51 protein-coding genes and 1 pseudogene (1 of these 52 only partly in view) are annotated in these 57,432 nt (G+C 75.4%); 31 read left to right on the top strand and 21 right to left on the bottom strand.

All coding sequences use genetic code 11. From position 1 onward, the window contains the following. On the top strand, nucleotides 1-507 hold the end of the coding sequence (locus ACYQBY_RS18775) for a glycosyl hydrolase family 18 protein (protein WP_459645417.1). Its footprint begins 618 nt before the window's first position; the window shows 507 of its 1,125 coding nt (coding positions 619-1,125); the start codon falls outside the window, past its left edge; its stop codon occupies nucleotides 505-507. Nucleotides 508-577: 70 nt separating this feature from the next. Here ACYQBY_RS18775 and ACYQBY_RS18770 read toward each other — a convergent pair whose 3' ends face one another. The 4 genes from ACYQBY_RS18770 to ACYQBY_RS18755 all read right to left on the bottom strand — a co-directional run bounded on the left by ACYQBY_RS18770 (nucleotide 578) and on the right by ACYQBY_RS18755 (nucleotide 4,939). Beyond that, nucleotides 578-1,030, bottom strand: coding sequence for a DUF4383 domain-containing protein (locus ACYQBY_RS18770; protein WP_459645416.1), 453 nt, complete (start codon nucleotides 1,028-1,030; stop codon nucleotides 578-580). Between the two features lie 78 nt (nucleotides 1,031-1,108). After that, nucleotides 1,109-2,782, bottom strand: coding sequence for an alpha-amylase family protein (locus ACYQBY_RS18765; RefSeq protein WP_459645415.1), 1,674 nt, complete (start codon nucleotides 2,780-2,782; stop codon nucleotides 1,109-1,111). Nucleotides 2,783-2,785: 3 nt separating this feature from the next. Next, nucleotides 2,786-3,760 (bottom strand): TIGR03885 family FMN-dependent LLM class oxidoreductase, encoded by a 975-nt coding sequence (locus ACYQBY_RS18760; protein WP_459645414.1) that lies wholly within the window; start codon nucleotides 3,758-3,760, stop codon nucleotides 2,786-2,788. A gap of 81 nt (nucleotides 3,761-3,841) precedes the next feature. Next, nucleotides 3,842-4,939, bottom strand: a complete 1,098-nt coding sequence (locus ACYQBY_RS18755) for an FUSC family protein (protein ID WP_459645413.1) — start codon at nucleotides 4,937-4,939, stop codon at nucleotides 3,842-3,844. A 55-nt stretch (nucleotides 4,940-4,994) separates the two neighbouring features. Here ACYQBY_RS18755 and purD point away from each other — a divergent pair, with 55 nt between their 5' ends. Next, nucleotides 4,995-6,254, top strand: coding sequence for a phosphoribosylamine--glycine ligase (gene purD / locus ACYQBY_RS18750; RefSeq protein ID WP_459645412.1), 1,260 nt, complete (start codon nucleotides 4,995-4,997; stop codon nucleotides 6,252-6,254). Between the two features lie 2 nt (nucleotides 6,255-6,256). Here purD and ACYQBY_RS18745 read toward each other — a convergent pair whose 3' ends face one another. After that, nucleotides 6,257-7,042 carry a class I SAM-dependent methyltransferase gene (locus ACYQBY_RS18745; RefSeq protein ID WP_459645411.1) on the bottom strand — a complete coding sequence of 262 codons (786 nt, stop codon included), beginning with the start codon at nucleotides 7,040-7,042 and terminating at the stop codon, nucleotides 6,257-6,259. Between the two features lie 44 nt (nucleotides 7,043-7,086). Next, entirely contained in the window at nucleotides 7,087-7,359 is a 273-nt protein-coding gene (locus ACYQBY_RS18740; protein WP_459645410.1) for a hypothetical protein, read from the bottom strand. Nucleotides 7,360-7,558: 199 nt separating this feature from the next. On the opposite strand from ACYQBY_RS18740, the gene ACYQBY_RS18735 reads away from it, so the two are divergent. The 4 genes from ACYQBY_RS18735 (at nucleotide 7,559) to ACYQBY_RS18720 (ending at nucleotide 11,338) form a co-directional block, all read left to right on the top strand. Then, nucleotides 7,559-8,476 (top strand): phosphoribosylaminoimidazolesuccinocarboxamide synthase, encoded by a 918-nt coding sequence (locus ACYQBY_RS18735; RefSeq protein WP_459645409.1) that lies wholly within the window; start codon nucleotides 7,559-7,561, stop codon nucleotides 8,474-8,476. 48 nt (nucleotides 8,477-8,524) lie between these two features. Further along, complete coding sequence (locus tag ACYQBY_RS18730) at nucleotides 8,525-9,388, top strand: aldo/keto reductase (protein WP_459645408.1); 864 nt, start codon at nucleotides 8,525-8,527, stop codon at nucleotides 9,386-9,388. A gap of 29 nt (nucleotides 9,389-9,417) precedes the next feature. Beyond that, nucleotides 9,418-11,001 (top strand): Na+/H+ antiporter, encoded by a 1,584-nt coding sequence (locus tag ACYQBY_RS18725; RefSeq protein WP_459645407.1) that lies wholly within the window; start codon nucleotides 9,418-9,420, stop codon nucleotides 10,999-11,001. A gap of 79 nt (nucleotides 11,002-11,080) precedes the next feature. After that, on the top strand, nucleotides 11,081-11,338 hold the full coding sequence (locus ACYQBY_RS18720; protein WP_459645406.1) for a ubiquitin carboxyl-terminal hydrolase 14: 258 nt from the start codon (nucleotides 11,081-11,083) through the stop codon (nucleotides 11,336-11,338). A 7-nt stretch (nucleotides 11,339-11,345) separates the two neighbouring features. Here the strand turns inward: ACYQBY_RS18720 and ACYQBY_RS18715 are convergent, their stop codons facing one another. Both ACYQBY_RS18715 and ACYQBY_RS18710 read right to left on the bottom strand, forming a co-directional pair. Beyond that, the gene (locus tag ACYQBY_RS18715; protein ID WP_459645405.1) at nucleotides 11,346-12,023 is read right to left on the bottom strand and encodes a PIG-L family deacetylase; all 678 of its coding nucleotides are present in this window, start codon (nucleotides 12,021-12,023) and stop codon (nucleotides 11,346-11,348) included. A 47-nt stretch (nucleotides 12,024-12,070) separates the two neighbouring features. Then, entirely contained in the window at nucleotides 12,071-12,583 is a 513-nt protein-coding gene (locus ACYQBY_RS18710; RefSeq protein WP_459645404.1) for an Lrp/AsnC family transcriptional regulator, read from the bottom strand. Nucleotides 12,584-12,705: 122 nt separating this feature from the next. Between ACYQBY_RS18710 and ald the strand changes: the two genes are divergently transcribed. Further along, nucleotides 12,706-13,821, top strand: a complete 1,116-nt coding sequence (gene ald / locus ACYQBY_RS18705; protein WP_459645403.1) for an alanine dehydrogenase — start codon at nucleotides 12,706-12,708, stop codon at nucleotides 13,819-13,821. A gap of 96 nt (nucleotides 13,822-13,917) precedes the next feature. On the opposite strand, the gene ACYQBY_RS18700 is transcribed toward ald, so the two are convergent. The 3 genes from ACYQBY_RS18700 to ACYQBY_RS18690 form a co-directional block, all read right to left on the bottom strand. Beyond that, nucleotides 13,918-15,792, bottom strand: coding sequence for a family 43 glycosylhydrolase (locus ACYQBY_RS18700; RefSeq protein ID WP_459645402.1), 1,875 nt, complete (start codon nucleotides 15,790-15,792; stop codon nucleotides 13,918-13,920). A gap of 142 nt (nucleotides 15,793-15,934) precedes the next feature. Next, nucleotides 15,935-17,026, bottom strand: a complete 1,092-nt coding sequence (locus ACYQBY_RS18695; protein ID WP_459645401.1) for a PP2C family protein-serine/threonine phosphatase — start codon at nucleotides 17,024-17,026, stop codon at nucleotides 15,935-15,937. Between the two features lies 1 nt (nucleotide 17,027). Further along, nucleotides 17,028-18,173: a glutamate--cysteine ligase gene (locus ACYQBY_RS18690; protein ID WP_459645612.1), complete on the bottom strand. Its 1,146-nt coding sequence runs from the start codon at nucleotides 18,171-18,173 to the stop codon at nucleotides 17,028-17,030. A 114-nt stretch (nucleotides 18,174-18,287) separates the two neighbouring features. On the opposite strand from ACYQBY_RS18690, the gene ACYQBY_RS18685 reads away from it, so the two are divergent. The 4 genes from ACYQBY_RS18685 (at nucleotide 18,288) to ACYQBY_RS18670 (ending at nucleotide 21,883) form a co-directional block, all read left to right on the top strand. Beyond that, a complete protein-coding gene (locus ACYQBY_RS18685) occupies nucleotides 18,288-19,724 on the top strand; it encodes a dihydrolipoyl dehydrogenase family protein (RefSeq protein WP_459645400.1) in 1,437 nt (478 codons plus the stop codon). Further along, a complete protein-coding gene (locus ACYQBY_RS18680; RefSeq protein WP_459645399.1) occupies nucleotides 19,721-20,110 on the top strand; it encodes a MerR family transcriptional regulator in 390 nt (129 codons plus the stop codon). The genes ACYQBY_RS18685 and ACYQBY_RS18680 overlap by 4 nt, the downstream gene beginning before the upstream one ends. 33 nt (nucleotides 20,111-20,143) lie before the next feature. Beyond that, nucleotides 20,144-21,157 (top strand): aldo/keto reductase, encoded by a 1,014-nt coding sequence (locus ACYQBY_RS18675; RefSeq protein WP_459645398.1) that lies wholly within the window; start codon nucleotides 20,144-20,146, stop codon nucleotides 21,155-21,157. A gap of 132 nt (nucleotides 21,158-21,289) precedes the next feature. Then, on the top strand, nucleotides 21,290-21,883 hold the full coding sequence (locus tag ACYQBY_RS18670; protein ID WP_459645397.1) for a VanZ family protein: 594 nt from the start codon (nucleotides 21,290-21,292) through the stop codon (nucleotides 21,881-21,883). Between the two features lie 18 nt (nucleotides 21,884-21,901). Here ACYQBY_RS18670 and ACYQBY_RS18665 read toward each other — a convergent pair whose 3' ends face one another. After that, a complete protein-coding gene (locus ACYQBY_RS18665; RefSeq protein ID WP_459645396.1) occupies nucleotides 21,902-22,546 on the bottom strand; it encodes an MBL fold metallo-hydrolase in 645 nt (214 codons plus the stop codon). 68 nt (nucleotides 22,547-22,614) lie between these two features. Further along, nucleotides 22,615-23,892 (bottom strand): MFS transporter, encoded by a 1,278-nt coding sequence (locus ACYQBY_RS18660; RefSeq protein ID WP_459645395.1) that lies wholly within the window; start codon nucleotides 23,890-23,892, stop codon nucleotides 22,615-22,617. Between the two features lie 240 nt (nucleotides 23,893-24,132). On the opposite strand from ACYQBY_RS18660, the gene purS reads away from it, so the two are divergent. The 3 genes from purS to purL are packed head-to-tail and all read left to right on the top strand — an operon-like array spanning nucleotide 24,133 to nucleotide 27,463. Next, complete coding sequence (purS, locus tag ACYQBY_RS18655; RefSeq protein WP_459645394.1) at nucleotides 24,133-24,432, top strand: phosphoribosylformylglycinamidine synthase subunit PurS; 300 nt, start codon at nucleotides 24,133-24,135, stop codon at nucleotides 24,430-24,432. Next, nucleotides 24,429-25,112 carry a phosphoribosylformylglycinamidine synthase subunit PurQ gene (purQ, locus tag ACYQBY_RS18650; protein WP_459645393.1) on the top strand — a complete coding sequence of 228 codons (684 nt, stop codon included), beginning with the start codon at nucleotides 24,429-24,431 and terminating at the stop codon, nucleotides 25,110-25,112. The genes purS and purQ overlap by 4 nt, the downstream gene beginning before the upstream one ends. Beyond that, nucleotides 25,109-27,463, top strand: coding sequence for a phosphoribosylformylglycinamidine synthase subunit PurL (gene purL / locus ACYQBY_RS18645; RefSeq protein WP_459645392.1), 2,355 nt, complete (start codon nucleotides 25,109-25,111; stop codon nucleotides 27,461-27,463). The genes purQ and purL overlap by 4 nt, the downstream gene beginning before the upstream one ends. Before the next feature lie 141 nt (nucleotides 27,464-27,604). Here the strand turns inward: purL and ACYQBY_RS18640 are convergent, their stop codons facing one another. Together ACYQBY_RS18640 and ACYQBY_RS18635 are read right to left on the bottom strand one after the other, a co-directional pair. Then, entirely contained in the window at nucleotides 27,605-28,639 is a 1,035-nt protein-coding gene (locus ACYQBY_RS18640) for an aldo/keto reductase (protein WP_459645391.1), read from the bottom strand. Nucleotides 28,640-28,777: 138 nt separating this feature from the next. Further along, entirely contained in the window at nucleotides 28,778-29,515 is a 738-nt protein-coding gene (locus ACYQBY_RS18635) for a GntR family transcriptional regulator (protein ID WP_459645390.1), read from the bottom strand. Nucleotides 29,516-29,645: 130 nt separating this feature from the next. On the opposite strand from ACYQBY_RS18635, the gene ACYQBY_RS18630 reads away from it, so the two are divergent. From ACYQBY_RS18630 to purM, 10 genes are all read left to right on the top strand, one after another. Next, complete coding sequence (locus tag ACYQBY_RS18630) at nucleotides 29,646-30,548, top strand: TIM barrel protein (protein ID WP_459645389.1); 903 nt, start codon at nucleotides 29,646-29,648, stop codon at nucleotides 30,546-30,548. Then, entirely contained in the window at nucleotides 30,545-31,534 is a 990-nt protein-coding gene (iolC, locus tag ACYQBY_RS18625; protein WP_459645388.1) for a 5-dehydro-2-deoxygluconokinase, read from the top strand. The genes ACYQBY_RS18630 and iolC overlap by 4 nt, the downstream gene beginning before the upstream one ends. A gap of 28 nt (nucleotides 31,535-31,562) precedes the next feature. Then, nucleotides 31,563-32,441: a Cgl0159 family (beta/alpha)8-fold protein gene (locus ACYQBY_RS18620; protein WP_459645611.1), complete on the top strand. Its 879-nt coding sequence runs from the start codon at nucleotides 31,563-31,565 to the stop codon at nucleotides 32,439-32,441. 10 nt (nucleotides 32,442-32,451) lie between these two features. After that, the gene (gene iolB / locus ACYQBY_RS18615; protein WP_459645387.1) at nucleotides 32,452-33,366 is read left to right on the top strand and encodes a 5-deoxy-glucuronate isomerase; all 915 of its coding nucleotides are present in this window, start codon (nucleotides 32,452-32,454) and stop codon (nucleotides 33,364-33,366) included. Then, complete coding sequence (gene iolD / locus ACYQBY_RS18610; protein WP_459645386.1) at nucleotides 33,363-35,270, top strand: 3D-(3,5/4)-trihydroxycyclohexane-1,2-dione acylhydrolase (decyclizing); 1,908 nt, start codon at nucleotides 33,363-33,365, stop codon at nucleotides 35,268-35,270. Before iolB ends, iolD begins: the two co-directional genes overlap by 4 nt. A gap of 62 nt (nucleotides 35,271-35,332) precedes the next feature. Beyond that, nucleotides 35,333-36,394, top strand: coding sequence for a Gfo/Idh/MocA family protein (locus ACYQBY_RS18605; RefSeq protein WP_459645385.1), 1,062 nt, complete (start codon nucleotides 35,333-35,335; stop codon nucleotides 36,392-36,394). 92 nt (nucleotides 36,395-36,486) lie between these two features. Beyond that, a complete protein-coding gene (locus ACYQBY_RS18600; protein ID WP_459645384.1) occupies nucleotides 36,487-36,873 on the top strand; it encodes a sterol carrier family protein in 387 nt (128 codons plus the stop codon). Beyond that, entirely contained in the window at nucleotides 36,870-37,262 is a 393-nt protein-coding gene (locus tag ACYQBY_RS18595) for a hypothetical protein (protein ID WP_459645383.1), read from the top strand. The genes ACYQBY_RS18600 and ACYQBY_RS18595 overlap by 4 nt, the downstream gene beginning before the upstream one ends. A 76-nt stretch (nucleotides 37,263-37,338) precedes the next feature. After that, nucleotides 37,339-38,835: an amidophosphoribosyltransferase gene (purF, locus tag ACYQBY_RS18590; RefSeq protein WP_459645382.1), complete on the top strand. Its 1,497-nt coding sequence runs from the start codon at nucleotides 37,339-37,341 to the stop codon at nucleotides 38,833-38,835. After that, nucleotides 38,832-39,944: a phosphoribosylformylglycinamidine cyclo-ligase gene (purM, locus tag ACYQBY_RS18585; protein ID WP_459645381.1), complete on the top strand. Its 1,113-nt coding sequence runs from the start codon at nucleotides 38,832-38,834 to the stop codon at nucleotides 39,942-39,944. Before purF ends, purM begins: the two co-directional genes overlap by 4 nt. A gap of 68 nt (nucleotides 39,945-40,012) precedes the next feature. Here the strand turns inward: purM and ACYQBY_RS18580 are convergent, their stop codons facing one another. The 3 genes from ACYQBY_RS18580 to ACYQBY_RS18570 form a co-directional block, all read right to left on the bottom strand. Then, the gene (locus tag ACYQBY_RS18580) at nucleotides 40,013-40,255 is read right to left on the bottom strand and encodes a DUF3073 domain-containing protein (RefSeq protein WP_459645380.1); all 243 of its coding nucleotides are present in this window, start codon (nucleotides 40,253-40,255) and stop codon (nucleotides 40,013-40,015) included. Between the two features lie 611 nt (nucleotides 40,256-40,866). Beyond that, nucleotides 40,867-41,913: an ROK family protein gene (locus ACYQBY_RS18575; protein ID WP_459645379.1), complete on the bottom strand. Its 1,047-nt coding sequence runs from the start codon at nucleotides 41,911-41,913 to the stop codon at nucleotides 40,867-40,869. Continuing rightward, a complete protein-coding gene (locus ACYQBY_RS18570) occupies nucleotides 41,910-42,950 on the bottom strand; it encodes a LacI family DNA-binding transcriptional regulator (protein WP_459645378.1) in 1,041 nt (346 codons plus the stop codon). Before ACYQBY_RS18570 ends, ACYQBY_RS18575 begins: the two co-directional genes overlap by 4 nt. Nucleotides 42,951-43,600: 650 nt before the next feature. Between ACYQBY_RS18570 and ACYQBY_RS18565 the strand changes: the two genes are divergently transcribed. The 6 genes from ACYQBY_RS18565 (at nucleotide 43,601) to ACYQBY_RS18540 (ending at nucleotide 51,983) form a co-directional block, all read left to right on the top strand. Further along, the gene (locus ACYQBY_RS18565) at nucleotides 43,601-45,298 is read left to right on the top strand and encodes an ABC transporter substrate-binding protein (RefSeq protein ID WP_459645377.1); all 1,698 of its coding nucleotides are present in this window, start codon (nucleotides 43,601-43,603) and stop codon (nucleotides 45,296-45,298) included. Nucleotides 45,299-45,391: 93 nt separating this feature from the next. Next, entirely contained in the window at nucleotides 45,392-46,381 is a 990-nt protein-coding gene (locus ACYQBY_RS18560; protein WP_459645376.1) for an ABC transporter permease, read from the top strand. 13 nt (nucleotides 46,382-46,394) lie between these two features. Next, nucleotides 46,395-47,390, top strand: a complete 996-nt coding sequence (locus ACYQBY_RS18555) for an ABC transporter permease (RefSeq protein WP_459645375.1) — start codon at nucleotides 46,395-46,397, stop codon at nucleotides 47,388-47,390. Further along, nucleotides 47,387-48,286 (top strand): ABC transporter ATP-binding protein, encoded by a 900-nt coding sequence (locus ACYQBY_RS18550; protein ID WP_459645374.1) that lies wholly within the window; start codon nucleotides 47,387-47,389, stop codon nucleotides 48,284-48,286. The genes ACYQBY_RS18555 and ACYQBY_RS18550 overlap by 4 nt, the downstream gene beginning before the upstream one ends. Continuing rightward, nucleotides 48,283-49,215: an ABC transporter ATP-binding protein gene (locus ACYQBY_RS18545; RefSeq protein WP_459645373.1), complete on the top strand. Its 933-nt coding sequence runs from the start codon at nucleotides 48,283-48,285 to the stop codon at nucleotides 49,213-49,215. Before ACYQBY_RS18550 ends, ACYQBY_RS18545 begins: the two co-directional genes overlap by 4 nt. Nucleotides 49,216-49,439: 224 nt before the next feature. Then, entirely contained in the window at nucleotides 49,440-51,983 is a 2,544-nt protein-coding gene (locus ACYQBY_RS18540) for a glycoside hydrolase family 2 protein (protein ID WP_459645372.1), read from the top strand. A 49-nt stretch (nucleotides 51,984-52,032) separates the two neighbouring features. On the opposite strand, the gene ACYQBY_RS18535 is transcribed toward ACYQBY_RS18540, so the two are convergent. Beyond that, complete coding sequence (locus ACYQBY_RS18535; protein ID WP_459645371.1) at nucleotides 52,033-53,652, bottom strand: histidine kinase N-terminal 7TM domain-containing diguanylate cyclase; 1,620 nt, start codon at nucleotides 53,650-53,652, stop codon at nucleotides 52,033-52,035. A 143-nt stretch (nucleotides 53,653-53,795) separates the two neighbouring features. Beyond that, nucleotides 53,796-55,943, bottom strand: a complete 2,148-nt coding sequence (locus tag ACYQBY_RS18530; RefSeq protein ID WP_459645370.1) for an alpha-galactosidase — start codon at nucleotides 55,941-55,943, stop codon at nucleotides 53,796-53,798. A gap of 217 nt (nucleotides 55,944-56,160) precedes the next feature. Between ACYQBY_RS18530 and ACYQBY_RS18525 the strand changes: the two genes are divergently transcribed. Then, nucleotides 56,161-57,219 (top strand): LacI family DNA-binding transcriptional regulator, encoded by a 1,059-nt coding sequence (locus ACYQBY_RS18525; RefSeq protein ID WP_459645369.1) that lies wholly within the window; start codon nucleotides 56,161-56,163, stop codon nucleotides 57,217-57,219. Between the two features lie 11 nt (nucleotides 57,220-57,230). Here the strand turns inward: ACYQBY_RS18525 and ACYQBY_RS18520 are convergent. Beyond that, nucleotides 57,231-57,432 (bottom strand): annotated as a pseudogene (locus ACYQBY_RS18520) (GTP cyclohydrolase); the annotation flags it as partial.

Below are 57,432 nucleotides of genomic sequence, written 5' to 3'. Positions count from 1 at the left end.
GTCTACGACTACCGGGCGCTCGGCGCCGCCGTGGACCGCCTGCGGATCATGGGCTACCACCAGCACGGCCCCACCGACGCGCCCGGGCCGGTGTCCTCCCCGTCCTGGTACGACGCGGTGCTGGCGTACGCGGGCGGTCGCGTCCCCCGCGGCCGGGTGGAGCTGGTGCTCGCCGCCTACGGCCACGACTGGCCCGCCACCGGGCGCGCCACCTCGCGGACGTCCGCCGCCGCCCTGGAGCTGGCCCGGGACCGGGGCGCCGTCGTGCGCTGGGACCCGGTGTCGTCCTCGTCGTGGTTCTCCTACACCGACGGTGCGGGTGCCACCCGCACGGTGTGGTTCGACTCCGCCCGCGGCCTGCCGGCCCGTCTGGCCGTGGCCGACCGGCACGGCGTCCCCGCGGTGGGGCTGTGGGCGCTGGGCTACGAGGACACCGGCACGTGGGAGGCGCTGGCCACCCCCCGCGGGCCCCGCGGTGTCGTGCGCACCGTGCGGACGGTGCGCTGAGCACCCGGGTGCGGAGAGGGGCGGCCCCACCGCCCCCGCACGCACGAGCNCCCGCCGCGGGGGGAGGGGGTCAGGCGCGGGCGACCGCGCGGTCGCGCTTGCCGATGAGGCTGAGGCCGATCATGCCGAGGCCCAGCACCAGGTGCAGCCAGTTGTCGGCGCTGTTCAGCGGCACGAAGTTGGCCGGGGAGTCGTGGGAGATCAGCAGGCCGTAGAGGAACAGGACGAGGTAGACGGCCCCGCCGATCATCAGGTAGCTGCGGGCGGCGGCGACGGTGCGCGACATGACCAGGCCGGCCACGCCGAACAGCAGGTGGACGACGTTGTGCAGGACGGACACGGCGAACAGGCCCAGCAGCATCGCGCCGGAGGTGTGGCCGGCGAACTGCATCTGGTCGTAGTTCGTCGTGATGCCGGGGATGAACCCCAGGACACCGACGAGCAGGAAGACCGCCCCGACCGCCTTCGCGATCGTGGGCAGCGGGCTGCGGGTCCGCGACGAGGTGTCGGAGAAGGCGCTCATGGCCTGCACGTACCCGGGGCCGCACAGGGCATTCACAGCGATGCCCGATCGTTACCGGCGCCACCCGGACGGGCGGCCTCACACCAGGCGGCGGTCCCCGGGGTGCACCACCCGCAGCCAGCGGTACCCGTAGCCGTCGAGCGCGACCTCCACCCGCCCGTCGGCGCCCACCTCGCACCCGCCCGCCGCGAGCAGGTCCACGAGGCGGGTGCCCTCCGCGCAGCCCTCCAGCTCCAGGGGCACCGTGCAGGCGTCCGCGCCGAGGTTGTGCAGCGCGAGGGTGCGGGCGTCGTCCCAGGTGGCGCTGTGCGCCAGGACCGAGCGGTGCGGCTGCTCCAGCACCTCGAACTCGCCCCAGCCCAGCTCGGGGCACTCCCGGTAGCGGGAGACGAGCAGCTTCACGAAGGCCAGCAGGGACGCGGGGTCGCGGCGCTGGTCCGCCACGTTGACGTGCTGCGGCCCGAACGGCCCCCCGACGACCCGGCCGGGCAGGTGCTCGGCGGCGGCGGTGGAGAAACCCCCGTTCACCCCCGCGTCCCACTGCATGGGCGTGCGCACCGCGAGGCGGCCCTCGGCGCCCAGGTCCTCGCCCATCCCGATCTCCTCGCCGTAGAAGAGGACCGGGGTGCCGGGCAGGGAGAACAGCAGGCTGTAGACCATGCGGATGCGGCGCGGGTCGCCGTCCAGCATGGGCGGCAGCCGGCGCACCAGGCCCCGGCCGTAGACCTGCATCCGCTCCTCGGGCCCGAACGCCGCGAACACCTCGGCCCGCTCGTCCTCCGAGAGCTTGTCCAGGGTCAGCTCGTCGTGGTTGCGCACGAACGTCGCCCACTGGCTGTCCGGGGACGTCCGCGGCCGGGACAGCAGCGCCTCGGCCAGCGGCCCGGCGTCGGCGCGCGCCAGCGACAGGTACGTCTTCTGCATGGCGGTGAAGTCGAACTGCATCGTCAGCTCGTCCCCGTCGGGGCCGCCGAAGAACGTCTGCTGCTCCTCGTGCGGGAGGTTCACCTCGCCCAGCAGGACCCCGTCCCCGGTGCGGCGCCCCAGGAAGGAGCGCAGCGAGCGGAGGTAGGCGTGCGGGTCGGGCAGCTCCTCGTCCCCGTCCTCCACGCCCATCGTCTCCAGGAAGAACGGCACCGCGTCGACCCGGAACCCCGACAGGCCCAGCTCGAGCCAGAAACCCATGATCCTGGCGACCTCGTCGCGGACCGCGGGGTTGGTGACGTCGAGGTCCGGCTGCTCCTTGTAGAAGCGGTGCAGGTAGTACTGCCCGGCCTCCTCGTCGAACGTCCAGACGCTGTCCTCCTGGTCGGGGAAGACGGGCTCCGGTTCCTGCGCCGGCTTCTCGTCGCGCCAGACGTAGAAGCCGCGGAACCGGGAGTCGCGGTCGGCGCGCGCCTGCCGGAACCACGGGTGCTCGCGGGAGGTGTGGTTCACGACGAGGTCGGCGATGACCCGCATCCCCCGGTCGCGGGCGGTGCGGATGACCTCCACGAGGTCCCCGAGGGTGCCCAGCCTCGGGTCGACGCCGTAGAAGTCGGTGATGTCGTAGCCGTCGTCGCGGTCCGGGGAGGGGTAGAACGGCATCAGCCACAGGCAGGTCACGCCCAGGTCCGCGAGGTGGTCGATGCGCCGGGCCAGGCCCTGCAGGTCGCCCGTCCCGTCCCCGTCGCCGTCGAAGAAGGTCTCCACGTCGAGGCAGTACACGACCGCGGTCTTCCACCACAGGTCGGCGGTGGCGGTGATGCGCACGGGTCACACCGCCCTGGGCGTGACGCCGAGCTGCGGCAGCACCTTCGTGCCGAACACGTCGACGAACTCGTCCTGCTCCTTGCCGACGTGGTGCAGGTACACCTCGTCGAAACCGACCTCGATCAGCTCGTGCAGCCACGCGGTGAGCCGGCCGGGGTCGGAGGAGACGAGCACGGACTCGCGCAGCGCCTCCGGCGGCACGTGCTTGGCGGCCTCGTCGAAGGCGTGCGGGGTGTCGAGGTCCCAGCAGACGGGGGGCTGGAAGACGTTGGTGCGCCACTGGTCGTGGGCGATCGCCAGCGCGGTGTCCTCGTCCGCGGCGTAGGAGACGTGGACCTGGAGCACGAGCCGTCCCCGGCCCCCGGCGGAGCGGTAGGCGTCCACCATGCTCCGCAGGTGCTCGACCGGCTGGTTGATGGTCGCGAGCCCGTCGGCCCACCCGGCGACCCACCCGGCGGTCTCCACGCTCACCGCGGCGCCGATGAACGGCGGCGGCGTCTCCGGCAGCGTCCACAGCTTCGCGCGGTCCACGGTGACGAGGCCGTCGTGGCTGACCTCCTCCCCGGCCAGCAGGGCGCGCATCACGTCGACGCACTCGCGCAGGCGGGCGTTGCGCAGGCTCTTGCGGGGCCACCCGCCGCCGGTGACGTGCTCGTTGGCGGCCTCCCCGGAACCCAGGGCCACCCAGAACCGGCCGGGGAACATCGCCGTCAGCGTCGCCGCGGCCTGCGCAATGATCACCGGGTGGTAGCGCTGGCCCGGGGCGTTGACCACCCCGAACGGCAGGGAGGTCGCCTGCAGGGCCGCCCCCAGCCAGGACCACGCGAACGCCGACTGCCCCTGCCGCTCGCTCCACGGCACGAGGTGGTCCGAGCACATGGCCCCGGTGAACCCGGCCTGCTCGGCACGCTGCACCGCCGCCAGCAGCTCGGAGGGGTGGACCTGCTCGTGCGAGGAGTGGAAGCCGATCACGGTCATGTCCGCAGAGCCTCCCGCCGTCGCGGCCTCCCCGCCACCCCGGACGTGTTCCGCCGGGCGAGCGCGCCGCGCACCCCGGGCTCAGCGCGGCAGCAGCCGGTGCGCCTCGTCGAACGGCACGCCGTGCGCCTGCAGCAGGTCCACCACGGCCGAGCGCAGCTGCGCGACGACGACGGTGGCGGACAGGCCCTGCACGCCGAGGGTGTGCGGCCCCAGCCGCACCGCCAGCTCCCGCAGCCCGGCCACCGCCGGCGGCTGCGTCTCGCCCTCCCACGCCGGCGCGCCCAGGCTGCGCACCACCGCCGCGAGCTCCTCGAACGCCCCGGCCAGGGAGTCCGGCATCTCCTCCCCGTACGTCAGCGCCGTCCGCACCCGCCGCACCGCCACGCGCAGGTTCCGCGTGGCGCGGTCCATGCCCTCCTCCAGCCGGCCCAGCTCCTCCAGCTCACCGCGGCGCCGCCGCCGCAGCGGGGCCAGGCGCCCCACCTCCTGCGCCGTCGAGACCGACTGCGCCCACGCGTCGAGGTCCGCCTGGGTCGCGCGCGCGGCGTCCAGCGCCCGCTGCGCCAGCTCCGCGTCCTGCTCCCGGACCGCGCGGGCGGAGTCCTCCAGCACCCCCGCCAGCCGCGCGCAGTACGACACCGCGCGGGCGCGCACGTCCCGGCGCGGGTCCGAGGGCAGCAGCGCGGCGATCGTCAGGGCCACCGCCGCGCCCGTCATCGCGTCCAGCCAGCGGCCGGGGCTGCCGCCGGGCTGCGGGGGCAGCGCCAGGACGAAGACGGCCTGCAGCGCGGTCTGGTTGACGATGAGGTTGCCCGCGTCGAGGAACCGGGCGACGGCCATGCCCAGCACCACCACGGCGCCGACCTGCCAGCCGCCGTGCCCGATGGCCGCGCCGATCAGGGTGCCGAGCAGCACCCCCACCGTGACCCCGGCGCCGAGCTCCAGGACCCTGCGCAGCCGCTGCCCGTCCGTGACGCCGAGGGAGATGACCGCCGCGACGCACGCGAAGACCGGCGCCGGCTGGTCCCACAGGGCCCGCGCCAGGTACCAGGAGGCCACGGCGCCGATCCCGCACTGCAGGATCTGCCACCACGAGCCCTTCCAGCGCAGGGCGCCGGAGCGCACCCGCGGGCCGAGCGAGGGGAACAGGGCGCCCGCCCCGCGCGTGTCCGGCACCCGGCGATCCTGACGCACCCGCCCCGCGGCGGCACCACCACTAGGCTCGCCCCCCGTGGAGATCCTCGTCGTCGGCTCCGGTGCCCGGGAGCACGCCCTCGTCCGCAGCCTGCTGGCCGACCCGGAGGTGACGCGCGTCGTCGCGGCACCGGGCAACGCCGGCCTGGCCGCCGTGGTGGCCTGCGAGCCCGTGGACGTGTCCGACCCGCAGGCGGTGGCGGACGCCGCGACCCGCCTGGGCGTGGACCTCGTGGTGGTCGGCCCGGAGGTCCCCCTCGTGGCGGGGGCCGCCGACGCGGTGCGCGCCGCGGGCATCGACTGCTTCGGCCCCTCCGGCGAGGCGGCGCGGCTGGAGGGCTCCAAGGCGTTCGCGAAGGAGGTCATGGCCGCGGCGGGGGTGCCGACGGCCTTGGCGCACCTGTGCACCACCGAGGCGGAGGTCGCCGACGCGCTGGACGCTTTCGGCGCGCCGTACGTCGTGAAGGACGACGGCCTCGCCGCCGGCAAGGGCGTCGTCGTGACGGACGACCGGGATGCGGCCCTGGCGCACGGCCGGGCGTGCCTGGAGCGCGAGGGCGGCGCGGTCGTCGTCGAGGAGTTCCTCGACGGGCCCGAGGTGTCGCTGTTCTGCGTGTGCGACGGCACCGACGTGGTGCCGCTGGCCCCGGCGCAGGACTTCAAGCGCCTCGCCGACGGCGACGAGGGCCCCAACACCGGCGGCATGGGCGCGTACTCGCCGCTGCCGTGGGCGCCGGAGGGGCTGACGGAGGAGGTCCTGGAGCGCGTCGCGCGACCCGTCGTGGCGGAGATGGCCCGCCGCGGGACACCGTTCGCCGGGGTCCTGTACTGCGGCCTGGCCCTGACGTCGAGGGGGCTGCGGGTGGTGGAGTTCAACGCCCGTTTCGGCGACCCCGAGACGCAGGTCGTGCTGGCCCGGCTGACGACGCCGCTGGCGGGGCTGCTGCGGGCCGCGGCCAGGGGCAGGCTCGCGGAGGTGCCGCCGCTGCGCTGGCGCCCGGAGGCGGCGGTGACCGTGGTGGTCGCCGCGCCCGGCTACCCCGGCACGCCCCTGACGGGGGAACCGCTCGGCGGGCTGGCGGAGGCCGACGCGGTGGACGGCGCGTACGTCCTGCACGCCGGCACGGCCCTGCGCGACGGGGCCGTGGTGTCCTCCGGCGGGCGGGTGCTGTCGGTGGTGGGCACCGGCGCGGACCTGACCGCCGCGCGGGCCGCCGCCTACGCCGCCGCGGAGCGGGTCACCCTGGCGGGCGGGCAGTTCCGCCGCGACATCGCCCTGGCCGCCGCGGAGGGCTGACGTCAGCCCGGCCCGGCGGCGGGCCCGGCCGGCGCGGCGGCCAGCACGCACCACGCGGTCGCGCTGACCTCGAACGGTGCGGGCGGCAGCAGCTCCCCGCACCGCTCGCGCAGCAGCCGGCGCGAGGGGGCGTCCAGCCCGGCGACGTGGTCCCCGGCCGGCCCCACCCCCAGCGTGAACGGCTCCCACCACTCCCCGGACGAGGCGTAGCGGACCCGGACCTCCAGCTCCGTCTCCACCGAGGGTTCCAGCCCGGCCCGCCGGAACAGCTCCGCGAGGGAGCCCCGCCGCGCGCCCGCGGCCCCCGACTCGTCCCGCGCCGCCGGGTCCAGCGCGCGCACCGCCGCCCAGAACGTGCTCAGCGGGCCGCGCCCGCCGGCGTGGTCCCACACGGACGCGCCGACGACGCCGCCGGGGCGGGTGACGCGGCCCATCCCGGCGAGCGCCGCCACCGGGTCGGCCACGAAGGGCACCACCAGCTGCGCCAGCGTCACGTCGAACTCCGCCGCGTCCCAGGGCAGGTCCTCGGCGCCCGCCCGGCGCACGTCCACACCGGGCAGCCGCGCGGCGGTGGCGGCCACGAACGGGGCCGAGGGGTCCACCGCGCAGACGGAGGCCGGGCCGAGGCGCTCCACGAGCCGGGCCGTGAGGGCTCCGGGGCCGCAGCCGACGTCCAGCGCCCGCTGCCCGGACCGCAGGTCGACCAGGGCTGCGGTGAGCGCGGCCAGGGGCTCGGAGAAGCGGCCCATGAAGCGCCCGTACGGCTCCGCCGCGACGTCGAAGGCCACGCCCCACGGTAGCCCCGCGCAGATCCGGTGGAGGTGGCTCCCGCTCAGCTCGCGCCGGGTTCGAGGAACCGGGGTGTCAGCGGGTCCACGCCGGTGTCCCGGGCCGCGGGCAGCACCGACGGCGGCAGGACCGTGTCGTCGGCCGCCGCGGTCACCGCCTCGGGGGCCTCCTCCACGGCGGCGTCCGGTGCGGGCCCGCCGGGCTCCGGCAGGGGGCTGCGGTCACCGGCCTCCCCGGCGTCGCTGCCCGTGGCCATGGCGCTCTCCAGCACCGGCGCGGGCTGCGCTCCGGCCTCCTGCTCCGTCCCGTCCGTCACGGTCGGCTCCTTCCGCCAGGGGTCCTGCCCGTACCCGCCCCCTCCCCGCCCAAACCCGGGGAGGGGCGGGGTGCGGGTGCCCCCTCCCCGCCCAAACCCGGGGAGGGGCGGGGTGCGGGTGCCTGCTGCCCGCCCACACCCGGAGAGGGGCGCAGGAGGCGGGCCGGGACGGGCGGTGCCCCGCGCGCCGTCTGGGACGATGACGCCCGTGACGACGGCTCCCCTCCCCGGCTCCGCCCCCGACCTCGACGGCTGGCGGCACGTCTACTCCGGCAAGGTCCGGGACCTGTACGAACCGGCCGGCGGCCCCGGGGGCGAGCGCGGCGACGTGGTGCTCGTCGTGGCCAGCGACCGCATCTCCGCGTTCGACCACGTCCTGTCCACGCCCGTCCCCGGCAAGGGTGCGGTCCTGACGGCGCTGAGCCTGTGGTGGTTCGAGCGGCTCGCGGACGTCGTGGAGAACCACGTCGTGTCCACCGACGTGCCCGCGCCGGTGGCGGGCCGGGCGATGGTCTGCCGCCGGCTGGAGATGTACCCGGTGGAGTGCGTCGCCCGCGGCTACCTCACCGGTTCCGGCCTGGCCGACTACCGCGCCACGGGCTCGGTGTGCGGGGTGGCGCTGCCGCCGGGCCTGCGGGACGGCTCCCGCCTGCCGGAGCCGGTGTTCACCCCGGCGACGAAGGCCGCGGTCGGCGAGCACGACGAGAACGTCTCCTTCGCCGCGGTCGCCGCCACCGTCGGCGAGGACACCGCGCAGGAGCTGCGCCGCCTGACCCTGGAGGTCTACGGGCGCGCGGAGCAGGTCGCGCGGGAGCGGGGCATCCTCCTGGCCGACACGAAGTTCGAGTTCGGCCGGTTCCAGGGCCGCACCGTGCTGGGCGACGAGGTGCTGACCCCGGACTCCTCCCGGTACTGGCCGGTGGACTCCTGGGAGCCGGGCCAGGCCCAGCCGAGCTTCGACAAGCAGTTCGTGCGGGACTGGCTGACCTCCCCGGCCTCCGGGTGGGACCGCGCCTCGGACACCCCGCCGCCGCCGCTGCCGCAGTCCGTCGTGGAGCGCACCCGGGCCCGCTACGTCGAGGCGTACGAGCGGCTGACGGGCCGCCGGTTCGGCTGAGCCCCCTCCCGCCGGGCGCGCGGGACGGACCGGGGTGAGCATGGCCCCGTGGCGCTGACAGAGGCAGGAACCGTCCGGCTCGCGGAGCGCACCGTCCCGCGCCTGGGCTACGGCACGATGCGGCTGACGGGGCCGCGGGTCTCGGGTCCGCCGGCGGACCCGGCCGAGGCGCGCCGGGTGCTGCGCCGGGCCGTGGAGCTGGGGGTGCGGGTCCTCGACACGGCCTGGTACTACGGGCCGGACGTGGCGGACGAGCTGGTCGCGGAGGCGCTGCACCCCTACCCCGACGACCTGGTGCTGGTGTCCAAGCTCGGCGCGGGGCGGCGCCCGGACGCCTCGTGGTCCACGGCGCTGCGCCCGGAGGAGTTGCGCGCGGGCGCGGAGCGCGAGCTGCGTCTGCTGCGGCTGGAGACGCTGCCGGTGGTGCACCTGCGCTGGACGCCGAACCGGGACGTGACGTTCGAGGAGGCCCTCGACGCGATGCTCGACATGTCCGACGACGGCCTGCTGGAGCGGGTGGGCCTGTCGAACGTGGACGCCGCGCAGCTGGAGCTGGCGCTGCAGCGCACCCCCGTGGCGACGGTGTCGAACTCCTACAGCGTGCTGGAGCGCTCCGGGGAGGACGTGCTGCGGATCTGCGAGCGGGAGGGGATCCCGTTCCTGCCGTTCTTCCCCCTCGGCGCCACACCCGCGGGGGGCAGCCGGGTGGCGGCCTCGGACCGGCTGGAGGGGCCGGCCCGGCGGCTGGGTGCGAGCCGCACCCAGCTGGCCCTGGCGTGGCTGCTGCACCGCTCGCCCGTCCTCGTGCCGATCCCCGGTACCGGCAGCGTCGCGCACCTGGAGGAGAACGTGGCCGCGGCGGGCCTGGACCTGGACGCGGAGGTGCTGGCCGCGCTGGACGCCCTGTCCTGAGCCCGCCGCCGGTGCGGTTGACTCCCGGCGTGCACGGCTTCCTCGACGTCCTGCTGTTCCTGCTCGCCGTGACCGCCGTGGCCGCGTTCGCGCGCCGCTCCGGCCTGCCCGGCCCGATCCTGCTGGTGCTGGCGGGGATCGCGGCCTCGTTCGTGCCCGGGGTCCCGGAGTTCGAGCTGGACCCGGAGCTGGTGCTGGTGCTGGTCCTGCCGCCGCTGCTGTACTCCTCGGCGATCTCCTCCTCCCTCACGGGTTTCCGCCGCTACCGCCGTCCCATCGGCCTGCTGTCCGTGGGGTACGTGCTGTTCTGCACCGCCCTGGTGGGGGTCGTCGCGCACGCGGTGGTGCCCCAGATGCCGTGGGCGGTGGCGTTCCTGCTGGGCGCGGTCGTGGCCCCGCCGGACGCGGTCGCGGCGAGCGCGGTGGCACGGCGGGCGGGCCTGCCCCGCAAGCTCCTGACGATCCTGGAGGGGGAGAGCCTCCTCAACGACGCGACGGCCCTCACCGCGTACCGGGTGGCGCTGGCCGCCGTCCTCACCGGCGGGTTCTCCTGGGCGGAGGGCCTGGCGCGGTTCGCGTGGGCGTGCGCGGGCGGCCTGGCGGTCGGGCTCGCGGTGGCGTGGCTGGTGCTGCGGGTGCGCCGGCGGCTGCGGGACCCCGTGGTGGAGAACGCCGTCAGCCTGTTCACGCCGTTCGCGGCGTACCTGCCCGCGGAGGAGCTGCACGCCTCGGGGGTGCTGGCGGTGGTCGTGGCGGGCCTGGTGCTGGGGCACCGCGGCCCGCGGGAGGTCGGGCCGGCCACGCGCCTGCAGACGGAGGCGGTGTGGCGGATGGTGGACTTCGTGCTGGAGGGCGTGGTGTTCGCCCTCATCGGCCTGCAGCTGCGGGGTCTGCTGGAGAGCCTGGAGGGGTACGACCCGGCCCGTGTGGCGGGGGCGGCGGTGGCCGTCGTGGCCGCGGTGGTGCTCGGGCGTTTCGCGTGGGTGTTCCCCGCGACCCACCTGCCGCGGCTGCTCTCGCGCCGGGTGCGGGAGTCCGAGCCGCCGCCGCCGTGGCAGGGCGTGGTGGTGGTGGGCTGGGCGGGGATGCGCGGGGTGGTGTCGCTGGCCGCCGCGTTCGCCGTGCCGGTGGTCGACGACTCCGGGGCCCCGGTGCCGGCGCGGGACCTGGTGCTGTTTCTGACGTTCTGCGTGATCGCCTGCACCCTGCTCGTGCAGGGCCTGACGCTGGCGCCCCTGATCCGCCGCTCGGGCCTGCGCGAGGACCCGGTGCCGGACCGGATCGCGGCGGCCGAGGCGCTGCAGGTGGCGTCGTCGGCGTCGCTGGAGCACCTGGACGCGGCGCTCGCCGGGGAGGCGGAACCCCTGCCGCCGGGGGTGGAGGAGCGGTTGCGGCACGCCGCGGAGGTCCGCCGGCTGCGGGCGTGGGAACGGCTGGGGCGGCAGTCGGCGGAGACGCCGAGCGCGGCGTACCGGCGGCTGCGGCGGCAGATGATCGACGTGGAGCGGCGCACCCTGGTGGGCCTGCGGGACTCCGGCCGGCTGCCCGACCCGCTGCTGAGGGAGGCCGTGCACGAGCTGGACCACGAGGAGTCGCTGCTGCTGTCCTCGTGAGGGCGCTGGCGCTGGCGCACACCGGGTGCACCGTGCACCCTGGTCCCCCCGGCGCGGGCCGGGAGGAGGAGGGACGGCCGTGAGCGCGTGCGGGCACGTGGAGGGGCTGCCGGACGCGGCGGCGCGGACCCCGGAGGGCTGCGAGGAGTGCCTGGAGAGCGGTGGGCGCTGGGTGCACCTGCGCCGCTGCCTCTCCTGCGGGCACGTCGGCTGCTGCGACTCCTCGCCGAACCGGCACGCCACCGCGCACTTCGGCACCAGCACCCACCCCGTCGTCGCCTCCTTCGAGCCCGGGGAGCGGTGGCGCTGGTGCTACCTGGACGAGGCCGTGGTCTGAGGGGTCCTCACCCGGCGGCGTGCCAGCGGCTCTCGTCGGAGGCGCGGCGCCGCGCGAACACCCCCGGCACCGACAGCATCCCGATGCCCCACCGGCCGGCGGGGTGGTCGACGCGGCCGTACTCGTCGCAGGCGGCGAGGTAGCGGCGCGTCGCGGTCCGCTCGGAGCGCAGCGCGGGCCGGGGGCGCTCGGCGTCCCACTCGTCGGGTTTGACGTAGAAGCGCACGTCGTCCAGGGACGCGGCGTGCTCGCGCAGCGCCACGCCGAGGGCGGCGTGGTCGGGGTGGGCGTCGGTCCACGTCGTGGTGCGGAACCTGCCGGCGGGGAAGAGGTGCACCCAGGTGCCGACGACGTGCCGGGCGAGCTCGGTGCGCAGCGCGCCGTCGGGGCCGTGGGCGAGGAACACCTGCTCCTCGGGGACCCCGAGGGCGGCGCACGCGGCGAGGAACTCCCGGTCGCGGGCGGCGGAGAACTCCTCGACCGTCAGGGGGGTCAGCCGCCGCGCCCCGGAGGCCTTGCCGTCGGTGACGAGCACGACGACGACGTGCGCCCCGGTGTTGACGTGCTCCTCGATCGCCGGGCCCATCGTGAGGGTCTCGTCGTCCTGGTGGGGCACGAGGAAGACGGCGGGGGAGACGACGCCCGCGGGGGCGGCCATGGACTGCGTCCGCACGGTGACCGGCATCGCCGAACCGTAGCGGCAGGGCCGGAGCGGGTCGGGGGCCCCGTCCCTCAGCGGCGGCCCGCCGCGCGGGTGTGCTCGAAGATGAGGTTGGTCTCGGTGAGGGCCACGTCGGGGTCGAGGTTGAGGTGCCGGGCGACGAAGTCGCGCAGCTCCCCGGTGCTGCCGACGGCGACGTGCAGCAGGTAGTCGTCGGCGCCGGCGACGAAGTACACGTCGAGGACCTCCGGCTGGGCGCTGATGCGGGCGACGAAGGGGCCCATGTGGCTGCGCGCGTGCGCCGCCAGCCGCACGGAGATCATCGCCTGCAGGTCGCGGCCGAGGGCGCCCGGGTCGACGTCGGCGTGGAAACCGCGGATGACGCCCGAGGCGCGCAGGGCACGCACCCGCGTCAGGCAGGTGGAGGGGGCGATGCCGACGCGCTCGGCGAGGGCGTTGTTGGGGATGCGGGCGTCGCGGGCCAGCTCGTGCAGGATCGCGCGGTCCACCTCGTCGGGGACGGGGCGAACGTTGTTCGGGCCGGCGGTCCCCGGAGCCGGGTCCGCCGAACTTCTGCGCGTCACCGGAGCACGTTACCGAATGATGCACCGCTGCATTGCGTCGTGATCGGCGCATCTTCATGCTGGAGGTGGCTGCACGACCGCTGCGCGGGCCCGGGGCCGGCGCCTGGACCGAGGAGCGAGCCATGAGGGTCGGTGTCCCCACCGAGGTGAAGAACCACGAGGACCGCGTCGCGCTGACGCCGTCGGGCGTCCACGAGCTCGTCGGCCTCGGCCACGAGGTGCTCGTGCAGGCCGGTGCCGGTGCGGGCAGCTCCCTGCCCGACGAGGAGTTCGCCGCGGCCGGTGCCCGCATCGTGCCCACCGCCGAGGACGTGTGGGGCGCGGCCGACCTGCTGCTGAAGGTGAAGGAACCCGTCGCGCAGGAGCACTCCCTGCTGCGCCGCGGGCAGGTCCTCTTCACCTACCTGCACCTGGCCGCCTCCCGGGGGTGCACGGACGCGCTGCTGACCTCCGGCACCACCGCCATCGCCTACGAGACCGTGCAGCTGCCCGACCGCTCCCTGCCGCTGCTGGCGCCGATGAGCGAGGTCGCCGGCCGGCTCGCCCCGCAGGTCGGCGCCCACCACCTCACCCGCGCCGGCGGCCGGCGCGGGGTCCTCATGGGTGGCGTGCCCGGGGTGCGCGGCGCGGACGTCGTCGTGCTCGGCGGTGGCGTCTCCGGGCAGAACGCCGCGCAGGTCGCGCTCGGCATGGGCGCGGAGGTGACGCTGCTGGACCTGTCCCTGCCGAAGCTGCGGGAGGTGGACGCCCGCTTCGGGGGCCGGGTCCGCACCGTGGTGTCCAACGCCTTCGAGCTGCGCCGGGCCGTGCTGGCCGCGGACCTCGTCATCGGCGCCGTCCTCGTGCCCGGCGCCCGCGCGCCCAGGCTCGTCGGCGACGAGCTGGTCGAGCGGATGCGGCCCGGCTCGGTGCTCGTGGACATCGCCATCGACCAGGGCGGCTGCTTCGAGAGCTCCCGGCCCACCACGCACGACGACCCCACGTTCGAGGTGCACGGCTCGCTGTTCTACTGCGTGGCGAACATGCCGGGCGCCGTGCCGCACACCTCCACGTACGCGCTGACGAACGCGACGCTGCCGTACGTCGTGCGGCTCGCGCAGCACGGCTGGCGCGACGCCCTGCGCGCCGACGCGGCGCTGGCCCGCGGGCTGTCCGTCCACGAGGGCCGGCTCACGAGCGCGGAGGTCGGCCGGGCGCACGGCCTGGCGGCGGTGGACCCGGCGGAACTGCTGGCCTGAGCGGGCGGCGCGGACCCCGTCCGGGACGAGACGGGCCCGGACGCACCGCAGCCGCCCGGTACGGTCCACGGGCGGCTGCGGCGGTTCGGGGGTCCGTCAGGGACGCAGCAGCGTCACCTGCTCGCGGGTGGTGCCGTTGGCCAGCGTCCAGGTGCCCTCGTCGGTCGGCGCGAGGGTCCACGCCCGGCTCGCCGCGTTGGCCGCCGTGGGCCGGACGAGGACGAGGTCGCCGTCGGCCTCCGTCGCCAGCTGCAGCCGGCTCTTCACGTTCGTCACCGTCGAGGTGGCGGCGCCGGGGACGGCCTCGACGCGCCACTCCTGGCAGGAGTTGTCCGTGCGCTCCTGGAACTCGACGTCCCGGTGGGCCTGGCTGGCGCCGGTGCAGCGCTCGACCCCGAGGACGCTCTGCCCGCCGGTGGCGGCGCCGAGCAGGACCTCGCCCACCGGGGTGAACCGGAACTGCTGGGCGGCCGTCGGGGTGGCGGCGGCCGCGATCCCGAGGTTCGAGCCGTCCACGGTCCAGGCCCGCTGACCGGGCAGGACGCTGCGGACCGCGGTCCAGCCGTCGGCGGCGGTGTCGAAGTTCCAGCGCTGGCAGTCGTTGGGCCCGAAGGAGGCCACCCAGCCCCACTGCGCCACGTTGCCGCCCTGGCTGCACGGGGCGATCTCGGCGACGTTGTTGGTCTCCCGGTTGAGGATCCGCGAGCCGTTGCCGCGGTCGTCGATCTGCCACTGCTGGCACCTGGCCGCGGCGCCGGCCGGAGCGGGGGCGCCGACGCCGATGTTCGCGCCCTCGTGGCCGCAGTCCGGCGTCTGCACGATCTCCCCCGTGGCGCGGGAGGCGATCTCGACGAACGCCGAGCCGTGCCCGGCGGTGGCGCTGGGGTTCAGCGGGTCGCCGAGGACGGGCCAGCCGTTCCTCCAGGTGATGGGGCGGACGTTGAGCCGGGGCGCGCCGGCGGTGGTGGTGTCGTAGTAGTGGTTGACGAAGTACTGCCTGCCGCGGTCCTCCAGCACGTCACCGTGGCCGGGGCCGGCGAACTCGTTCTGGCCGCGCAGCAGCTCGGTGCCGCCGCCCTCGAGGAGCGAGACGCCCTCGGCGTCCACGTAGGGGCCGGTGATCGACTTCGAGCGGCCGACGACGACGCGGTAGTCGCTGTCCACGCCGCGGCAGCAGTAGTCGAAGGAGGCGAACAGGTAGTAGAAGTCGCCGCGCCGCACGATGGACGGGCCCTCGACGGCGTTCGGCGCGTACGCCCGGTTCACGAGGTCGTAGGTCCGGGTGTCCTCGGTGGACGGCTTGCCGGTGGCCGGGTCGAGCCGGATCATCTTCAGCCCGGTCCAGAACGAGCCGAACGAGAGCCACTGCCGCTTCTGGGCGTCGGTGGTGACGTCGGGGTCGATCGCGTTGAACTCCTGCGGGTCGCCGGGGGAGGGCTTCGACTGCACGACCAGCCCCTGGTCCCGCCAGCCGAAGTCGGGGCTGGCCGGGTCGAGCGTCTTCGTGGTGGCCAGGCCGATGACGGAGTGGTTCTGGCCGAACGCCGCGGAGACGGCGTAGTAGAGCCGCCACTCGCCGTTCGAGTAGCTCAGGTCCGGGGCCCACAGGTCGGTGATGGGCCGGTTCACGGCGCTGCCCAGGGTGGGCAGGACCCACGACGGCAGCGAGGAGAACACCGGGTCCAGCTCGGTCCAGGTCACCAGGTCGCGCGAGCGCTTCACGGGCAGGTACGTGTTCGCCCGGCCGGCGTCGCCGGTGATCACCATGTAGTACCAGTCGCCCTCGCGGACCACCGTCGGGTCGTGGGCGATGGTGTCCTGCGCGCGGGGCGCGGCGGGGGCGGGCTGCGCGGCGGACGGGCCGGGCTGGGCGGGCTGCGCGGCGGCGGGCACGGCGACGGCCGCGCTCCCGGCCAGGACGGCTGCGGCGAGGGCGGGGACCCAGGTCCTCGCGAGGGTGGTTCGGATCACGGGCGCACCTCTCTGTGACCGCGCCCACCACTCCGGGGACGCGGGGCGCCGCGTTGCGGCGGCGCTGCGGGAGCAGTGTGCGTCCTTCTTTACAACGATGCAAGCGCCTCTGCGGAACACGTCCAGGACACCGCGGGACCGCTCAGCGGGCGGGCTCGACCAGCAGCAGCGCGACGTCGTCGCCCAGCGCACCCCCGACGTGCGCGCGCACCGCACCCAGCAGCCGGTCCAGCGCGGCGTCCAGGCCCGCGGGCGTCGGTGGGCCCACGGGCAGGAGCAGGCGCGCGGCGGCGGGCAGGTCGAAGAAGGCGCCCTGCGCGTCCCGCGCCTCCACCAGCCCGTCCGTGAAGAACAGCAGCCGCTCACCGCGGCGCAGCTCCGCGGCCTCCACCACCGGCTCCACCCCCATCCCCAGCGGCAGGCACGGCACGGCACCCACCTCCTCCGGCGGGCGGCCCGGCGCCAGCCGCAGCGGCGCCGGGTGCCCGCAGCGCACCACGAGGACCCGGCCGTCGGGGTGCAGCTCGCACAGCACCGCGGTCACGAAGTCCTCCTCCGCCAGCCCCGGCGTGAGCGCCGCGTCGATCCCGCGCGCCACCTCGTCCAGGGGCACGGCCTGCCGGGGCGCGGTGGCGCGGAACGCCGACAGGACCGCGGCGGCCGTGTGCACCGCCGGCAGCCCCTTGCCGCGGGCGTCCCCCACGATGACGCGCACCGCCGGCCCGCTGGCCACCACGTCGAACAGGTCCCCGCCCACCAGCGCGTCCGCGCTGGCCGAGACGTAGCGCGAGGACAGCAGCAGGTGCCCCACCTGCGCCGGCACCGGGTGCTGGATCGCCGTCTGCGCCACCGTGGCGATCTCCGTGAAGCGCCGGATCCGCCGCTCCCGGCCCACCCGCACCGACGCGCTGAACACGGCGAAACCCGCCAGGGCGGCGCTGCCCGCGATGCGCACCAGACCCACGCCGGTCTCCAGGTCGCCGGCCACGGTCGCCGTCAGGTGCGTGACGGCGGCCACCACGGCCAGCGCGACCAGGGTGGTGGCCCGCCAGCTCAGCACCAGGGACGCCGCGAACGGGCCCAGCGCCAGCCACGGCACGACCACCAGCCGGTCCGAGGTCGCCCACTGCCCGCCCCACAGCAGCAGCACCCACGCCAGCGCCGCGGTGAGGACCGCGGTGCGCCGCACGGCGCGGCGGCGCTCCCGGCGCCGGTCCGCGGCGGGACCGGTCACCTCAGGGCTCCCGCAGTTCCGCGACCAGGGTGTCGACCACCGCGACGAGGTCGCCGCCGGCGGCCTCGGCCGCGGCCCGCTGGCGCTGGTAGCTCGCCCCGCGCCGGGGGATCTCCTCGACCGCCGCGAGCTCCTCCTCGCACGACAGGCGCCGCGCCACCGGCGCCAGCCGCTCCAGCAGGTCCGCCAGGTCCTCGGTGACGAGCCGCTCCCGCCCGGCGGCGTCCAGGATGATCTCCGCGTCCAGGCCGTAGCGCGCCGAGCGCCACTTGTTCTCCTGCACGTGCCACGGGGGCATCGTGGGCAGCTCCTCGCCCGCCACCAGCCGGGTGTCCAGGTCCACCACCAGGCAGTGCACGAGCGCCGTCAGGGCCGTCAGCTCCCGCAGGGTCGGCACGCCGTCGCACACCCGCGTCTCCAGCGTCCCCAGCGCCGGGGAGGGGCGCACGTCCCAGCGCACGTCGGTCAGGCCGTCGATGACGCCGGTCACGAGCTGGTCGGAGATGTACGCCTCGAACTCCGCCCAGGTCGAGAACTGGAACGGCAGCCCCGCCGTGGGCAGCTGCTGGAACAGCAGCGCCCGGTTGCTGGCGTAGCCGGTGTCCGTGCCCGTCCAGAACGGCGAGGACGCCGACAGGGCCTGCAGGTGCGGGTAGTGGTTCAGCATGGTGTTCAGGACCGGCAGCACCTTGTGCACCGAGTCGATCCCGACGTGCACGTGCACGCCCCAGATGAGCATCTGCCGCCCCCACCACTGGGTGCGGTTGATCAGCTCCGCGTACCGGGGGTTCTCCGTCACCTGCTGGGCGTTCCACCGCGCGAACGGGTGGGTCCCGGCGCTCATGAGGTCGATGCCGAGGGGGTCGGTGACCGCCCGCACCTGCCCGAGGCCGCCGGCCAGGTCCGCGGCGGCCTCCGCCGCCGTCGCGCAGATCCCCGTGGTGACCTCCACGGTGTTGCGCAGCAGCTCCTTGTGGATGCGCGGGTGGTCGCCGCCGCCGGGGTCGCGCAGCGCGCCGAGCACCTCCCCGGCGCGGCTGGTGAGGTCCCGGGTGGCGCGGTCGACGAGGGCGAGCTCCCACTCCACGCCCAGGGTGGGGCGGGGGGAGGGGGTGAAGTCCACGCGCACCCTCCGAGCCAACCACAGCCGCGCCGCCTCAGCGCCCGGACTCCGCGCATTCCGCACCGGCCCGCCCGGGGCCGCGCGGTGCGCCCGCCCCCGGGGTGCCGCCCGCCGGGGCCACGGGTCTAGCGTCCCGCCATGACCGAGGAGCAGCTCCGCACGGTGGACGTCGTGGTCGTCGGGGCGGGCCCGGTGGGGGAGAACCTCGCCGACCGCGCCGCCCGGGGCGGGCTGGAGGTCGTGCTCGTCGAGCGCGAGCTCGTCGGCGGGGAGTGCTCCTACTGGGCGTGCATCCCGTCCAAGGCGCTGCTGCTGCCCGGGCACGCCCTGGCCGCCGCGCGCCGGCTGCCGGGCGCCGCGCAGGCGGTGGGCGGACCGCTGGACGCGGCGGCCGTGCTGCGCAGACGCACGCAGTTCACCCACGGCCTCGACGACGGCTCCCAGGTCGACTGGGTGCGCTCGGCGGGCCTGGAGCTGCTGCGCGGCACGGCGCGGCTGACGGGGGAGCGCCGCGTGGAGGTCACCGGCCCGGACGGCACCACCACGGTGCTGCACGCCCGGCAGGCGGTGGCGCTGTGCACCGGCTCGGTGCCCGCGGTGCCGCCCCTGGACGGGCTGGACGCCGTCCGGTCCTGGACGAACCGGGAGGCCACCACCGCGGAGGAGGTGCCCGGCCGGCTCGTCGTCCTCGGCGGCGGGGTCGTGGCCGTGGAGCTCGCGCAGGCCTGGCAGCGGCTCGGCTCGCAGGTGACGGTGCTCGCCCGCGGCGGGCTGCTCGGCGGTGCGGAGCCGTTCGCGGGCGAGCTGGTCGGCGAGGCGCTGACCGCCGAGGGCGTGGACGTGCGCACCGGCACCACCCCGCGCTCGGTGGCCCCTGCCGGGGACGGGGACGGCGTCGTGGTGGAGCTGCCCGACGGCGCCCGGCTCACCGCCGACCGGTTCCTCGTGGCCACCGGCCGGCGCCCCACCGTCGACGGCCTCGGCCTGGACGCCATCGGCCTGCCGGAGGAGGCGCTCGACGTCGACGACTCCGGGCGCGTGCGCGGTGTCGCCGGCGGCTGGCTGTACGCCGCCGGGGACGTCACCGGCCGCGCCCCGCTGACCCACCAGGGCAAGTACGCGGCCCGCGCGGTGGGCGAGGCGATCGCCGCCCGGGCGCGCGGCGCGCTCGGCGACGAGGCGCCCGCCTGGTCGCGGTTCGCCGCCAGCGCCGACGCCGCCGCCGTGCCCCAGGTCGTCTTCACCGACCCGGAGGTCGCCTGGGTGGGGCTGACGGAGCGGCGCGCGCGGGAGCGCGGCCTGCGCGTGCGGGTGGTCGACGTGGACCTCGGCACCGTCGCGGGGGCCTCCCTCCTGGCGGACGGCTACGCGGGCCGCGCCCGGATGGTCGTCGACGAGGACCGCCGCGTCGTCGTGGGCGTCACGTTCGTGGGGCAGGGGGTGGCGGAGCTGCTGCACTCGGCGACTGTCGCCGTCGTGGGGGAGGTCCCGGTGGACCGGCTGTGGCACGCCGTGCCCGCCTTCCCCACCCTGAGCGAGGTCTGGCTGCGGCTGCTGGAGGGGTACGGGCTGTGACGACGATCCCGCGCGAGCGGGCGGTGGGGGTGGCCGAGGCGGCGCTGCTGTCCGGCCTCACCGCCCACACCCTGCGCTACTACGAGCGCGACGGGCTGCTGCTGGAACCGGTGGCCCGCACGGTGTCCGGCCGCCGCGCCTACACCGGCGACGACCTGCGCTGGATCACCCTGGTGACGCGGCTGCGGGCCACGGGCATGCCGGTGCGGGAGATCCGCGCCTACGCGGAGCTGTGCCGGCGGGGCGGTCACGACGCCGAGCGCCTGGCGCTGCTGCGCGCCCACCGCGAGCGGGTCCGCGCCCGGCTGGCGGAGGTGGCCGGCCACCTGGAGGCGATCGACGGCAAGATCGCGCTCTACGAGGAGCGCCTGCGCGGGCACGCTTGACTTCGAGCGCGCTCGAAGAGGGACGGTTCCCCCATGACGCACACCACCGGAACCACGACCACGTCCCGCCGCGTCCTGGGCAGCGGCGGCGCCGCGCTGGAGGTCTCCGCGCTCGGCCTGGGCTGCATGGGGATGTCGCAGTTCTACGGCCCCGGCGACGAGCGGGAGTCCCTCGCCACGATCGCCGCGGCCCTCGACGCGGGCGTCACCCTCCTCGACACCGCCGACATGTACGGGCCCTTCACCAACGAGGAGCTCGTGGGCCGCGCGATCGCCTCCCGCCGCGGGGAGGTGCAGCTCGCCACGAAGTTCGGCAACGAGGTCCTGCCCGACGGCACCCGCCGCGTCAACGGCCGCCCCGACTACGTGCGCGCCGCCTGCGAGGCCAGCCTGCGCCGCCTCGGCGTGGACGTGATCGACCTGTACTACCAGCACCGCGTCGACACCACCGTCCCCGTGGAGGAGACCTGGGGCGCGATGTCGGAGCTCGTGCGGGCGGGGAAGGTCCGCCACCTGGGCATCTCCGAGGCCGCTCCCGCCACGATCCGCCGCGCCCACGCGGTGCACCCCGTGACCGCCGTGCAGACCGAGTGGTCGCTGTGGAGCCGCGACGTGGAGGAGGACGGCGTCCTGGCCACCGTGCGGGAGCTGGGCATCGGGTTCGTGCCGTACTCCCCGCTCGGGCGGGGTTTCCTCTCCGGCGCCATCCGCAGCGTGGACGACCTCGCCCCCGACGACTTCCGCCGGCACAACCCGCGGTTCCAGGGGGAGAACCTCCGGCGCAACCTGCGGCTCGTCGACGAGGTGCGCGCGCTGGCCGGCGCGAAGGGTGTCGCCGCCGCGCAGGTCGCGCTGGCGTGGCTGCTCGCGCAGGGCGAGGACGTCGTGCCCATTCCCGGCACCCGGCGGCGGGAGCGGCTGGCGGAGAACGTCGGCTCCCTCGCGGTGCGGCTCACCGGCGAGGAGCTGCGCCGCCTCGACGAGATCCTCCCGGTGGGCGCCTCCGCCGGGGACCGCTACCCGGACATGAGCACCGTGCACCGCTGAGCGGGTCTGCGGCGGGAGGCGGTCCGGGTGCCGCGCCGGTCCGGAGGAGGGCGTCGGCGGGACGTGTGAACATCGGCGCCCGCCCCGGCGGGGCACGGGTCCCGGGCGCTGCGGCGACCTAGCGTGCGGGGGGTGAGACTCCTGCTGAGCGGCGTCCCGTGGGTCGCCTCAGACCTCCTCGCCGCCGCGCTGCTGCTGCTCGGGGCCGTGGCGGTGTGCGTCCTCCTCGTGCGGCGGTGCCGGACGGCGCCCGCCCGGCTGCTCACGGTGCTGCTGGGCGGCTACCTCTACGGGCTCGTGCTGCTGACGCTCCTCCCGCTGCCGACGAACCCGCACCAGCGGGCGAAGGGCGCGGGGGAGCCCCCGCTGGCGTTCGTGAACCTCACCGACCTGGAGGTGTCCTGGACGCCGAGCCTGGGAAACCAGTGGCTGCTCAACGTCGCCATGCTCGTGCCGTTCGGCGTCCTCGCCGGGATCGCCGCCGCCCGGCGCCCCTGGTGGGCCGTGCTGGCGTGCGTGCTGCTGCCCCCGGGCATCGAGGTCGCCCAGCTGCTGGGCAACCTCGCGGCCGGCTACCCGTGGCGGGGCGTCGACGTCAACGACGTCACGGCGAACTGGCTCGGTGCCGCCGCGGGGCTCCTCCTGGCCGGGGTGCCCGCGGCCCTGGCGGTGCGGACGCCCCGCGGCGCGCGCCCGCACGGGCCGGTGTCGCTCCCCGGCCGGTAGCGGACGGGGACCCGCGGCTCAGAACTCCTGCGCGCCCGCCCCGGCGAGGTCGCGCACCTCGGCCCCGCCGAGGTTGCGCACGTGCTGCAGGTAGATCCCCCGCCCCGGCGCCACGAGCAGCCCGTCGTGCACGGGGACCGCGGTGGACGGCGCGACCGCGCGGACGAACTCCACCGTCTCCCTCAGCGCCGCCCACGGCGCGTTCAGCGGCACCGCCAGCACGTCCACGCCCTCCGGCACGGCGGCGTAGGAGTCCCCGGGGTGCAGCAGCGCCGGCTCGCCCTCCGAGCGCACCAGCAGCCCGACGTTGCCCACGCGGGGGACGTCCTCGTGGATGACGGCGTGCTCGCCGCCCACGGCGTGCACGCGCACCGCGCCGAGGTCCACCGACCCGCCCGGCCGCAGCACCTGCGCGCCAACGCCCGCCCCCGACAGGTTCGCCGCGGTCTGCAGCTCCGCGTGCACCACCGCGGCCGGGTTGCGCTCCAGCAGCACCCGCAGGCGGTCCGCGTCGACGTGGTCGGGGTGCTGGTGGGTGACGAACACGGCGTCCACGTCCGTCAGGTCCTCGAAACCCGGGCTGAACACACCGGGGTCCACGAGCAGGCGGGCGGCGGCGGTCTCCACGAGCAGGCAGGCGTGGCCGAGGTGGGTGATGCGCATGGCGGCATCCTGGCGCGCCACCGGCCCGCGCGCAGCGTCCCGCCGGCCGGAGGGCTCAGCCGGAGGGCTCAGCCGGCGGGCGGGGCCCCGTGCGGCAGGGGAGCGGTCCGGCGCCCGGCGGAGAGCGCACCGGCCACCGCCATCACGCACACCGCGGACAGCACCACCAGCAGGGGCAGGTCCCAGCCGCCGCTCACCTCGTGCGCCGCGCCCACGAGCGCCGGGCCGGTCGCCGCCACGGTGTAGCCGCCGGTCTGCACCAGGGCCGACATCCGCCGGTTCTCCGCGGCGTCGCGGGCCTGCACCACGACCGCCAGGAACAGCACGGTGATGCCCCCGCCCTGGGCGGCGCCCGCCACGGAGCACCACACCGGCCAGCCCGCCGGGGCGAGCAGCAGGCCCAGCGGCAGGCACGCCCAGGCGGCGCACACGACGAGCAGCACCAGCCACAGCCGCCGCAGCACCCGCGTCAGCACCGGCACCGCGAACGCGCCGGCCACCGCGAAGATCTGGAACAGGGCGGAGCTGGCGCCGGCCTCCGCGGCGCTGAGCCCCTGTTCGTCGGCGAGCAGCGAGGGCAGCCACGCCGTCGTGCCGTAGTAGCCGAACGCCTGCCCGGCGAACGCCAGCGTCAGGCCCCACACCACGGGCCGGCGCAGCGTGGAACGCGCGCCGTGGTCGGGGACCCGTGCGCCCCCGGCCCCGCCGGGAGGACCACCGCGGGAGCCGGGCCCGTGCCCGCGCCGGCCCGCCGCGCGCACCCACACCACGGCGGCGAGCAGGACCAGCACCCCCCACGCGGCCAGGGCCGCGCGCCACCCCAGCGCCGCGGCCAGCGGGGCCGTCAGCGTGGACGTCAGCGTCGAGCCCACGTTCAGCGTGGCGGTGTAGGCGGCGGTGACCATCCCGGTGGCGCGGGGGAAGTCCCGGGCGATGAGGACGGGCACCACGACGTTGCCCACGGTGATCGCCACGCCGATCAGCACCGTGCCGGCCACCGCGGTGCCCGCCCCGCCCACCGAGCGCAGCACCGTGCCCGCCAGCACCCCCGCCAGGGACACCAGGACGGCGCGGTGCACCCCGGCGCGGGCGATGACGAGGGAGGCCAGCGGGGAGGCCAGCCCGAAGCACAGCACCGGCAGGCTGGTCAGCAGGCCGACCGTGCCGGCGCTGACGGACAGCTCGCGCTGCAGCAGCCCGGCCAGCGGCGCCACCGCGACCAGGGGGCCGCGCAGGTTCAGCGCGAACAGGAGCACCCCGGCGAGCAGCAGCCACGGCAGGGCGGGCACGACGGGGTGGGCGGACGCGGCGGGCCCGGCGGCGGGCGGAGCGGGGCGGTGCGTCACGGGGAGGGGCCTCCTGCGGCCTGGTCCGGGAGGAGCCGGAGGACTTCCGGCGCTGGTCCGAGCGGGCCGCGGTGCCTGGGCCGAGCCTAACCCGGCCCACCGGCCCCGCACGGCACGGGCGGACGGGCCGCGGTGGGCCGGACGGGTGGCCCCCCGCGCGCGGGTAACCTGGAAACGCCGGTGCAGCGCGCCAGCACGTCCCTGAGCACCACCCCTCCGACACCCCCAGGAGCGTCGCGCATGGGCCGCGTCGTCATCGACGTCATGCCGAAACCCGAGATCCTCGACCCGCAGGGCAAGGCCGTCGTCGGCGCCCTGCCGAGGCTCGGCTTCACCAGCTTCACCGGCGTCCGCCAGGGCAAGCGCTTCGAGCTCGAGGTCGAGGGCGAGGTCACCGAGGAGGTGCTCGCCGAGGCCCGCCGCGCCGCCGAGACGCTGCTGTCCAACCCGGTGATCGAGGACGTCGTCTCCGTCCGGGCGCAGCAGGACGTCGGCACCGTGCGCGACTCCTCGGCCGTCGCGGAGGGGGCGGGCGCGTGAGGATCGGCGTCGTCACCTTCCCCGGCTCCCTCGACGACGGCGACGCCCGTCGCGCCGTGCGGCTCGCCGGGGGTGAGCCCGTCGCCCTGTGGCACGCCGACGCCGACCTGCACGGCGTGGACGCCGTCGTGCTGCCCGGCGGGTTCTCCTACGGCGACTACCTGCGCTGCGGCGCCATCGCCCGCTTCTCCCCCGTCATGGGCGAGGTCGTCGCGCAGGCGCAGCGCGGCCTGCCCGTCCTGGGCATCTGCAACGGCTTCCAGGTGCTGTGCGAGTCGCACCTGCTGCCCGGGGCGCTCGTGCGCAACGACCACCAGAAGTTCGTCTGCACGGACCAGCGGCTGCGGGTGGAGTCCACCTCCACCTTGTGGACGTCGGCGTTCGGGGCCGGCGAGGAGATCGTCGTGCCCCTGAAGAACGGCGAGGGCGGTTTCGTCGCCGACGAGGCCACCCTGGACCGCCTCGAGGGCGAGGGCCGCGTGGTCTTCCGCTACCTGGGGGGCAACCCCAACGGCTCGCTGCGCGACATCGCGGGCATCGCCAACGAGCGCGGCAACGTCGTCGGCCTCATGCCGCACCCCGAGCACGCGGTGGAGGAGGGCTACGGCCCGGGTACCGACGGCCTCGGCCTGTTCACCTCCGTCATCGCCTCGGCGCTGATCTCGGCGGTGGGCGCGTGAGCACCGACGTCACGGAGCAGACCCCCGCCCGACCCGGCGCGGGCCTGGACACCGTCTCCCGCGCGGCGGCCACCCCCGGGCACGAGCAGCCCTGGCAGGCGCTCGGCCTCAAGGCCGACGAGTACGCGCGCATCCGGGAGATCCTCGGCCGCCGCCCGACGGGCGCCGAGCTGGCCATGTACTCGGTGATGTGGAGCGAGCACTGCTCCTACAAGTCCTCCAAGGTGCACCTGCGCACCTTCGGGCAGCACACCACCGAGGAGATGGGGAAGCACCTGATGGTCGGCATCGGCGAGAACGCCGGCGTCGTCGACATCGGGCAGGGCTGGGCCGTCACCTTCAAGGTGGAGAGCCACAACCACCCCTCCTACATCGAGCCGTACCAGGGCGCGGCCACCGGCGTCGGCGGCATCATCCGCGACATCATGGCGATGGGCGCCCGACCGATCGCGGTGATGGACTCCCTGCGCTTCGGCACGGTGGACCACCCCGACACCGCGCGCGTCCTGCCCGGCGTCGTCTCCGGCGTCGGCGGCTACGGCAACTGCATCGGCCTGCCCAACATCGGCGGCGAGGTCGTCTTCGACCCCAGCTACCAGGGCAACCCGCTCGTCAACGCCCTGTGCGTGGGCGCCATGAAGCACGAGGACATCCACCTCGCCAACGCCTCCGGCGCGGGCAACCTCATCGTCCTGTTCGGGGCGCGCACCGGTGGCGACGGCATCGGCGGGGTGTCGGTCCTGGCCAGTGAGACGTTCGAGGACACCGGCCCCAGCAAGCGCCCCGCGGTGCAGGTGGGCGACCCGTTCCAGGAGAAGGTCCTCATCGAGTGCTGCCTGGAGCTCTTCTCCGCGGGCCTGGTGGAGGGCATCCAGGACCTCGGCGGCGCGGGCCTGTCCTGCGCGGTCTCGGAGCTGGCCAGCGCCGGCGACGGCGGCATGCACGTCGAGCTGGACAAGGTGCCGCTGCGCGACCCCTCCCTGCGCCCTGAGGAGATCCTCATGAGCGAGTCGCAGGAGCGGATGATGGCGGTCGTCACCCCCGCCAACCTGGAGCGCTTCCTCGCGGTCACCGCGCGCTGGGACGTCGAGGCCGCGGTGCTCGGGGAGGTCACCGGTACCGGCCGGCTCGTCATCACCTGGCACGGGGAGACCGTGGCGGACGTGCCGCCGCGCACGGTGGCGCACGAGGGCCCCGTGTACGAGCGCCCCTACGCCCGCCCGGCCGGGCAGGACGCGCTGCAGGCCGACGCCCCCACCGCCGAGCGGCTGCCCCGCCCGTCCACGGGCGGGGAGCTGCGCGCGACGCTGCTGCGGCTGGTGGCCTCGCCCAACCTGTGCAGCCGCGCGTGGATCACCGACCAGTACGACCGCTACGTCCTGGGCAACACGACCCTGGCCACCCCGGACGACGCGGGCGTGGTGCGCGTCGACGAGGAGAGCGGCCTCGGGGTGGCGCTGTCCCTGGACGGCAACGGCCGCTTCACCCGCCTCGACCCGGCGGCGGGCGCGCAGCTGTCCCTGGCGGAGGCGTACCGCAACGTCGCCACCGCCGGGGCGCGCCCGCTGGCGGTGACGGACTGCCTGAACTTCGGCTCCCCGGAGGACCCGGGCGTGATGTGGCAGTTCGCCGAGGCCGTGCGCGGCCTGGCCGAGGGGTGCGAGCAGCTCGGGGTTCCCGTCACCGGCGGCAACGTCTCCCTCTACAACCAGACCGGCGACCGCGGCATCGACTCCGCGGTCCTGCCCACCCCGGTGATCGGCGTGCTGGGGGTCCTCGACGACGTCTCCCGCCGCGTCCCGTCGGGCTGGCGGGAGCCCGGGCAGGTGCTGTACCTGCTGGGCACCACCCGCGACGAGCTGGGCGGCTCGGAGTGGGCGTGGGCCGAGCACTCCCACCTGGGCGGGCTGCCGCCGCGGGTGGACCTGGCGCAGGAGAAGCTGCTGGCGGACGTGCTGGTGAACTGCTCCCGCGACGGGCTCGTGGACGCCGCGCACGACCTGTCCGAGGGCGGCCTGGCGCAGGCGCTGGTGGAGGGTTCGCTGCGCTTCGGCTCCGGTGCGCGCGTGTGGCTGGAGGAGCTGTGCGAGCGCGACGGGATCGACGCGTTCGTGGCGTTGTTCTCCGAGTCCGCGGGCCGGGTGGTGGTGTCCGTGCCGCGCGAGGAGGAGGTGCGGTTCACCGACATGTGCACCGCGCGCGGCCTGGCGCACCTGCGGATCGGGGTGACCGAGGGTGTGCCGGCGGAGGGCGAGGAGGCCGCGCTGGACGTGCAGGGCCTGTTCCGGGTGCCGCTGGCGGAGCTGCGCGAGGCGCACACCCGCACGCTGCCGGCGCACTTCGGCGGCTGAGCCCGAGGGGGGTGCCCCCGCCCGCGTCCGGGCGGGGGCACCCCTCCGCGCCTCCTCCCGCCCGTCTCCGGGTTTNGGCGACCTGGGAACGCTTCCAGATCGCCGAAACCCGGAGACGGGCGGGAGAGGGGGATCCGGCCCTCAGCGCCCGCCGGTGAGCTTGCGGCTGCGCTGCTGCCGGCCCGGCCCGCCGTAGGGGTAGTCGGCGGGCTCGGGGTCGCTGGCGGCGTCGAGGCGGTCCAGCTCGGCGTCGTCCAGCTCCAGGCCCGCCGAGCCGAGGTTGTCCACGAGCTGCTCCAGCGTCCGCGCGCCGAGGATCACGGACGACACCACCGGCTGCGCCGCCAGCCACGCCAGCGCGACCTGCGGCATCGTCGCGCCGCGCCCGTCGGCGACCGCGCGCACCGCGTCGAGCACGTCCCAGGTGCGCTGCCGCGCGTTGCGCCCGGCGTAGGCCTCGACGCCGCGCCCGGGGTCCTCGCCGAGGCGGGTGGCGCCGGTGGGCGGGGTGTCGCGGGAGTACTTGCCCGACAGCCAGCCGCCGCCGAGCGGGGACCACGGCAGCAGGCCGAGCCCGTTCTCCTCGCAGGCGGGGACGACCTCCCACTCGATCTCCCGCGCCAGCAGGCTGTACTGCGGCTGCAGGCTCACCGGGCGCAGCACCCCGAGGGCGTCGGCGGTGCTCACCGCCTTCTGCACCTGCCAGCCGGTGAAGTTGGACAGGCCGTAGTAGTGGATCTTGCCCGCGCGCACGAAGTCGTCGAGGGCGCGCAGGGTCTCCTCCACCGGCGTCCACGGGTCCCAGGCGTGCACCTGGTACAGGTCGACGCACTCGGTGCCGAGGCGGCGCAGCGAGGCGTCGAGGGCCCGGGTGAGGTGGCGGCGGGAGAGGCCGACGCCGTTGGGTTCCCCCGAGGTGGGGAAGCGTCCCTTGGTGGCGAGCACGACCCGCTCGGTGACGTCGGCGGGGCGCTCGGCGAGCCAGGCGCCGATGATCTCCTCAGAGGTCCCGGCGGTGTAGACGTCGGCGGTGTCGACGAGGGTCCCGCCGGCCTCGACGAAGCGGTCGAGCTGGGCGAAGGCGCCCTCGCGGTCCGTCTCGTTGCCGAACGTCATGGTGCCGAGCGCCAGGTGCGAGACGCTCAGGCCGCTGCTGCCGAGGGTGCGGTACTCCACGGGGTTCTCCTCGTCGTGGGTCGGGTCGTGGGTCGGGGTTCTCCTCCCCGCCCATCTCCGGGTTCGGGCGGTGCGCAAGCGCTTGCGCACCGCCCGAACCCGGAGATGGGCGGGGAAAGCGGAAAGGGGGACGGGTGCTCAGCGGTCGACGAGGGTGACCTCGAAGGAGTAGCGGCTGGCGCGGTACACGTGGCGGCCACGCTCCACGGCCCGGCCGGAGTCGTCGTGGGTGGTGCGCTCCACGGTGAGCAGGCACGCCCCGCGCCGCTCCCCGAGGAGGTGGCACTCCTCGGTGGTGCCGTTGCGCGCGCCGATGCGCTGCTTGGCGACGCGCATGCCGACGCCGCGCCCGCGCAGGAGCTGGTACAGCCCGCGGGCCTGCAGGTCGGCGCGGGAGATGTCGCGGAACTCGGGGGGCAGGTGGTTGTCGAGGACGGCGAGGGGCTCGTCGCAGGAGAAGCGCAACCGCCGGACGTGGAGCACCTCGGTGCCGGGGGCGAGGCCGAGGACGGCCGCGACGTCGTCGTCGGCGGGTTCGAGCCGGTGCAGCAGCACGTCGGTGCGCGGCGCGTTCCCGGAGCGGGTGAGGTCGTCGAACAGGCTGGTGAGCTCCACGGGCCGGGTGACCTGCCCGGAGACGACCTGGGTGCCCACGCCCCGCTTGCGCACGAGCAGGCCCTTGTCGACGAGCTGCTGGATGGCGCGGCGCATGGTGGGGCGGGAGAGCCCGAGGGTCTCGGCGAGGCTGATCTCGTTGTCCAGGCGGGTGCCGGGGGGGAGTTCACCGGAGCGGATCGACGCCTCGATCGAGCGGGCCACCTGGAAGTACAGGGGCACGGGGCTGGACCGGTCGAGCTCCACGAACGGCTCGCTCACGCCACCTCCTGCGGACCGGGCGCGGGGGCCCGCGCTGCGGGGAGCATAGCCCGCGGCCGTAGCGATGTCCTGACGACCAGTTGTCCTGACATTCATTGACACCCGCTGCCGCACGCGGAACAGTGCCCCCGTGCCGGATCCGCGTTCCTCCCGACTGCACGGCCGCATCGCCGGAGCCCCGATCTCCTGGGGGGTGTGCGAGGTCCCCGGCTGGGGCCACCAGCTCCCCGCCCCGCTCGTGCTCTCCCAGATGGCCGCACTCGGCCTGCGCGCCACCGAGTTCGGCCCCGACGGGTTCCTGCCCGCCCCGGCCGGCGAGCGCGCCGAGGTGCTGGCCCGGCACGGCCTGAGCGCCGTCGGGGGGTTCGTCCCCGCAGTGCTGCACCGGCTGGACCACGACCCCCTGCCGGGTGTGGAGCGCGCCCTCGACTCCTTCGGCGGCGCCCGGACCCTCGTGCTGGCCGCCGCCACCGGAGGCGACGGCTACGACGTGCGGCCCGAGCTGGACGAGCCGGAGTGGGACCTGCTGCTGCGCCGCCTGGACCGCATCGCCGCCCGCGCCGCCGCCCGGGGCGTCACCGTCGCCCTGCACCCCCACGTCGGGACCCTCGTGGAGAACGCCGCCGACGTCGAGCGCGTCCTGGACGGCAGCTCCGTCGCGCTGTGCCTGGACACCGGCCACCTGCTGATCGGCGGCGCAGACCCGCTCGCCCTCGCGCAGCGGGCCCCGGGCCGGATCGCCCACGTCCACCTCAAGGACGTCGACGCCGCCGCCGCACGGCGGGTGCGCGCGGGGGAGCTGGCGTACTCCGCGGCCGTCGCCGCCGGGATGTACCGGCCGCTGGGCGCCGGGGACGTGGACGTCGCCGGCATCGTCTCCTCGCTGGAGGGGGCCGGCTACCGCGGCTGGTACGTGCTGGAGCAGGACACCGTGCTGCCCGCGCCCGGGGAGGGCCTGGACGACGAGGCCGTCTCGCGGGCCGCGGTGGCGGACGTGCGCGCGAGCGTCGAGCACCTCACCGGCCTGGCATGAGCGCGGCCGTCCCCCCCGTGCCCACCGCTCCCCCCGCGCAGCCCTGGGACGTCCTGACCGTCGGCCGGGTCGGTGTGGACCTCTACCCCCTGCAGGACGGGGTGGGACTGGAGGACGTCACGACGTTCGGCAAGTACCTCGGCGGCAGCGCCACGAACGTCGCCGTGGCCGCCGCCCGGCACGGCCGCCGCAGCGCCGTCGTGACCCGCACCGGCCCGGACGCGTTCGGCCGGTTCGTGCACCGCGCGCTGCGCGAGCTCGGCGTGGACGACCGCTACGTCACCGACGTGCCGGGCCTGCCGACGCCCATCACGTTCTGCGAGATCCACCCGCCGGACCACTTCCCGCTGACCTTCTACCGCCTGCCCACCGCGCCGGACCTGCAGATCCGCGGCGAGGAGCTGGACCTGGCCGCGGTCCGCGACGCCGGGGTGTTGTGGGCGACCGTCACGGGCCTGTCGGAGGAACCCAGCCGCTCCGCGCACCACACGGCGTGGCGAGCGCGGGAGCGCCGCCCCCTGACGGTGCTCGACCTGGACTACCGCCCGGTGTTCTGGCGCAGCCGCGAGGAGGCCGCCGGGCAGGTGCGCCGCGCCCTGCCGCACGTCACCGTCGCCGTCGGCAACGCCGAGGAGTGCGAGGTCGCGGTGGGGCAGGACGACCCGCACCGCGCCGCGGCCGCGCTGCTGGAGAGCGGCGTGGAGCTGGCCGTCGTGAAGCTCGGCCCGCGCGGCGTCCTCGGCGCGACCCGGGAGCGCACCGTGCTGGTGCCGCCCACGCCGGTCGAGGTGGTCAACGGCCTCGGCGCCGGCGACGGTTTCGGCGGCGCGCTGTGCCACGGCCTGCTCGCCGGCTGGGACCTGGAGCGGGTCCTGGCCTTCGCGAACGCGGCCGGGGCGATCGTGGCCTCCCGCCGGGAGTGCTCCACCGCGATGCCCACCACCGCCGAGGTGGAGGCGCTGCTGCGGGGGAGCGCCCGTGCCTGAACCCGCGCCCGCGCCCGAACCCGTGACCGTGCCCTTCGCCCGCGACCACGCCGGGCTCACCGAGGTGCGCGCCCGCACCCCGCACCTCATCGCCGAGGCGCAGCGCCGCCGCCTGCGCCGGCCCCTGCTCGGGCCGGACGGCCGGCTGCTCGTCCTCGCCGCCGACCACCCCGCCCGCGGCGCGCTCGCGGTGCGGGAGAAGCCCCTGGCGATGGGCAGCCGCCGCGAGCTGCTCGACCGGCTCGTGGTGGCCCTGGCCCGCCCCGGTGTCGACGGGTTCCTCGGCACGCCCGACCTCGTGGAGGACCTCACCCTGCTCGGCGCGCTGGAGGGCAAGGTCGTCCTCGGCTCCATGAACCGCGGTGGGCTGCACGGCGCGGCGTTCGAGCTCGACGACCGCCTCACCGCCTACGACGCCGGGGCGATCGCGCAGGCCGGCCTCGACGGCGGCAAGGTCCTCGTCCGCATCGCGCCGGAGGAGGCGGGAACCCTGAACACCCTCACCGCCGCCGCGGACGCCGTCGGCGCGCTGGCCGCCCGCGGCCTCACCGCGCTGGTCGAGCCGTTCTGGTCGCGGCGCGAGGGCGGCGTGGTCCGCAACGACCTCTCCCCGGAGGCCGTGATCCGCTCGGTGGCGGTGGCGCAGGGCCTCGGGCGCACGTCGGCGCACACCTGGCTGAAACTGCCCGTGGTGGCGGAGATGGAACGGGTGGTGGACGCCACCACGCTGCCCACCCTGCTCCTCGGCGGCGACCCCACCGGCGCGCCGGAGGAGACGTACGCGGCGTGGCGCTCGGCGCTGGCGCTGCCGGCGGTGCGCGGGCTCGTGGTGGGCCGCGCGCTGCTGTTCCCGCAGGACGACGACGTGGCCGGGGCCGTCGACACGGCCGCATCCCTGGTCCGCTGAGGAGGTTCCCGTGACACCGCAGCTCCACCTGCCCGCCGGGTCGACCGCGGCCGGAGGTTTCGACGTGGTCGTGACCCCGGAGTCGGCCGGCTGGGGTTTCTCCGGCCTGCGCACGTTCACCCTGCCGCCCGGCGGGGAGCTGCGGTTCGCCACCGGCCCCGACGAGGTCCTCGTGCTGCCCCTGTCCGGCGCGGCCACCGTCGGCTGCGACGGGCAGGAGTTCTCCCTGGCCGGGCGGGCGGACCCGTTCGCGGGGCCGACGGACTTCGCGTACGTGCCGCGCGAGGCGGACGTCGTGGTGCGCAGCGGCACCGGCGGGCGGTTCGCGCTGCCCGCCGCCCGGGCCCGGCGCCGGCTGCCGTTCCGCCACCAGCCCGCCTCCGCGGTGCCGGTGGAGCTGCGCGGCGCGGGCACGTGCAGCCGCCAGGTGAACAACTTCGCCACCCCGGAGGCGTTCGGCGCGGACCGCCTCATCGCCTGTGAGGTGCTGACCCCGGCGGGGAACTGGTCCTCCTACCCGCCGCACCGCCACGACCGCACGAGCGAGTCGGAGTCGGAGCTGGAGGAGGTCTACTACTTCGAGTTCCGCTCCCTGGCGCCGCCGGGCGCCCCGGCCGTCCCCGGCGGCGTCGGCTACCAGCGGGTCTACGGCGAGCCCGACCGCCCGGTCGACGTCCTCGCGGAGGTGCACGCCGGGGACGTGGTGCTCGTCCCGCACGGCTGGCACGGCCCGTCGACGGCCGTCCCCGGCTACGACATGTACTACCTCAACGTGATGGCCGGCCCCGGGGAGGAGCGGGCCTGGCGGATCTGCGACGACCCCGCGCACGGCTGGGTGCGGGCGCGGTGGGAGGGTGCCGCGGTCGACCCCCGGCTGCCGTTCACCGCCGGCCGGGGCTCCGCCGCGGAGGGGGACCACCGGTGACCGCCACCGTCCGCCTGACGGTCGCCCAGGCCACCGTCCGGTTCCTGCAGGCGCAGTTCTCCGAGCGCGACGGGGAGCGGCAGCCGTTCTTCGCCGGCGTCCTCGGCATCTTCGGCCACGGCAACGTGGCGGGCCTGGGCCAGGCGCTGCTGGAGGCCGAGCTGGGCGCCGACGACGGCTGGGCCCCGCCCGCCCCGCTGCCGTACACCACCGGCCGCAACGAGCAGGCGATGGTGCACACCGCCGTGGGTTTCGCCCGCCAGCGCGACCGGTTGCAGACCCTGGCGGTCACCGCCTCGATCGGGCCGGGCAGCACGAACATGCTGACGGGTGCGGCCCTGGCGACGGTGAACCGGCTGCCCGTGCTGCTGCTGCCCGGTGACGTCTTCGCCACCCGCGTGGCCTCCCCGGTGCTGCAGGAGCTGGAGCAGCCCCACGGCCCCGACGTGTCCGTCAACGACGCGTTCCGGCCGCTGTCGCGGTTCTTCGACCGGGTGTGGCGCCCGGAGCAGCTCCCCGCGGCGCTGCTGGGTGCGCTGCGCGTCCTCACCGATCCCGCCGAGACGGGGGCGGCGGTGGTGGCGCTGCCGCAGGACGTGCAGGCCGAGGCGCACGACTGGCCGGTGGAGCTGTTCGCCGAGCGGACCTGGCGCATCCCGAGGCCGGTGCCGGAACCCGCCCTGGTGGCGGAGGTGGCCGGGCTGGTCCGCGCCGCGCGCAGCCCGCTGCTCGTCACGGGCGGCGGCGTGATCTACTCCCGCGCCACGGACGCGCTGCGCGAGCTGTGCGAGGCCACCGGGATCCCCGTGGCGCAGACGCAGGCGGGCAAGGGTTCCCTGCCGTACGACCACCCCTCGTGCCTGGGTGCCGTCGGTGCCACGGGCACCACCGCGGCCAACGAGATCGCCGCCGGGGCGGACCTGGTGATCGGGGTCGGCACGCGCTGGTCGGACTTCACCACGGCCTCGCGCAGCGCGTTCCAGAACCCCGCGGTGCGGTTCGTGAACGTCAACGTCGCCGGGCCGGACACCGTCAAGCACGCCGGGCTCGCGGTGCGGGCCGACGCCCGCGAGACGCTCGACGCGCTGCGCACCGCCCTGGCCGGTTTCTCCCTGCCCGCGGCGCACCGGGAGCGCTGCCGGCGCCTGGCGCTGGAGTGGGACGCCACGGTGGAGCGGTACCACCGCTCCGGCGCGGGGGAGGCCACGGGCCTGCTCGCGCAGGCGGAGGTGATCGGTGCCGTCGACGAGGTGGCCGCGCCGCGCGACGTCGTGGTGTGCGCGGCCGGCTCGCTGCCCGGGGACCTGCACGCGATGTGGCGGGCGCGGGACCCGAAGGGCTACCACGTGGAGTACGGGTTCTCCTGCATGGGCTACGAGATCCCCGGCGGGATCGGCGTGCGGATGGCCGCGCCGGACCGGGACGTGTTCGTCATGGTGGGGGACGGCTCCTACCTGATGATGCCCACCGAGCTCGTGACCGCCGTGCAGGAGCACGTCAAGATCGTCGTGGTGCTGCTGCAGAACCACGGTTTCGCCTCCATCGGCGCCCTGTCGGAGTCGGTGGGCTCGCAGCGGTTCGGGACGGGTTACCGCTACCGCGACCCGGCCACGGGCAGGCTGGACGGCGGCACGCTGCCGGTGGACCTCGCCGCGAACGCCGCCAGCCTGGGCGTGCGGGTGCTGCGGGCGCGGACCCGCGCGGAGCTGGTGGCGGCGCTGCGGGAGGCGAAGGCGGCGGAGGTCACGACGGTGGTGCACGTCGAGACCGACCCGCGCTCGGAGGCGCCGCGCGGCGGCGGCTGGTGGGACGTGCCGGTCGCGGAGGTGTCGCACGTGCACTCCACCCGCGAGGCCCGCGCGGAGTACGAGAAGAACAGGGCGCGGCAGCGGCCCCTGCTGTGAGGGCTGCGCGGGCAGCGGGTGCGCCGGCGGCGGGCCGGGAGGACGAGGAACGGGGAACGGGTATGGGGACACCGACGAGCACCGCGACCGCCGGGGCGGGCGCCGGCCCGGCGCAGGAGGGGACGCCGGAGCTGCGCGTCGCCGTCCTCGGCGTCGGCACGATGGGGCAGGACCACGCGCGCAGGCTGCGCACCACGACCGCCGGCGCCCGGCTGGTGGCGGTCTCCGACGTGGACGCCGCCCGGGCCCGGGCCGTCGCCGACGAGCTGGGCGCCCGCGCCGTCGCGGACCCGTTCGACGTGATCTCCGGTGTGGACGTGGACGCCGTCGTCGTGGCCACGCCCGCGGCCACCCACGAGGACCTGGTGCTGGCGTGCCTGGAGCGCGGCCTGCCGGTGCTGTGCGAGAAGCCGCTGACGACGTCCCCGGAGAGCTCGCTGCGCATCGTGCGCGCCGAGGAGGCGCTGGGCCGCCGCCTGGTGCAGGTGGGGTTCATGCGCCGCTTCGACCCCGAGTACGAGCGGCTGCGGGCGCTGGTGGTCGCCGGGGAGCTGGGCCGGCCCCTGTTCCTGCACTGCGTGCACCGCAACGCGGCCACCCCGCCGAACTTCACCAGCGAGATGCTCGTCCTGGACTCCCTCGTGCACGAGGTCGACATCGCGCGGTACCTGCTGGGCGAGGAGGTCACGGCCGTCACGGTGCGGCGGCCGCGTCCCTCGGGCACCGCGCCGCAGGGGCTGCAGGACCCGCAGTTCGTGCTGCTGGAGACGGCGGGCGGCGCGCTGGTCGACGTGGAGGTCTTCGTGAACGCCGTGTACGGCTACGAGGTGCGCGCCGAGCTGGTCGCCGAGCGCGGCACGGCCACGATCGGCCTCGCCGGCGGCCCCGGTGCGGGGCTGGTGCGGCGGGCGGCGGGCGCCTGGGGCGGCGCCGTCCCGGCCGACTACCGGGAGCGGTTCGCGACGGCGTACGACGTGGAGGTGCAGCGCTGGGTGGACGCGGTGCGCCGCGGCACCACCGACGGCCCGGGCGCGTGGGACGGGTACGCCGCCGCCGCCGTCTGCGCCGCGGGGGTGCGCTCCCTGCGCACCGGTGAGCGGGTCGAGGTGGCGCTGGGTTCCTGAGGAGCCCCGGAGCCCGGGAGCCCGGGAGCCCCGGAGCCCGGCGGCACCGCGGCCGCGGTGCCGCCGGGCGCGCCGGGTGGCACGATGCCGGGGTGCCACCCCGCCGCCGCACCGACCCCGCCGAGGGCCGCGCGGGGCTCGCCCGCGCGCTGGCCGGCGATCCCGCCCGCGCGGAGCTGGCCGCGGCCGTGCGCTGGACCCTGGAGGAGCTCGCCGCGCGCGCTCCCGGGGGCAGCGTGGAGGTGCGGGTGCCGCCCTTCGGGGCGGTGCAGTGCGTCGAGGGTCCCCGGCACACCCGGGGCACCCCGCCGAACGTCGTGGAGACCGACCCGCGGACGTGGCTGCGGCTCGCGGTGGGCGAGGTGACGTTCGCCGAGGCCGCCGCCGAGGGCTCGCTCGTGGCCAGCGGGGCGCGCGCCGACCTCGGCGCCCTCCTGCCCGTGGTGGAGCGCCCGCCGTCCCCTACGGTCGGACCGTGACCGAGCCGCCCCGCCCCCCCGAGCCCGGATCCGAGCCCGGATCCGGGCACCGGCCCGAGCACCGGCCGGGAGCCGGGCCCGGGCTCGAGCGCCCCGCCGGGCAAGGGGCCGCAGCGGAACCCGCCCCCGGACCCGCCGGCGCGCCGGTGGACGGCGCGGGGGTGCCGGCCGGGCGCCCGGTGCGGCTGCGCCGCGCGCCGCGCTACGGGGCCTTCGTGCTGACCGGCCTGCTCGCGGCGCTCGTGGTCTCCGCCCTCGTCGCGGCGCTGGCCACGCCGAGCGGCGGCTACTCGCGCCTGGCCCTGTTCGGCTACCTCGCCGTCGCGCTCGGCCTCGTGGGCGCCGTGCTCGGCGGGCTCGTCGCCGTCCTGCTGGAGCGCCGCCGCTGAGCGGTGGGCTGCTCCGGCCGGGGGGCGGCCCGCCGCTGCGGATCGCGCAGGGGCGCGGCTGTGGGAGACTCGTGCCGTGGCCCGCGGTGACGGACGTCTGAACCACGACCTCCTCCCCGGCGAGAAGGGCCCCCAGGACGCGTGTGGCGTCTTCGGGGTCTGGGCTCCCGGCGAGGACGTCTCCAAACTCACCTTCTACGGCCTGTACGCCCTGCAGCACCGGGGGCAGGAAGCGGCCGGCATCGCCGTCAGCAACGGCAGCCAGATCCTCGTCTACAAGGACACCGGTCTGGTCTCCCAGGTGTTCGACGAGCGCTCCCTGCAGACCCTGCAGGGGCACGTGGCCGTCGGTCACGCCCGGTACTCCACCACCGGTGGCAGCACCTGGGAGAACGCCCAGCCCACCCTCGGCGCCACCGCCAGCGGCACGATCGCCCTGGCCCACAACGGCAACCTCACCAACTCCTTCGCGCTGCGCGAGATGCTCGCCCGGCGCAACGGCGGCACCGTCGAGGGGGAGCTGAAGCACGGCAACACCACCGACACCGCGCTGGTGACCGCGCTGATGGCCGGGGACCCCGACCACACCCTCGAGGCCACCGCCCTGGAGGTCCTGCCCCTGCTGGAGGGCGCGTTCTGCTTCGTCTTCATGGACGAGCACACCCTCTACGCGGCGCGCGACCCGCAGGGCATCCGCCCGCTCGTGCTGGGCCGCCTGGAGCGCGGCTGGGTCGTGGCCAGCGAGACCGCGGCCCTGGACATCGTCGGCGCGAGCTACGTCCGGGAAATCGAGCCCGGCGAGATGGTCGTCGTCGACGCCGACGGGCTGCGCTCGCGGCGCTTCGCCGAGGCCAGGCCGAAGGGCTGCGTCTTCGAGTACGTGTACCTCGCCCGGCCCGACACGACGATCGCCGGCCGCGTCGTGCAGGAGGCCCGCGTCGAGATGGGGCGGGCCCTGGCCCGGGAGCACCCCGTCGAGGCCGACCTCGTCATCCCGACGCCCGAGTCCGGCACCCCGGCCGCGATCGGCTACGCGGAGGAGTCCGGGATCCCGTACGGGCAGGGCATGGTGAAGAACGCCTACGTCGGGCGCACCTTCATCCAGCCCAGCCAGACGATCCGCCAGCTCGGCATCCGCCTGAAGCTCAACCCGCTCAAGAGCGTCGTCCACGGCAAGCGGCTGGTCGTGGTGGACGACTCCATCGTGCGCGGCAACACCCAGCGCGCGCTGGTCCGCATGCTGCGCGAGGCCGGCGCCGCGGAGGTGCACGTGCGGATCTCCTCCCCGCCGGTGACGTGGCCGTGCTTCTACGGCATCGACTTCGCCACCCGCGCCGAGCTCATCGCGACCGGCCTGGGCGTGCAGGACGTCTGCACGAGCATCGGCGCCGACTCCCTGGGGTACATCTCCACGGAGGGCATGATCGAGGCCACCCGGCAGCCCGCGGACCGCCTGTGCACCGCGTGCTTCACCGGCATCTACCCCGTCCCGCTGCCCGACGTCGAGCGTCTGGGCAAGCACGCCCTGGAGCGCACCATGCTGCCGATCACGCCCGTCGGGCCCCGCTCGTGACCGCGACCGGCACCGGGGCGGGGGGCACGACCTACGCCGCCGCGGGGGTGGACGTCGAGGCCGGCGACCGCGCCGTGGAGCTGATGAAGGCGTCGGTCGCCCGCACCCACGGCCCGCAGGTCGTGGGCGGCTTCGGCGGCTTCGCGGGGCTCTTCGACGCCAGCGCCCTGCGTGGCTACCGCCGCCCGCTGCTCGCCACGAGCACCGACGGCGTCGGCACGAAGGTCGCGATCGCCCAGGCGATGGACCGCCACGACACGATCGGGTCGGACCTCGTCGGCATGGTCGTCGACGACATCGTGGTCTGCGGCGCGAAGCCGCTGTTCATGACGGACTACATCGCGTGCGGCCGGGTGGTGCCCGAGCGGATGGCGGCGATCGTGGCCGGCATCGCCCGCGCCTGCGAGGACGCCGGCACGGCCCTGGTCGGCGGGGAGACCGCCGAGCACCCGGGGCTGCTCGGCCCCGACGAGTACGACGTCGCGGGCGCGGTGACAGGTGTCGTGGAGGCCGACGAGCTGCTGGGCGCCGAGCGGGTGCGCGAGGGCGACGTCCTGGTGGCCCTGGCGTCCTCGGGCCTGCACTCCAACGGCTACTCGCTGGTGCGGCGGGTGGTGGCCGATGCGGGCTGGTCGCTGGAGCGCCACGTCGACGAGTTCGGGCGGACCCTCGGCGAGGAGCTGCTGGAGCCGACGCGGGTCTACGCGCGCGCCGTGCTGGAGCTGCTGGGTGCGGTGGAGGGTGTGCACGCCCTGACCCACGTCACCGGCGGGGGGCTCGCCGCGAACCTCGCGCGCTGCCTGCCGGCGCCCCTGACCGCCGTCGTGCGCCGCGGGACGTGGACGCCCGGCGCCGTCTTCGCGACCGTCCGGGACCTGGGCCGGGTGCCGGCCGCGGACCTGGAGCGCACGCTGAACCTCGGGGTGGGGATGGTCGCGGTCGTGGCGCCCGGGGCCGCGGAGGCCGTCCAGCGCCACGTCGAGGCGGCGGGCGTCCCCGCGTGGGTGTGCGGTGAGGTCCGTGCGCGGCGGGACGGGGACGGACGGAGCAACGCCAAGGGCGTCGACGGGGGAGTGGCACTGCTCGAGGGTCAGCACCCGGGCTGGTGAGCCGGTGGTGCTGACCCTCGTGGCAGAGCAGGTGTTCTCCGGGCCCCGGGGAGCCGGGGCGGGAGCGGTCAGGCCCGCCGCTTCGCCGCCCACTCCTCGTAGTCGTCGTCCCCGGTGTAGCGGGCCCAGGCGTCCGCGGTCTCCTGCTCGTCCCCGGCGTCCTCCGCCCCGGATCCGGAGCGCGCGGAGGCGCTGTATGGATCAGGCCCGTGCAGTTCGCGCTGGAGCGCGTCGTAGTCGGTCTCCGGGCTGAAGTACTTCAGCTGCCGGGCGACCTTGGTCTGCTTGGCCTTCTGTCGGCCGCGCCCCATGGCGTCGACCCCCTCGCGCGTCGACCCGGGGCTGGCGCAGGCGAACCCCGGAGTTTCCTGGTCATCTCTCCGTGGGCCAACGGTACAGGTTCGCAGAGCGTTCCGGCATTCCGGTCCGGCTGAGACACCCGCTCGGGGCAGCAACCGGCGGTCCCCGCCGGACCGGGGCGGATGAGTGCATGCGTACCACGCACCGGGAAGCCCGGCAACGCGGGCGCGGGCCGCGTGCGGGCGGGTGCGTGAGCGGGACCGGCCGGTGCGGGCGTCACGTCCGGCGAGGGGCCGTCTGCGAGCCCGGCGTGCCGGGGCGCACCACGGCGGCGGCGGCTCCACGTCGTGGGTGCCGACCACCACGGGCGCCGCCCGCTCCGGGTGCGGGGCGGCGTGCGGGTCCGCGTCCTGCGGCCACCGCGGCACGACCGGGTGCCCGGCGCGGTGGTCCCGGGCCCCGGCGCGACGGCCGGCGCGACGGCCGGGGACCGCTCGCGGCGCACGGTGCGGCAGGGGCCGCCGGCACCGGGGTGCGGCAGGGGTCGCCGGCGCCCGGGTGCGGCAGGGGTCGCCGGCACCGGGGTGCGGCAGGGGTCGCCGGCGCCGGGTGGTGGTGGCGCTCAGCCGGCGGGGGAGGGCGCCGGTGTGCCGGCGCCGCGGCGCAGGCTGTAGCGGTCGGGGCGGTGGACCAGCGCGGCCGCGCCGACCAGGCCGGCGGAGCCGCCCAGCTCGGCGGGCACGACCTCCGTGCGGCGCATGAACGCCAGCCCCGCGAACTCCGCCAGCCCCGCCTCGATCGCGGGGAAGAGCAGGTCGGCGGCCTGCGCGACACCGCCGCCGACCACCACGCGGTCGAGGTCGCACAGCCCGCTCGCGGCGACGAACGCGGCGCCGAGGGCGCGCCCGCCCCGGGTGAAGGCGGCGCGGGCGACGCCGTCCCCGGCGCGCGCGTCGGCGGCGAGGTCCTTGGCGGTGGCGCCTTCCGGTGCGACCCAGCCGCTCCGGCGTGCCCAGCGGACGAGCGAGGGCCCGCTGGCGAGCGTCTCCACGCAGCCCCTGCCGCCGCAGGGGCACTCCTCGCCGTCGAGGTCGACGGGGATGTGGCCGATGTGACCGGCGTTGGCGGTGGCGCCGGCGTGGACGTGGCCGTCGAGGACGAGCCCGCCGCCGACCCCGGTGGAGGAGACGACGCCGAGCATGGCGTCGGTGCCGCGGCCGGCGCCGAGCCAGTGCTCGCCGATGGCCATGCAGATCCCGTCGCCGGCCAGGACGACCGGGACCCGCCCGCCGCCCTCCGCGACCCGCCCGGCGACGCGCTCCGCGACGCGCTCGCCCAGCGGGAAGTCGCGCCAGGCCCGGATGTTCACCGGGCTGACGAGCGCGCGGTCGCTGTCCACCGGCCCGGCGGAGCTGATGCCGATCCCGGACGGGCCGCGGGCCCCGGCGGCCGGCAGGACCCGGTCCAGCAGCGTCGCCACGGCGGCGAACACCACCTCGGCGTCGGGCGAGACGGGCGTCGCGACGACGTCGTAGGCGCCGGTCCGCCCGTGCGCGTCGACGAGGGCGGCGGCGAACTTGGTGCCGCCGATGTCGATCGCGAGGACGGGCCGGTCGTCCGCGGAGCCGGCGGGGTGCCCGGCGAGGGGAGGGGCGGCGGTCGATGTCATGGTGCTGGAACCTCTCCGGATCCGCGGGGGACGAGACGGGTGGGCAGGACGACGGACGACGCCTCGTCGGCCAGTCGGCCCTCGGCGCGCGCCAGGGCGAACTCCGCCCCGATGCGGCCCATCTCCTCGGGTTCGTGGGCGACGACGCTGACGCCGAGGACGTCGGCGAGGGCGAAGTCGTCGAAACCGACGAGGGCCGGCCGGGGAACCCCCGGTGGGAGCGACTGCAGGGCGCGCAGGGCGCCCAGTGTATTCCTGTTGTTTGTGGTGAACAGCGCCGTCGGGGGTTCGGCCAGTTCCAGCAGCTGCCTGGTGAGCTGCTCGGCTGAGCCCTCGTCGTGGGACTCGCTGCGCAGGTAGCGCTGCCACTCGCGGATCCCCGCGGCGCGCAACGCCTCCACGAAACCGGCGGCGCGCTCCCGGTGCGTCGAGAGGCGGGAGAAGTCCCCGACCAGGCCGATGCGCCGGTGGCCGAACCCGAGCAGGTGCTCGGTGGCGGTGCGGGCGCCGCGCCGGTTGTCCAGCACGATGGAGTCGGCGGACATCCCCACCGGCCGGCGGTCCAGGAAGACCACCGGCATGCCGTGCTGGCGTTCCACCTCGAGGTACGCGTTGTCCTCGGACGCGGGCACGATCAGCAGGGCGCGTGCCCGGCGCTGCACCAGCCCCTCCGCCAGGGCCCGCTCCAGCGCCGGGTCCTCGTCCGAGCTGCACGTCACGAGCTGCAGGTCGTGCTGCCGCAGGAGGAGCTCGGCGCCGCGGGCGATCCGGGCGTAGAACGGGTTGGCGAGGTCGCCGATGACGAGCCCCACCATCGTGGAGCGTGCTCCCTGGCGCAGCTCCCGGGCCAGGCCGTTGAGCCGGAACCCGAGCTGCTCGGCGGCGGTGCGCACGCGCAGGGAGGTGACCTCGCGGACGTGGGCGTCGCCGTTGAGGGCGCGCGAGGCGGTCTTGATGCTCACCCCCGCGAGCTCCGCCACCTGGCGCAGGGTGGGGCGGGTCTCCGCGCCCCAGGATGCCTTGCCCGCCTCGGTCACGGTCGGTTCTCCGCATCGTTGCGTGTCGTCGTGTGGCTCTCCGGGACACCGGGAGCCGGGTCAGGATGACAGCGATGTCATGGACTTGACCAGTCCTCAGCGCGAAGTCGTCCCTGCTCAGCAGGCTTTACCAAGCTGTGACCAGCTTCTGCCTGAACCGGTTCTTGACACCGATGTCATGTCAGGCGACGCTTCGGGCACCGGATCGGAACCGCACCGGCCGGCCCCGTCGAGGGGGCCGGGTGGGCGGTGGCGGTCCACCACCGTGCGGCGAGGCCGGGAACCCGGTCGCGCCCGACCAGCACCGGGAGCCGACGTGACGGAGCGCCAGCGGGTCATCCCCGCCGCGGTCGTGGCCGGTCGGCTGCCGCGCAGGGCGGTGGTGGCCGGGGTGCTCCCCGCTCCTGCCGGCCCGCTCCCGGCCGCGTGGCGGTCGGGCGGGCCGCCCGGCGCGGTGCGCGGCTCCTGCCGGGGTGGGTGGCTGTGGCGGTACCCCGGGCTCGGGGAAAGCCGGTCGAAGGCTCTGCTTAACCGGTATAGTTGCTTTTCAGGCACCTGAGGAGAGGTGGCGGTCCGCCGCTCTCCGGTTCCAGTCAGCGCGTTCCAGCGCAGTGATCACAAAGCTGTGACATCACGATCGAGGGGTCCCCATGAACTCGCAGTCCTCCACCCGTCGCCGCCGTGGCCTCGCCGTCGCCGCAGCACTGACCGGAGCAACCGTCCTCCTCACCGCCTGCGGCAGCTCCGGAAGCGGCCAGGCGCCGGGCAACAGCGGCGCCACCCTGGTCGCCTACACCGGCCAGGCCGGCGACTGGCAGGCGAACTTCAACCCGTTCTCCCCCTCCGAGATCCAGGGCCGCGCGTCCATCTTCGAGGTGCTGTTCTTCATCAACAAGGCGCAGCCGGGCGAGCCCAAGCCGCTCCTCGGCGAGAGCTTCGCGTGGAACGCGGACGGCACCGAGCTCACCGTCAAGACCCGCTCGGGCGTGAAGTGGCACGACGGGCAGCCCTTCTCCGCGAAGGACGTCGCCTTCACGTTCAACATGATCAAGGAGAACGAGGCCCTCAACAACTCGGGCTTCGACGCCGAGGTCACCGCGACCGACGACACCACCGTCGTGTTCACGTGGCCCACGCCCGCCTTCACCCAGGGCCCCGACATCATCAGCCAGACGTTCATCGTGCCCGAGCACATCTGGAGCAAGATCGCGGACCCGGCGAAGGACGCCATCGAGAAGCCGATCGGCACCGGCGCCTTCAAGTTCGGCGACTTCAAGGCGCAGGCCTTCACCCTCGTCGCGAACGAGGACTACTGGGGCGGCGCGCCGGCGATCAAGACGATCCGCTTCCCCGCGCTCTCCGGCAACCAGGCCGGCGCCGACGCCATCGCCGCCGGCACCATCGACTGGCAGACCGGCCCCATCCCGGACATCCAGAACGTCAGCAAGAACTTCCCGAACTACGACAAGGGCACGGCCGCCCAGAACCAGATGGTCCTGGCGACCTGCGCCAACCCCGCCCTCGGCTGCAAGGGCCCGCAGACCGACCCGGCCGTCCGCCAGGCGATCTTCTACGCGATCGACCGCACGCAGCTCAACCAGCTCGCGTTCGAGAAGACGGCCTCCCCGATCTCCCCGAGCTTCGCGCTCACCGACACGCAGGAGGAGTTCATCTCCGACGCGGTCGAGCCGAAGATCGCCCCGGACAAGGCCGACGCCGCGAAGTCCGACCAGCTCCTCACGGGCGCCGGCTGGACCAAGGGCGCGGACGGCATCTACGAGAAGAACGGCGAGAAGCTCAAGCTCACCATCGAGGTCGTCACCGGCTGGACCGACTACATCACGGCCATCCAGACGATCTCCGAGCAGGCGAAGAAGGCCGGCATCCAGCTCGAGGGCGCCCAGTCGTCCTGGAACGAGTGGACCGACAAGCGCACCAAGGGCAACTTCCAGCTCGCCATCGACTCCCTCTACCAGGGGCCGGCCGCCGACCCGTACTACGTCTACAACTACTTCTTCGTCACCGCGCAGACCAAGCCCGTGGGCGAGACGTCCGGCAACAACTACGCCCGGTACTCCAACCCGCAGGTCGACGCCGCCGTCGACGCGCTGAAGGGCCTGCCGCTGGAGGCCGAGGCCGAGCGCAAGCCGCACTTCGACACGATCCAGACGGCGCTCTACGCCGACATGCCGTACATCCCCATCCTCACCGGTGGCACGACGAGCATCTGGAACGTCAAGAAGTTCACCGGCTGGCCGACCGACGACAACCAGTACGCCTTCCCCGCCGTCTGGTCGCGCATCGACGCCGCCGAGATCTTCAAGACCCTCAAGCCGGCCGGCAGCTGACGCGCCCGGGCCGGGCACCCCGCGAGCCAGAGCGGGGTGCCCGGCCCGACGTCATCCTCCCGACCCGACGGCAGACAGGGAACAGGTGCAGCCGTGAACTACGTCCTTCGAAAGCTCGGTTTCTACGCGGTGGCCGCCTGGGCGGCGATCACCCTCAACTTCGCCATCCCGCGGATGCTCCCCGGTGACCCCGTCGACATCCTGCTCGCCAAGCTCGCCGGCCGCGGCGGCCAGATCACCCCGGCCACCCGGGCCGCCGTGGAGGCCATGCTGGGCGGCGACTCGGACGCCTCGCTGCTCTCCCAGTACTGGACCTACCTGCGGAACCTGGCGCGCGGCGACCTGGGGACCTCGGTCAGCTACTACCCGGCCCCGGTGAGCGAGGTCATCGGCGCCTCCATGCCGTGGACCATCATCCTCATCGGCCTGGCCACCACCCTGGCCGCGGTGCTCGGCGTCGCGCTCGGCGCGTTCGTGGGCTGGCGCCCGGGGTCCTGGCTCGACTCCCTCGTGCCCGCGACCACCCTGCTGGCCGCGGTGCCGTACTTCTGGCTGTCCCTGGTGCTGGTGTACTTCCTCTCCCGCAAGGCCGGCCTGTTCCCCAGCCAGGGCGGGTACGACGTGGTGCTCGACCCGGGGTGGAACGCGGACTTCATCTCCTCCGCGCTGTACTACGGCTTCCTGCCGGCGCTCACCATCGTGCTCGCCTCCGTCGGCGGCTGGCTGCTCGGGATGCGCAACATGATGGGCTCGACGCTGTCGGAGGACTACGTCCTCACCGCCCGGGCCAAGGGCCTGCCCGGCAGCTGGGTCATGCGCAACTACGCGGCGCGCAACGCCGTCCTGCCCTCGATCGCCGGTTTCGCGATCTCCCTGGGCTTCGTCGTCTCCGGCTCGGTCGTCACCGAGCAGGTGTTCTCCTACCCGGGCATCGGCAACCGCCTGCTCGGCGCCGTGACGAACAACGACTACGCGCTCATGCAGGGCGTCTTCCTGTACATCACCCTGGCCGTGCTCGGCGCCAACCTCGTCGTCGACCTGCTGTACGGCCTCATCGACCCGCGCACGCGGGCCAAGGCCTGAGGGCGGAGGATCCATGACGAACATTCAGCCCCTGACCGAGATCACGGTCGCGGACTCCACCGAGGTCCTCGCCGCGGCCGACGCGGAGCACGGCGGGAAGCCGAAGCCCGCGTGGCGCCTGATGCTGCCGACGATGACGCCCTGGCTCGCCCTCGGCCTCATCCTCGTCGGCGGCATCACCCTCTACGGCACCTTCGCCCGCTTCTTCGTGGGCGACCCGAACGCGATCCGCGACATCGGCCTGTCGGCGCCGTCGTCCGAGCTCTGGCTGGGCACGACCCAGACCGGCCAGGACATCTTCGCCCAGCTCGCGCACGCCACCTGGGGCTCGCTGCAGATCGGCTTCCTCGTCGGCATCATCGCCACGGTCCTGTCCGCGTTCTTCGGCATCTACGGCGCCTACCTCGGCGGTTTCGCCGACGAGGCGTTCTCCCTCCTCTCGAACGTCTTCCTCGTCATCCCCGGCCTGCCGCTGGTCATCGTGATCTCCGGCTTCGTGCCGCGGGAGAGCCGCGGGCTGTGGACGATCGCGGTCGTGCTGGCCATCACGAGCTGGGCCGGCGCGGCGCGCGTCCTGCGCGCGCAGACCCTCTCGGTGCGCAGCCGTGACTACGTCTCGGCCTCCCGCGTCTCCGGGGAGCGTGCGTGGCGGGTCATCGCCGTGGAGATCCTGCCGAACCTGCTGCCGGTGCTGGCCTCGCAGTTCGTCTTCGCGGTCATCGCGGCGATCCTCGGCGAGGCGGGCCTGGCCTTCCTCGGCCTCGGTGCCTCCAACGCCTCGACGCTCGGCACCATGCTGTTCTACGCGCAGAACGGCTTCGCGCTCCCGCTGGGCGCGTGGTGGTGGTTCGTCCCGCCGGGCCTGCTCATCGCCCTGTTCGGCATGGGCCTGGCGCTGATCAACTTCTCGATCGACGAGATCATCAACCCCAAGCTGAAGAACGTGCGCCTGCACAGCAAGCGGGCGCGCCAGCTGGCCAAGGCGGAGAAGAAGGCGGCTGCGGCATGAGCGCCACCCTGGAGAACGAGCGGCCCACGTTCCGCGGGCCCCGGCGCGAGCCGGTCCTGACCGTGCGGGACGTCACGGTCGTCTACGAGACCGAGAAGCCGGTCACGGCGGTCAAGGACGCGAGCTTCCAGCTCGGGCGCGGGGAGATCCTGGGCCTGGCGGGGGAGTCCGGCTGCGGGAAGACGACCCTCGCGTACGCCGTCAACCGGCTGCACCAGCCGCCGGCCCGCATCGCCTCGGGGTCGATCACCTTCCACGACCGCGACGGCGACGACGTCGACGTCCTGGCCCTGGAGGACGAGCAGCTCCGCAGCTTCCGCTGGTCGAAGCTGTCCATGGTGTTCCAGGGCGCGATGAACGCGCTCAACCCGGTGCGCACCATCGGCTACCAGCTCGACGACACCCTGCGGGCCCACCAGCCGGGCATGGACAAGGCCGCTCGCCGCAAGCGCTCGGCGGACGTGCTCACCCGTGTCGGCGTGGACCCGATCCGGCTGAAGTCCTACCCGCACGAGCTGTCGGGCGGTATGCGCCAGCGCGTGATGATCGCCATGGCCATGCTGCTCGAGCCCCAGCTCATGATCATGGACGAGCCGACGACCGCGCTCGACGTGGTCGTGCAGCGGGACATCCTGCGGGAGATCGTCCGGCTGAAGGACGAGCTGGACTTCGCGGTCATCTTCATCACCCACGACCTGCCGCTGCTGCTGGAGATCTCCGACCGCATCGCGGTCATGCTGCGCGGCGAGATCGTCGAGCTGGACGCCGCGGAGAACCTGTACCGCAACGCCGCCCACCCGTACACCCGCAAGCTGCTCGGGTCGTTCCCGAGCCTGAGCGGCGAGCGCGGTGCGTTCATCCGCACCGGCGTCGACGAGTTCGAGGAGAAGGCGTGACCAGTGCAGAGGTGACGAACCTCGTCAAGGACTACTCCATCCGCAACGGCCTCAAGCGCACCCACCTGCGCGCCGTCGACCGGGTCAGCTTCAGCCTGCTGCCCGGCCGCACCGTGGCCCTCGTCGGGGAGTCCGGCTCCGGCAAGTCGACCATCGCGAAGCTCCTGACCCGCCTGGAGAAGCCCACGTCGGGCTCCATCGACGTGCGCCTCGACGACCGCACCCCCGTCCACGGGTCGGTGTACCGCAGGCACGTGCAGATGGTGTTCCAGGACCCGTTCGCCTCGCTCAACCCGTTCCACTCCATCGAGCACCACGTCGCGCGGCCGCTGGTCATCCACGGCCGCACGAAGGGGCGGGCGCAGACGCACCAGCGGGTCGTGGAGATGCTGGAGCGGGTGAACCTGACCCCCGCCGAGGTCATGGCCGCCCGCCGTCCGCACGAGCTGTCCGGCGGTCAGCGCCAGCGCGTCGCGATCGCCCGGGCCCTCGCCCCGGGTGCGCAGGTGCTCATCGCCGACGAGCCCGTCTCCATGCTCGACGTCTCGATCCGCCTCGGGGTGCTCAACCTCCTCGGCCGGCTGCAGCGCGAGGACAACCTGGCGGTGCTCTACATCACCCACGACCTCGCGACCGCGCGGCACTTCTCCGACGAGATCCTCGTCCTGTACCGCGGCCGGGTGGTGGAGCGGGGCCCCTCCGACGAGGTGATCCTCAACCCGCAGCACGAGTACACCAAGCTCCTCGCCCTCGCCGCGCCGGACCCCGAGCGGGTGGGCCGGGTCATCTCCTCCGAGACGGCACCGGACCGCTCCAAGATCGACAACTCGGTGTGCTTCAACCACTTCCTCGGGAAGTGGGAGACCATCGACGAGGCGCAGGCCCGGGTCGCGGGCGAGCAGCGCGGAACCGCGCGCGCGAGCGCCTGACGTGGACGGCCCCCGCCCGGCGGGGGCCGTTCGGCGCCGATCCGCAGAACCGGTTCAGCTCCGCGGTGCCGGCGCCGTATCGTGGAGCGGTGCCTCCCGCCGGACCTCTGCAGGAGCCCGTGCGGCACGACCCGCGCGCGGCGCGGACCCGCCGCCGGCCGGGCCCCCCGGGGACCACGACCGACACCACGACCCAGACCACGACCCAGAAAGAGGCCCGCATCGTGACGACCGATGCCCTGAGCGTGCCGAGCCAGGCGGGAACTGGCCCCGCCCCGACCGCGACCCCGGTCACCACGACGTCGCTGGACACCGCGGCGGGTCTCGCGTGGACCGTCCAGGCCCTCTCCGGCCCCGTGCCCGAGGCGTCCGCGGCGCTCCTCGCCGCCCCCGTGCCCGCCACCGTGCCCGGTGTGGTGCACACCGACCTGCTCTCCGCCGGGCTGATCCCCGACCCGTTCGACGGGGACAACGAGGCCCTGCTGGCGTGGATCGGGCGCACCTCCTGGGTCTACCGGGCGACGTTCCCCTGGTCCGCCGACGGGCGCGCCCGCCAGGACCTCGTCGCCGAGGGCCTGGACACCGTCGCCGTCGTGCGCCTCAACGGCACCGAGGTCGGCCGGGCCGCCAACCAGAACCGCACCCACCGCTTCGACGTCACCGCCCTGCTGCGCGAGGGCGACAACGAGGTCGAGGTCGAGTTCGAGGCGACCGTCGACGCCGCCGAGCGCCTCTCCGCGCTCCTCGGCCCGCGCCCCCACGTGAACCACCACCCGTACAACGCGATCCGCAAGACCGCCAGCAACCACGGCTGGGACTGGGGCATCGACGTCGCCACCGTCGGCATCTGGCGCTCGCTGTCCCTGCAGTCCTACGACGCGGTGCGCATCGCCGCCGTCCGCCCCCTGGCCACCGTCGAGGGCACCACCGGCGTCCTCACCGCCCACGTCGACCTGGCCTGGGTCGAGGGCGCCACCGGCACCGCGACCGTCGCCGTCGGGGTCGCCGGGCGCACCGCCGAGGCGAGCGCCGAGGCCGGGCAGGCCTCCGTCGTCGTGCCCGTCCGCGTCGAGGACGTCGCCCTCTGGTGGCCCCGCGGGTACGGGGAGCAGAACCTGCACGACGTCACCGTGACGCTCGCGAGCGGTGCCGGCACCGAGGGGTGGTCCGCGCGCGTCGGCTTCCGCACCGTCACCGTCGACACCGCCCCCGACGACGCCGGCAGCCCGTTCACCGTCTCCGTGAACGACCGGCCCGTCTACGTGCGCGGCGCCAACTGGATCCCCGACGACCCGTTCCTGCCGCGCATCGACCGCGCCGCCTACGAGCGCAGCATCCGCGACGCCGTGGACGGCAACATGAACCTGCTGCGCGTCTGGGGCGGCGGGATCTACGAGAGCGAGGACTTCTACGACCTCTGCGACGAGCTCGGCGTCCTGGTGTGGCAGGACTTCCTCTTCGCGTGCGCGGCGTACTCGGAGGAGGAGCCCCTGCGCTCGGAGGTCGAGGCCGAGGCCCGCGAGGCCGTCACCCGCCTGAGCCGGCACGCCAGCCTCGCGCTGTGGAACGGCTGCAACGAGAACATCTGGGGCTACGTCGACTGGAAGTGGCGCGCGCCGCTGGCCGGTCGCACCTGGGGTGCCGGGTACTACTTCGACCTGCTGCCGAGCATCGTCGCCGAGCTGGACCCGCGCACCCCCTACTCGGCGGGCAGCCCGTTCTCCTACTCCGAGTTCCTGCACCCCAACGACCAGAACCACGGCACGATGCACATCTGGGACGTCTGGAACCAGGTGGACTACGACGTCTACCGCAGCTACACCCCGCGGTTCGTCTCGGAGTTCGGCTTCCAGGGCCCCCCCGCCTGGTCCACCCTCGCCTCCGTCGTCCACGACGAGCCCCTCGACCCCTACGGGCCGCAGATGCTCGTCCACCAGAAGGCCCACGAGGGCAACCTCAAGCTGGAGCGCGGCCTCGGGAAGCACCTGCCGAGGTGGCGCGACATCGACGGGTGGCACTGGGCGACCCAGCTCAACCAGGCCCGCGCCATCGCCTTCGGCATCGAGCACTTCCGCAGCCTGTTCCCGCACAACACCGGCGCGGTCGTGTGGCAGCTCAACGACGAGTGGCCCGTCGTCTCCTGGGCCGCCGTCGACAGCGCCGGCATCCGCAAGCCCCTGTGGCACGCGCTGCGGCGGGTGTTCGCGGACCGCCTGGTCACCGTCCAGCCCCGCGAGGGGGTGCCCACGGTGGTCGTGCACAACGACAGCGACGAGGCCTTCAGCGCCGACCTGACCGTCACCCGGCGCAGCACCGCCGCGGGCAGCGACGTCCTGGCGCAGCAGGTCGTGCGCGTCGAGGTCGGCCCCCGCTCGGCCGTGACCGCCCCCCTGGGGGAGGGCGTGCTGGCCGTGGCGGACCCGGCGGCGGAGTTCCTGCACGTCACCACCCCCGCGGGCGCGGAGCCGGCGTTCTGGTGGTTCGCGGAGGACACCGCCCTGCGGCTCGTGGAGCCGGGCAACGGGCTGGACGTCGAGGTCACCCGCACCGCGGCCGGCTACGACGTGCGCGTCACCGCCCTCGCCCTGGTGAAGGACGTGTCGCTGTTCCCGGACCGGCTCGACGCCACCGCCCGGGTGGACTCCGGCCTCGTGACGCTCGTCGCGGGCCAGAGCCACACCTTCACGGTCACCTCCCCGGAGCTGGCCGACCCCACCGCCCTGGCGGCTGCGCCGGTCCTGCGCAGCGCCAACGACCTGGTGGGCTGACCAGACCCCCGCGCCCCGCGTCCGGATCACCGGGCGCGGGGCGCGGGCCTCAACCCGCCGCCACCACCCGGTCGCGGCCGGACCGCTTGGCCGCGTACAGCGCCCCGTCCGCGGCGGCCAGCAGCGCATCGGGGTGCCGGCCGTCCGGCGGTGCGGTGGCGACCCCGATCGACACGGTCACCCGCACCACCGCCCCGTCGCGCGAGCGCGTCCGCAACCGCGCGCACCGGCGGCGCAGCTCCTCCGCGCGCTCGGCGGCCTCGACGGCGCCGGAGCCCGGCAGGAGCACCACGAACTCCTCCCCGCCGAGCCGGGCCACCTCGTCACCGCTGCGCACCGCCCCCGCCAGCTCCCGCGCCACCGCCTGCAGCACCCGGTCGCCCGTCTCGTGCCCGTGGGTGTCGTTCACCGCCTTGAAGTGGTCCACGTCCACGACCAGCAGCGACAGCGGGGAGCCGGTGCGGCCCGCGGCGTCGAGCGCCGCGGGCAGGGTCGCGTCCAGCCAGCGCCGGTTGCGGGTCCCGGTGAGGGGATCGCGCACCGCCTCCTCCGCCAGCCGCAGCCGCAGCTCCTCGTTCTCCCGCAGCTGCTCCTCCAGGCGCGCGTTGGCCTCCGCCAGCTCCGCCTGCTGCCGCAGCAGCTCCGCCCGCTGCTCCACCAGCTCCGAGACGTCCCGCAGCACCACGACGCGGCCGAGGTCCCGGCCGCGCTCGTCGGTGAGCAGGCTGGTGGTGGCGCTGACGTGCCAGCCGGGTGCGACCTCCAGCGTCCGGTTCGACTCGCCGCCCGGCCCCAGGGGCCGCATGACGCCCGGGGAGATGTCCTCCGCCCTCCGGCCGATCGGGTCCCCGGGCAGCTCCGGGTGCAGCACCGACATCATCCGGCGGGCCTCGGCGTTCATGTCGACCACCGTGCCGCCGGCGTCGACGACGGTCACCGCGTCGGGGATCCTCTCCAGCACCTGCGTGCGCGCCACCGGGGCGACGCTCAGGAACCCCTGCCGGAACAGGGCGTGCGCGTAGACCAGACCGCTGACCACGAACCCCAGGGGTGTGTGGTCCTGTCCGCCCAGCACGTCGCCGGCGAACAGGCCCAGGGATCCCACGACCAGCGGGGGCACCGGCGCGAGCAGCAGGCTCGTGAGCCGCCGGCGCTCGTACCACGGGGCCCGGCGCCGCGCCCGCCACAGCATCCACAGGCCGTGCGCGCTGACCAGGTAGCAGTACCCGCTGTAGAGCCACAGCAGCGGCCCGAACCGCCGCGGCAGGGCCGCGCCCGTCGCGTCGTAGGCGTCGAGGAACACCAGGTGGTGCCAGGAGTTCGTCGCGAGGGCGGCCAGGCACAGCGCGGGCACCGCCCACAGGGCGCCCACCGACCGCCACGTGGACCGCCACGCCGGGTCGACCACGTGGCGGCACATGAACCAGGCGGTCATGCCCACACCGCTGACCGACGCGAAGGTCAGCCACCAGGCGACGTACCGCACGCCCTCCCCGGCCCAGGGGACGCGCAGCGCGACGGCGGCCGCGCACCAGATCGTGACGGCCGCCATCAGGCCCGCCAGGGCGTCGGCCGCACGGACCCGCCCGCGCCGGCGCCACGCGGTGGCGCCGACGGCCGCGGAGAGCACGGTGGCCAGCAGGAACGCGGGCAGCACGACGTGCTCCACCCGCCACCCCCTCGCCCGGTCGCGACCCCGGCGGGGCCCCCGTGCCAGCATCGGCACGTGCGGGCGGCGCCGTGAGCACGGACGACGAGCACGGACGACGAGCACGGACGACGAGCACGCCCGCGCGGCGCCGGGTGGCGTGGCTAGACGGCCTCGACGTGCAGCAGCGCGGCACCGCCCGGCTGCATGGGGGGAACCTGCACCCCGACGACGGCGAGGGTGCGGCCGGTGGCGACCAGCTCGCCGCGCTGCCACGCCGGGGCGTCGTTGTTCGTGCCCAGCGCCGCGGCCGGGCCCACCGCCCGCAGCCGGTAGCGCCGGCCGGGCTCCAGGCCCGGCAGGCGCACCGGCCCCGGCGGCCAGGTGTCCGGCCGGTCCAGCACGAGCAGGCAGAACAGCGCCTCGCCGCCGTCGTGCGCCACGACCCCGTGGCCCTGCACCGCCGCGACGGGGGAGTCCAGCCGCACGGTGCGCCCGGAGTGCAGCAGGGGGCGGAACCGCTTGTGCAGCGCCACCCACTGCGCGAGCTCGGCCCTCTCGGCGTCGGAGGCGCGGCTGATGTCCCACTCGACGCCGAAGTGCCCGAACAGCGCGGTCGCCGCCCGGAACGCCAGGGTCGAGGACCGGCCCGTGGTGTGCGAGCGCGGGCCGCCGACGTGGCTGCCGACCAGCTCCGGCGGCAGGAGCTGCGCCGTCCAGCGCTGGATCTGCTGGCGCTCGTGCGGGTCGATGCAGTCGCTGGCCCACACCCGGTCCGTGCGCTCCAGGATGCCCAGGTCCACGCGCGCGCCGCCGGAGGAGCACGACTCGACCTCCAGGCCCGGGTGCGCGGCGCGCAGCTCGTCGAGGAGCCGGTACACCGCGAGGGTCTGCGCGTGCACGCCCGCGGAACGCGTCCGCGGTGACCCGGCCTCCACGAGGTCGCGGTTGTGGTCCCACTTGAGGTAGTCGACGCCGTACTCGGTGACCAGGGAGCCGATCCGCTCCAGGACGTACGCGTACGCGGCGGGGTTGCCGAGGTCGAGCACCTGCTGGCGGCGGGCCTCCAGCGGCATCCGCCCGCCCGTCTGCAGGATCCACCCCGGGTGCGCCCGCGCGAGGTCGGAGTCGGGGTTCACCATCTCCGGCTCGAACCAGAGGCCGAACTGCATGCCCAGCGCCTTCACCCGCTCCACCAGGGGGTGCAGGCCGTGGGGCCACACGCCCTCGTCGACGTACCAGTCGCCGAGGCCGGCGTCGTCGCTGCGGCGGTGCCGGAACCAGCCGTCGTCGAGGACGTAGCGTTCCGCGCCCACCTCGGCGGCGCGCTCCGCGAGCTCCAGCAGCCGGTCCAGGTCGTGGTCGAAGTACACGGCCTCCCAGGTGTTGAGGGTGACGGGGCGCGGGCCGCGCGGGTGGTGCGGGCGGGAGCGCAGGTGCTCGTGGAAGCGGGCGGCGGCGTCGTCCAGGCCGTCGCCGTACGTCCAGAACAGCTCCGGGGTGCGGTAGGTGCCGCCCGGTTCCAGGCGCACCTCCCCGGGCAGCAGCAGCTCCCCGCCCCACAGCAGGGTGCGACCGGCGGCGGTGCGCTCCACGGCGCTGCGGTGGTTGCCGCTGAAACCGACGTGCAGGCCCCACACCTGCCCGGAGCGGAACCCGCAGCCGGTCTCCCCGGCGAGCAGGACGGTGGCGGCGTCGGCGCCGGTGCGCCCGCGGCGGTTCTCCCGCAGGTGGGTGCCGACGGTGACCGCCCGCCGCTGCGGGGCGCGCTCCCGCGCCCAGCGCCCGGTCTGGTCGAGGACCTCGCCGGCGACGGGCGGCACCGGCAGGGCCAGGGCGAGCTGCTCGAGGGCGAAGGGGGTGCCGGCGGTGTTCGTCACCGCCGCCCGGGTCCGCAGCAGCCCGGAGGCGAGCAGTTCCAGCTCCACCTCCAGCTCCAGCCCGGCGGCGGCGTCGGCGGCGCGGACCACGACGCGCCGGGCGCCCTCGTCCACCTCGCAGGTGGTGCCGGTGAACCGCGTGGACCAGGCGTCGCCGTCGCGGTGGCCGAGCAGGCCGGGCGTGCCCATCCAGCCGCTGCTCTGCTCGGGCAGGAGGCCCACGCGCACGGGCACGTCGGTGGTGTTCTCCAGCAGCGGGGACACCTCGCGGGCCAGGTCGCGCAGGACGTCCCCGTCCACGTCGCCGAGGTCGGCGCCCCAGTGCAGGACGGCGGGCAGGACGGCGGGCCCGCCGTCGGGTGGTGCCTGTACGTCGAGCACGACGCTGACGCCACCCGCTCGCAGGTGCAGGGGTGGCGGGGTCGAGGTCACGGGTGCTCCAGGCGGGGGAGGGGTGGGGGCATCGCCGCGCCGAACCGGTTAAGCGGCCGGGAGAGGCTAGCTGACACGCGGGACCCGGTCCAGGGCGTCGCTCCCCGTGGGGGCCGCAGTACGCTGCGGACCCACGACCGTCCGGGTGAGCGAGGGGTGGACCCCGGCGGCCCCGCCGATCCGGCCGGCCCGCCCGGCCCCACCTCCAGGAGCTGCCGTGCGCCGCGTCACCATCGCCGAGATCGCCCGCCGCTCGGGGGTCTCCAAGGGTGCGGTGTCCTACGTGCTCAACAACCGCCCCGGGGTCTCCGACGCCACCCGCGAGCGCGTGCTCAGGATCGCCGCGGAGCTGGAGTGGGTCCCCAACCGGGCGGCGCGCGTGCTGTCCGGCTCGCGCACCGACACCATCGGCCTGGTCGTCACGCGCACCCCCTCGACCCTCGGGCACGAGCCGTTCTACATGGAGTTCATCGCCGGCATCGAGAGCGTCCTCAGCGCCCACTCCTGCGCCCTGCTGCTGCAGGTCGTCCCCGACGTGGCGGCCGCGGCCGCCACGTACCAGCAGTGGTGGTCGGAGCGGCGGGTGGACGGCATGGTCATCCCCGACATCCGCGCGGAGGACCCGCGCATCCCGCTGCTGCAGGGCATGGACATGCCGGTCGTGGTCGTCGCCGACCCCTCGCTGGCCGGTGGCCTGCCGGCGGTGTGCACCGACGACGCCGCCGCGATGCGGCAGATCGTGGCCCACCTCGCCGTCCTCGGGCACCGCAGGGTCGCCCGCGTCGCGGGCCTGCCCGAGCTCGGCCACACGCTGATCCGGGACCGCGCGTTCGCAGAGGCCGTCGAGGGCGCGGGCCTGACCGCGACGACCGTGCACACCGACTTCTCCGGCGACGACGGCGCCCGCGCCACCCGGGAACTGCTCGCGGGGGAGCAGGCCCCCACCGCCGTCGTCTACGACAACGACCTCATGGCGGTGGCGGGGCTGTCGGCCGTGGCCGGCCTGGGCCTGGAGGTGCCCCGGGACGTGAGCCTGGTGGCGTGGGACGACTCGGCGCTGTGCCGCGTGACGCACCCCCCGCTGACCGCCATGGGGCACGACGTCGTCGCCTACGGCGCGGCCGTGGCCGAGCGGCTGCTCGCGGGCGTTTCCGGGCAGGAGCGCGCCCCGGACCTGGTGTTCACCCACGAGCTGCTGGCCCGGGGCAGCTCCGCGCCACCAGGAGCCGCCCCGGCGCGGCGGCGCACGACGCGCCGGGCGGCGGCGAAGGGCTAGGCGGTCCGCCCTCAGGCGGGCAGCACGATGGTGTGCGCCGTGTGGTCGCGTTTGGTGGCCAGGTAGCGGCTGTTGGCGGCGGTGAGGTGGACGCCGGTGGGGGTGTGGGCGGTGATGTCGATGCCGTGGGCGCTGAGCTGGGTGGCTTTGTCGGGGTTGTTGCTCAGCAGGGTGATGCGGGTGGCGCCGAGGGTGTGGAGCATCTGGGCGGCG

Source organism: Kineococcus anabasis (assembly GCF_054590795.1).
Note: the sequence above shows the minus strand (reverse complement) of the source record. Positions and strands in the feature narration are given on the sequence as shown.

Coding starts and splice junctions, on each gene's coding strand:
- purS (WP_459645394.1), top strand. CDS start 24,133: ATGGGCCGCGTCGTCATCGACGTCATGCCGAAACCCGAGATCCTCGAC.
- iolC (WP_459645388.1), top strand. CDS start 30,545: ATGAGCGCGGCCGTCCCCCCCGTGCCCACCGCTCCCCCCGCGCAGCCC.
- ACYQBY_RS18550 (WP_459645374.1), top strand. CDS start 47,387: ATGAGCGCCACCCTGGAGAACGAGCGGCCCACGTTCCGCGGGCCCCGG.
- ACYQBY_RS18770 (WP_459645416.1), bottom strand. CDS start 1,030: ATGAGCGCCTTCTCCGACACCTCGTCGCGGACCCGCAGCCCGCTGCCC.
- ACYQBY_RS18555 (WP_459645375.1), top strand. CDS start 46,395: ATGACGAACATTCAGCCCCTGACCGAGATCACGGTCGCGGACTCCACC.
- ACYQBY_RS18605 (WP_459645385.1), top strand. CDS start 35,333: ATGGGGACACCGACGAGCACCGCGACCGCCGGGGCGGGCGCCGGCCCG.
- ACYQBY_RS18715 (WP_459645405.1), bottom strand. CDS start 12,023: ATGCCGGTCACCGTGCGGACGCAGTCCATGGCCGCCCCCGCGGGCGTC.
- ACYQBY_RS18575 (WP_459645379.1), bottom strand. CDS start 41,913: ATGACATCGACCGCCGCCCCTCCCCTCGCCGGGCACCCCGCCGGCTCC.
- ACYQBY_RS18580 (WP_459645380.1), bottom strand. CDS start 40,255: ATGGGGCGCGGCCGACAGAAGGCCAAGCAGACCAAGGTCGCCCGGCAG.
- ACYQBY_RS18685 (WP_459645400.1), top strand. CDS start 18,288: ATGACCGAGGAGCAGCTCCGCACGGTGGACGTCGTGGTCGTCGGGGCG.
- ACYQBY_RS18760 (WP_459645414.1), bottom strand. CDS start 3,760: ATGACCGTGATCGGCTTCCACTCCTCGCACGAGCAGGTCCACCCCTCC.
- ACYQBY_RS18665 (WP_459645396.1), bottom strand. CDS start 22,546: ATGCGCATCACCCACCTCGGCCACGCCTGCCTGCTCGTGGAGACCGCC.
- ACYQBY_RS18735 (WP_459645409.1), top strand. CDS start 7,559: ATGACGCCCGTGACGACGGCTCCCCTCCCCGGCTCCGCCCCCGACCTC.
- ACYQBY_RS18565 (WP_459645377.1), top strand. CDS start 43,601: ATGAACTCGCAGTCCTCCACCCGTCGCCGCCGTGGCCTCGCCGTCGCC.
- ald (WP_459645403.1), top strand. CDS start 12,706: ATGAGGGTCGGTGTCCCCACCGAGGTGAAGAACCACGAGGACCGCGTC.
- ACYQBY_RS18675 (WP_459645398.1), top strand. CDS start 20,144: ATGACGCACACCACCGGAACCACGACCACGTCCCGCCGCGTCCTGGGC.